This is a genomic window from Agromyces salentinus (genome assembly GCF_009749395.1).
GTDB classification, from domain to species: Bacteria; Actinomycetota; Actinomycetes; order Actinomycetales; family Microbacteriaceae; genus Agromyces; species Agromyces salentinus.
The window spans coordinates 1-56088 of the sequence record NZ_WBIR01000001.1; the positions used below are offsets into that span (position 1 = coordinate 1).

The 56088-nt window shown below is 72.1% G+C and carries 50 protein-coding genes, 1 tRNA gene and 1 other RNA gene; 20 read left to right on the forward strand and 32 right to left on the reverse strand.

Features of this window, described 5'->3' with window-relative positions:
- Positions 1-120: 120 nt before the first annotated feature.
- The 4 genes from GQQ95_RS00005 to GQQ95_RS00020 all read right to left on the reverse strand — a co-directional run bounded on the left by GQQ95_RS00005 (position 121) and on the right by GQQ95_RS00020 (position 5516).
- Positions 121-1995, reverse strand: coding sequence for an ABC-F family ATP-binding cassette domain-containing protein (locus GQQ95_RS00005; RefSeq protein ID WP_157425596.1), 1875 nt, complete (start codon positions 1993-1995; stop codon positions 121-123).
- A 404-nt stretch (positions 1996-2399) separates the two neighbouring features.
- The gene (locus tag GQQ95_RS00010) at positions 2400-3887 is read right to left on the reverse strand and encodes a malate:quinone oxidoreductase (protein WP_425482543.1); all 1488 of its coding nucleotides are present in this window, start codon (positions 3885-3887) and stop codon (positions 2400-2402) included.
- A gap of 100 nt (positions 3888-3987) precedes the next feature.
- Positions 3988-4608, reverse strand: a complete 621-nt coding sequence (locus GQQ95_RS00015) for a bifunctional 4-hydroxy-2-oxoglutarate aldolase/2-dehydro-3-deoxy-phosphogluconate aldolase (RefSeq protein ID WP_246205110.1) — start codon at positions 4606-4608, stop codon at positions 3988-3990.
- Positions 4605-5516, reverse strand: a complete 912-nt coding sequence (locus GQQ95_RS00020) for a sugar kinase (RefSeq protein WP_246205111.1) — start codon at positions 5514-5516, stop codon at positions 4605-4607. The genes GQQ95_RS00015 and GQQ95_RS00020 overlap by 4 nt, the downstream gene beginning before the upstream one ends.
- A gap of 175 nt (positions 5517-5691) precedes the next feature.
- Here GQQ95_RS00020 and GQQ95_RS00025 point away from each other — a divergent pair, with 175 nt between their 5' ends.
- From GQQ95_RS00025 to GQQ95_RS00040, 4 genes are all read left to right on the forward strand, one after another.
- Complete coding sequence (locus GQQ95_RS00025) at positions 5692-7095, forward strand: type III PLP-dependent enzyme domain-containing protein (protein ID WP_157425599.1); 1404 nt, start codon at positions 5692-5694, stop codon at positions 7093-7095.
- Positions 7095-8735, forward strand: a complete 1641-nt coding sequence (locus tag GQQ95_RS00030; RefSeq protein WP_157425600.1) for an N-acyl-D-amino-acid deacylase family protein — start codon at positions 7095-7097, stop codon at positions 8733-8735. The genes GQQ95_RS00025 and GQQ95_RS00030 overlap by 1 nt, the downstream gene beginning before the upstream one ends.
- Before the next feature lies 1 nt (position 8736).
- A complete protein-coding gene (locus GQQ95_RS00035; protein ID WP_170296912.1) occupies positions 8737-9468 on the forward strand; it encodes an IclR family transcriptional regulator in 732 nt (243 codons plus the stop codon).
- Between the two features lie 84 nt (positions 9469-9552).
- A complete protein-coding gene (locus tag GQQ95_RS00040; protein ID WP_157425602.1) occupies positions 9553-9936 on the forward strand; it encodes a RidA family protein in 384 nt (127 codons plus the stop codon).
- Between the two features lie 75 nt (positions 9937-10011).
- Here GQQ95_RS00040 and GQQ95_RS00045 read toward each other — a convergent pair whose 3' ends face one another.
- Complete coding sequence (locus tag GQQ95_RS00045; protein WP_157425603.1) at positions 10012-11067, reverse strand: aspartate-semialdehyde dehydrogenase; 1056 nt, start codon at positions 11065-11067, stop codon at positions 10012-10014.
- 211 nt (positions 11068-11278) lie between these two features.
- Entirely contained in the window at positions 11279-12553 is a 1275-nt protein-coding gene (locus GQQ95_RS00050; protein WP_157425604.1) for an aspartate kinase, read from the reverse strand.
- Positions 12554-12666: 113 nt separating this feature from the next.
- On the opposite strand from GQQ95_RS00050, the gene GQQ95_RS00055 reads away from it, so the two are divergent.
- Positions 12667-13167, forward strand: a complete 501-nt coding sequence (locus GQQ95_RS00055; protein ID WP_157425605.1) for a hypothetical protein — start codon at positions 12667-12669, stop codon at positions 13165-13167.
- 30 nt (positions 13168-13197) lie between these two features.
- Here GQQ95_RS00055 and GQQ95_RS00060 read toward each other — a convergent pair whose 3' ends face one another.
- From GQQ95_RS00060 to GQQ95_RS00070, 3 genes are all read right to left on the reverse strand, one after another.
- The gene (locus GQQ95_RS00060; protein ID WP_157425606.1) at positions 13198-13560 is read right to left on the reverse strand and encodes a nuclear transport factor 2 family protein; all 363 of its coding nucleotides are present in this window, start codon (positions 13558-13560) and stop codon (positions 13198-13200) included.
- A 222-nt stretch (positions 13561-13782) separates the two neighbouring features.
- Complete coding sequence (gene recR, locus GQQ95_RS00065) at positions 13783-14379, reverse strand: recombination mediator RecR (RefSeq protein WP_157425607.1); 597 nt, start codon at positions 14377-14379, stop codon at positions 13783-13785.
- A gap of 3 nt (positions 14380-14382) precedes the next feature.
- The gene (locus tag GQQ95_RS00070; RefSeq protein WP_157425608.1) at positions 14383-16908 is read right to left on the reverse strand and encodes a DNA polymerase III subunit gamma and tau; all 2526 of its coding nucleotides are present in this window, start codon (positions 16906-16908) and stop codon (positions 14383-14385) included.
- 78 nt (positions 16909-16986) lie between these two features.
- Here GQQ95_RS00070 and GQQ95_RS00075 point away from each other — a divergent pair, with 78 nt between their 5' ends.
- Complete coding sequence (locus GQQ95_RS00075) at positions 16987-17361, forward strand: TraR/DksA family transcriptional regulator (protein ID WP_212275190.1); 375 nt, start codon at positions 16987-16989, stop codon at positions 17359-17361.
- Between the two features lie 42 nt (positions 17362-17403).
- Here GQQ95_RS00075 and GQQ95_RS00080 read toward each other — a convergent pair whose 3' ends face one another.
- The 4 genes from GQQ95_RS00080 to pta form a co-directional block, all read right to left on the reverse strand.
- On the reverse strand, positions 17404-18750 hold the full coding sequence (locus GQQ95_RS00080) for an MFS transporter (protein WP_157425609.1): 1347 nt from the start codon (positions 18748-18750) through the stop codon (positions 17404-17406).
- Positions 18747-19385, reverse strand: coding sequence for a helix-turn-helix domain-containing protein (locus GQQ95_RS00085; protein WP_212275192.1), 639 nt, complete (start codon positions 19383-19385; stop codon positions 18747-18749). Before GQQ95_RS00085 ends, GQQ95_RS00080 begins: the two co-directional genes overlap by 4 nt.
- Before the next feature lie 178 nt (positions 19386-19563).
- Positions 19564-20769: an acetate/propionate family kinase gene (locus tag GQQ95_RS00090; protein WP_157425610.1), complete on the reverse strand. Its 1206-nt coding sequence runs from the start codon at positions 20767-20769 to the stop codon at positions 19564-19566.
- The gene (gene pta, locus GQQ95_RS00095) at positions 20766-22931 is read right to left on the reverse strand and encodes a phosphate acetyltransferase (RefSeq protein WP_157425611.1); all 2166 of its coding nucleotides are present in this window, start codon (positions 22929-22931) and stop codon (positions 20766-20768) included. The genes GQQ95_RS00090 and pta overlap by 4 nt, the downstream gene beginning before the upstream one ends.
- Before the next feature lie 151 nt (positions 22932-23082).
- Here pta and GQQ95_RS00100 point away from each other — a divergent pair, with 151 nt between their 5' ends.
- Genes GQQ95_RS00100 through GQQ95_RS00110 form a run of 3 tightly spaced genes read left to right on the forward strand, consistent with a single transcriptional unit; the run spans position 23083 to position 26461 of the window.
- Positions 23083-24483 carry a flavin-containing monooxygenase gene (locus GQQ95_RS00100; RefSeq protein WP_212275194.1) on the forward strand — a complete coding sequence of 467 codons (1401 nt, stop codon included), beginning with the start codon at positions 23083-23085 and terminating at the stop codon, positions 24481-24483.
- Positions 24480-25499 (forward strand): bile acid:sodium symporter family protein, encoded by a 1020-nt coding sequence (locus GQQ95_RS00105; protein WP_157425613.1) that lies wholly within the window; start codon positions 24480-24482, stop codon positions 25497-25499. The genes GQQ95_RS00100 and GQQ95_RS00105 overlap by 4 nt, the downstream gene beginning before the upstream one ends.
- Positions 25496-26461, forward strand: coding sequence for an NAD-dependent epimerase/dehydratase family protein (locus GQQ95_RS00110; protein WP_157425614.1), 966 nt, complete (start codon positions 25496-25498; stop codon positions 26459-26461). The genes GQQ95_RS00105 and GQQ95_RS00110 overlap by 4 nt, the downstream gene beginning before the upstream one ends.
- Before the next feature lie 253 nt (positions 26462-26714).
- Here GQQ95_RS00110 and GQQ95_RS00115 read toward each other — a convergent pair whose 3' ends face one another.
- A complete protein-coding gene (locus tag GQQ95_RS00115; protein WP_157425615.1) occupies positions 26715-27302 on the reverse strand; it encodes a hypothetical protein in 588 nt (195 codons plus the stop codon).
- Positions 27303-27377: 75 nt separating this feature from the next.
- Between GQQ95_RS00115 and ffs the strand changes: the two genes are divergently transcribed.
- Positions 27378-27474, forward strand: an RNA gene (gene ffs, locus GQQ95_RS00120) — signal recognition particle sRNA small type.
- Positions 27473-27557: transfer RNA gene (locus tag GQQ95_RS00125), tRNA-Ser, on the forward strand. Before ffs ends, GQQ95_RS00125 begins: the two co-directional genes overlap by 2 nt.
- A gap of 59 nt (positions 27558-27616) precedes the next feature.
- Here the strand turns inward: GQQ95_RS00125 and GQQ95_RS00130 are convergent.
- From GQQ95_RS00130 to GQQ95_RS00140, 3 genes are read right to left on the reverse strand one after another with little or no spacing between them, the layout of a single operon-like run.
- Positions 27617-28582, reverse strand: a complete 966-nt coding sequence (locus GQQ95_RS00130; protein ID WP_170296913.1) for a carbohydrate ABC transporter permease — start codon at positions 28580-28582, stop codon at positions 27617-27619.
- Positions 28579-29538, reverse strand: a complete 960-nt coding sequence (locus tag GQQ95_RS00135; protein WP_157426100.1) for a carbohydrate ABC transporter permease — start codon at positions 29536-29538, stop codon at positions 28579-28581. Before GQQ95_RS00135 ends, GQQ95_RS00130 begins: the two co-directional genes overlap by 4 nt.
- Before the next feature lie 14 nt (positions 29539-29552).
- Positions 29553-30944 (reverse strand): ABC transporter substrate-binding protein, encoded by a 1392-nt coding sequence (locus GQQ95_RS00140; protein WP_157425616.1) that lies wholly within the window; start codon positions 30942-30944, stop codon positions 29553-29555.
- 252 nt (positions 30945-31196) lie between these two features.
- Between GQQ95_RS00140 and GQQ95_RS00145 the strand changes: the two genes are divergently transcribed.
- Complete coding sequence (locus GQQ95_RS00145; RefSeq protein ID WP_157425617.1) at positions 31197-31721, forward strand: SRPBCC family protein; 525 nt, start codon at positions 31197-31199, stop codon at positions 31719-31721.
- Positions 31722-31930: 209 nt separating this feature from the next.
- A complete protein-coding gene (locus GQQ95_RS00150; RefSeq protein ID WP_157425618.1) occupies positions 31931-32452 on the forward strand; it encodes a hypothetical protein in 522 nt (173 codons plus the stop codon).
- A 48-nt stretch (positions 32453-32500) separates the two neighbouring features.
- Here GQQ95_RS00150 and GQQ95_RS00155 read toward each other — a convergent pair whose 3' ends face one another.
- The 4 genes from GQQ95_RS00155 to GQQ95_RS00170 form a co-directional block, all read right to left on the reverse strand.
- Positions 32501-33199, reverse strand: coding sequence for a GNAT family N-acetyltransferase (locus GQQ95_RS00155; protein ID WP_157425619.1), 699 nt, complete (start codon positions 33197-33199; stop codon positions 32501-32503).
- A gap of 80 nt (positions 33200-33279) precedes the next feature.
- Positions 33280-35172, reverse strand: a complete 1893-nt coding sequence (locus GQQ95_RS00160; RefSeq protein WP_157425620.1) for a helicase HerA-like domain-containing protein — start codon at positions 35170-35172, stop codon at positions 33280-33282.
- A gap of 72 nt (positions 35173-35244) precedes the next feature.
- Positions 35245-35730 (reverse strand): hypothetical protein, encoded by a 486-nt coding sequence (locus GQQ95_RS00165; protein ID WP_157425621.1) that lies wholly within the window; start codon positions 35728-35730, stop codon positions 35245-35247.
- A 99-nt stretch (positions 35731-35829) separates the two neighbouring features.
- Positions 35830-36285: an SRPBCC domain-containing protein gene (locus GQQ95_RS00170; RefSeq protein ID WP_157425622.1), complete on the reverse strand. Its 456-nt coding sequence runs from the start codon at positions 36283-36285 to the stop codon at positions 35830-35832.
- A 145-nt stretch (positions 36286-36430) separates the two neighbouring features.
- Here GQQ95_RS00170 and GQQ95_RS00175 point away from each other — a divergent pair, with 145 nt between their 5' ends.
- Together GQQ95_RS00175 and GQQ95_RS00180 are read left to right on the forward strand one after the other, a co-directional pair.
- Positions 36431-37477, forward strand: coding sequence for a helix-turn-helix domain-containing protein (locus GQQ95_RS00175; protein WP_157425623.1), 1047 nt, complete (start codon positions 36431-36433; stop codon positions 37475-37477).
- 9 nt (positions 37478-37486) lie between these two features.
- Positions 37487-38719 (forward strand): DNA polymerase domain-containing protein, encoded by a 1233-nt coding sequence (locus GQQ95_RS00180; protein WP_157425624.1) that lies wholly within the window; start codon positions 37487-37489, stop codon positions 38717-38719.
- A gap of 91 nt (positions 38720-38810) precedes the next feature.
- Here GQQ95_RS00180 and pucL read toward each other — a convergent pair whose 3' ends face one another.
- The 7 genes from pucL to aceB are packed head-to-tail and all read right to left on the reverse strand — an operon-like array spanning position 38811 to position 45721.
- Positions 38811-39710 (reverse strand): factor-independent urate hydroxylase, encoded by a 900-nt coding sequence (pucL, locus tag GQQ95_RS00185; protein ID WP_157425625.1) that lies wholly within the window; start codon positions 39708-39710, stop codon positions 38811-38813.
- 2 nt (positions 39711-39712) lie between these two features.
- Positions 39713-40123, reverse strand: coding sequence for a hydroxyisourate hydrolase (gene uraH, locus GQQ95_RS00190; RefSeq protein WP_157425626.1), 411 nt, complete (start codon positions 40121-40123; stop codon positions 39713-39715).
- Positions 40120-40617 (reverse strand): 2-oxo-4-hydroxy-4-carboxy-5-ureidoimidazoline decarboxylase, encoded by a 498-nt coding sequence (gene uraD / locus GQQ95_RS00195; protein WP_157425627.1) that lies wholly within the window; start codon positions 40615-40617, stop codon positions 40120-40122. The genes uraH and uraD overlap by 4 nt, the downstream gene beginning before the upstream one ends.
- The gene (gene allB / locus GQQ95_RS00200; RefSeq protein WP_157425628.1) at positions 40607-42010 is read right to left on the reverse strand and encodes an allantoinase AllB; all 1404 of its coding nucleotides are present in this window, start codon (positions 42008-42010) and stop codon (positions 40607-40609) included. The genes uraD and allB overlap by 11 nt, the downstream gene beginning before the upstream one ends.
- Complete coding sequence (locus tag GQQ95_RS00205) at positions 42007-42855, reverse strand: bifunctional allantoicase/(S)-ureidoglycine aminohydrolase (RefSeq protein ID WP_157425629.1); 849 nt, start codon at positions 42853-42855, stop codon at positions 42007-42009. Before GQQ95_RS00205 ends, allB begins: the two co-directional genes overlap by 4 nt.
- Entirely contained in the window at positions 42852-44120 is a 1269-nt protein-coding gene (locus GQQ95_RS00210) for a DUF6986 family protein (protein WP_157426101.1), read from the reverse strand. Before GQQ95_RS00210 ends, GQQ95_RS00205 begins: the two co-directional genes overlap by 4 nt.
- Positions 44121-44122: 2 nt before the next feature.
- Positions 44123-45721 carry a malate synthase A gene (gene aceB, locus GQQ95_RS00215; RefSeq protein WP_157425630.1) on the reverse strand — a complete coding sequence of 533 codons (1599 nt, stop codon included), beginning with the start codon at positions 45719-45721 and terminating at the stop codon, positions 44123-44125.
- Positions 45722-45849: 128 nt separating this feature from the next.
- Here aceB and GQQ95_RS00220 point away from each other — a divergent pair, with 128 nt between their 5' ends.
- Genes GQQ95_RS00220 through xdhC form a run of 3 tightly spaced genes read left to right on the forward strand, consistent with a single transcriptional unit; the run spans position 45850 to position 50652 of the window.
- Positions 45850-47337 carry a xanthine dehydrogenase small subunit gene (locus GQQ95_RS00220; protein ID WP_157425631.1) on the forward strand — a complete coding sequence of 496 codons (1488 nt, stop codon included), beginning with the start codon at positions 45850-45852 and terminating at the stop codon, positions 47335-47337.
- Positions 47334-49724 carry a xanthine dehydrogenase molybdopterin binding subunit gene (xdhB, locus tag GQQ95_RS00225; RefSeq protein WP_157425632.1) on the forward strand — a complete coding sequence of 797 codons (2391 nt, stop codon included), beginning with the start codon at positions 47334-47336 and terminating at the stop codon, positions 49722-49724. The genes GQQ95_RS00220 and xdhB overlap by 4 nt, the downstream gene beginning before the upstream one ends.
- Positions 49725-49740: 16 nt before the next feature.
- The gene (gene xdhC / locus GQQ95_RS00230; protein ID WP_157425633.1) at positions 49741-50652 is read left to right on the forward strand and encodes a xanthine dehydrogenase accessory protein XdhC; all 912 of its coding nucleotides are present in this window, start codon (positions 49741-49743) and stop codon (positions 50650-50652) included.
- Here the strand turns inward: xdhC and GQQ95_RS00235 are convergent.
- A complete protein-coding gene (locus GQQ95_RS00235; RefSeq protein ID WP_157425634.1) occupies positions 50646-51191 on the reverse strand; it encodes a nucleoside deaminase in 546 nt (181 codons plus the stop codon). The genes xdhC and GQQ95_RS00235 overlap by 7 nt on opposite strands.
- A 161-nt stretch (positions 51192-51352) precedes the next feature.
- On the opposite strand from GQQ95_RS00235, the gene moaA reads away from it, so the two are divergent.
- A complete protein-coding gene (gene moaA / locus GQQ95_RS00240) occupies positions 51353-52465 on the forward strand; it encodes a GTP 3',8-cyclase MoaA (RefSeq protein WP_157425635.1) in 1113 nt (370 codons plus the stop codon).
- A gap of 43 nt (positions 52466-52508) precedes the next feature.
- On the opposite strand, the gene GQQ95_RS00245 is transcribed toward moaA, so the two are convergent.
- Together GQQ95_RS00245 and GQQ95_RS00250 are read right to left on the reverse strand one after the other, a co-directional pair.
- On the reverse strand, positions 52509-53117 hold the full coding sequence (locus GQQ95_RS00245; RefSeq protein WP_157425636.1) for an FMN-binding negative transcriptional regulator: 609 nt from the start codon (positions 53115-53117) through the stop codon (positions 52509-52511).
- A 67-nt stretch (positions 53118-53184) separates the two neighbouring features.
- Positions 53185-54441: a ThiF family adenylyltransferase gene (locus tag GQQ95_RS00250; RefSeq protein ID WP_157425637.1), complete on the reverse strand. Its 1257-nt coding sequence runs from the start codon at positions 54439-54441 to the stop codon at positions 53185-53187.
- A gap of 90 nt (positions 54442-54531) precedes the next feature.
- Between GQQ95_RS00250 and GQQ95_RS00255 the strand changes: the two genes are divergently transcribed.
- Positions 54532-54780: a MoaD/ThiS family protein gene (locus GQQ95_RS00255; RefSeq protein WP_157425638.1), complete on the forward strand. Its 249-nt coding sequence runs from the start codon at positions 54532-54534 to the stop codon at positions 54778-54780.
- Between the two features lie 4 nt (positions 54781-54784).
- Here the strand turns inward: GQQ95_RS00255 and GQQ95_RS00260 are convergent, their stop codons facing one another.
- Positions 54785-56062, reverse strand: a complete 1278-nt coding sequence (locus GQQ95_RS00260; protein WP_157425639.1) for an FAD-binding protein — start codon at positions 56060-56062, stop codon at positions 54785-54787.
- Positions 56063-56088: the final 26 nt, after the last annotated feature.

The window sequence follows — 56088 nt, forward strand, 5'->3', positions numbered from 1 at the left end:
GTCAGCCGGGCATTAGCGTGAGACAAGAGAGACCTCCGTGCGTTCGAGCTGAAGAACTAGACAGCTCCAACTCGACCCCGGAGGTCTCTCCTACGTCAACAACGATCCGGGTCAGTACACCTAGCGCTGCAGCGCCGGTTCGCGCTCGTCGGCCGCGACGGCGCGCCCGGCGGCGAGTTCGAGCCGCTCCCCCGCCCAGCGACGACGCAGCCACCGATCGTGGCTGGCGATCACGACGGCGCCCGGGTACGTGCCGAGCGCCTCCTCGAGGTCGGTCGCGAGGGCGAGCGAGAGGTGGTTCGTCGGCTCGTCGAGGAGGAACACGTGCGGCGGCCGGGCGATCACGAGCGCCAGGGCCAGCCGGCGCTGCTGACCGACCGAGAGCGCCCCGACCGGGCGGTTCTCGTCGCGCGGGGCGATGAGCCCGAGGCCGGACAGCGGCACCTGCTCGGCACGCCGCTCGCCGAGCGTGCGCTCGTAGATGCGGCGCACCGCGGCATCCGGATCCGCGAAGCGCACGTCCTGCTCGAGCAACTGCACGCGCAGCCCGCGACGGCGCTGCACCGATCCCCGCTCGACGCGGAGCGACCCCGCGAGCACGTTCAGGAGCGTCGACTTGCCCGCCCCGTTCGCGCCCGTCACGAGGAGCCGCGTCAGCGGCGCCACCTGCAACGACGGCACGTCGAGGCGCCCGTCGATCGCGGCATCCGTCACCTGCAGCAGCAGGCCGGACTCCTCCTCGAACGCATGCGACCCCGACGGGATGCCCGCGAACGCGAGCGGCCTCGGCGGCCGCGACACCTGCTCGCGCTCGAGCGTCGCGAGCCGCTGCTCGGCGTTGCGCAGGCGCCTCGACACCGTGCGATCGACGTTTTCGCCCTTGAAGTGCCGGATGAACTTGTCGTTGTCGGTCGCAGCGCGCCCGTGCGCGACCGAGCGGGCGCTGCCGCCCCCGGCGACCTCTGCGCGCAGGCGCGAGAGCTCCTGCTGCTCGGCCTCGTACTGGCGCTGCCAGCGCACCCGCTCGTCGGCCTTCACGGCGAGGAACTCGCTGAACCCGCCGCCGAACACGGTGCCTCCGGATGCCGCGAGCGCGGCCTCACGCGAGCCGCGGCCCTCGCTCGCCCGCCCGCCCGCCCGTTCGCCCGCGACGGCGAGCGCGCCCTGGCGGCCCGGATCGAGGTCGAGGAGGCCCGTCGCCACCCGGTCCAGGAACTCGCGGTCGTGGCTCGCGAAGAGCACCGGGCCCCGCCACGCCCGCAGGCGCGACTCGAGGAACGCCGCCGCGTCGTCGTCGAGGTGGTTCGTCGGCTCGTCGAGGAGCAGGGCGTCGGGTGCGCGCAGCAGCAGCGCGACGAGCGCGAATCGGCTGCGCTGCCCGCCCGACATCTCCTCGATGCGTCGATCGAGGCCGAGGCCCGTGACGCCCAAGCCGTCGAGGAGCTCGTCGCGGCGCGACTCGGCCGACCAGACGTCGGCCCGTTCGGCGGCATCGAGTGCGGCCGAGTACCGGGCGGCGGATGCCGCGGCGAGCGCCTCGTCGCCGGCGACGGCTGGATCGGCGAGTGCGGCCGCGGCCTCGTCGAGCTCGCGCTCGATGGCCCGCACCTCGCGGAGCGCCTGCTCGAGCACCGCGCCGATCAGGTCGTCGGGCGCGAACGGGAGTTCCTGCGCGAGCAGGCCGGTGCGCTCCGGACGGCTGACGCGGCCGTGCGCGAGGAGCGCGGATGCCGCGGGGTCCGGCCGGCTCGCGGCATCCGCTCGCCCTCCGGGGTCCGGTCGGCTGGCGGCATCCGCTCGCTCGACGTCGCGGGGATCGGGTGCGGCGAGCAGGCGCAGCAGCGTGGACTTGCCGACGCCGTTCTCGCCGATGAGGCCGAGGCGCTCGCCTTGGGAGACGGTGAATCCGAGATCGCTGAACACACGACGCTCGGGGTATGCGGCCGACAGTCCGTCGGCGCGGAGGTAGGTGGAGTTCGAGACGTGTACCGGCATGCGGACGCCCTTTCACGAATGCCCCCGGGCCGCCGACGCTGCCACGCCAGAGGCGGCAGGTCGGGCGATGCACCGCCGGAACCGCCGCGTGCGCGCAGCAGCGCCGACGACCCGGGAGCGGAGTGTGAGTCCCGCCGGGCATTGCCGAGATGGGTGCACGCGATCACCGTCGCGATCAGTGGAAGGTGCACACCCGTGGTCTACGGCGCCTCAGGCGCGGGACGATGGGGTGTACTCACTTCATAGCGGAGTCGACGATAGCAGAGCTCGCCGCTGAATGCACGCCCGGGCGTGTCGGATGCCGCGGGTCGCGTGCGATCCGCCGGAATCCCGCTGCCGCGGTGGAGTCCGTGCGGAGCGGGACTCGGCCGCGCGAACGGGATTCCACCGCGGGACGGGCCGGGTCAGGCGGAGAGCTGGAGCGTCTTCGCCGTTGCCGCGGTCGACGCCTCGGCCTTCGCCGGGTCGCCCGAGAGCTTGGTGCCGTAGCTCGGGATCATCTCGCGGAGCTTCGGCTCCCACTCGGCCATGCGGTCGGGGAAGCAGCGTGCGAGCACGTCGAGCATGATCGGCGCGGCCGTCGAGGCTCCGGGCGAGGCGCCGAGGAGGCCCGCGATCGTGCCGTCGGCCCCCGTGATGACCTCGGTGCCGAACTGCAGCACGCCGCCCTTCTCGGGATCCTTCTTCATGACCTGCACGCGCTGGCCGGCCGTGATGAGCTCCCAGTCCTCGGACTTCGCCGTGGGCATGAACTCGCGCAGGACCTGCATCTTCTTCTCGCGCGAGGCCATGAGCTCGGAGACCAGGTACTTCACGAGGTCGAAGTTCTTCAGGCCCACCTGGATCATCGGGCCCAGGTTGTGCAGGCGGATCGAGAACGGCAGGTCGAACCACGTGCTCGTCTTCAGGAACTTGGGCGTGAAGCCCGCATAGGGGCCGAACAGCAGGGCCGTCTCGCCGTCGACGACACGCGTGTCGAGGTGCGGCACCGACATGGGCGGAGCGCCCACGGCGGCCTTGCCGTAGACCTTCGCCTGGTGCTGGGCGACGAGCTTGGGGTTCGTGGTGCGCAGGAACTGGCCAGAGATCGGGAAGCCGCCGAAGCCCTTGATCTCGGGGATGCCCGAGTTCTGCAGGAGGGCGAGTGCGCCGCCGCCGGCGCCGACGAACACGAACCGCGCGTTGACCGACTTCGGCGTGCCGCCGACGAGGTGCTTCAGGCGGAGGTTCCAGGTGCCGTCCTTCAGGCGCTTGAGGCGCGTGACCTGGTGGTTCGTCTGGATCGACGCCCCGTGCTCCTCGAGGTCGGAGAGGAGGTACTTGGTGAGGGCGCCGAAGTCGACGTCGGTGCCGGCGACGATGCGGGTCGCGGCGACCTTCTGCTTCGGGTTGCGCTTCTTCGCGAGGAGCGGGGTCCACTCGGCGATGCGCTCGAGGTCTTCGGAGTACTCCATGTCGGGGAACAGCGGCTGGCCCTCGAGCGCCTCGACGCGCTTCTTCAGGTACTCGATGTTCGCCTTGCCGCGCACGAAGGTCATGTGCGGGGTGGAGTTGATGAAGTTGTGCGGCTCGGGCAGCGAACCCGTCGACACGAGGTGCGCCCAGTACTGGCGGCTGATCTGGAACTGCTCGTTGATCGCGACGGCCTTGTCGGCGCTGACGGTGCCGTCGGCGTTCTCGGGCATGTAGTTCAGCTCGCAGAGGGCGGCGTGACCGGTGCCGGCGTTGTTCCACGCGTTGGAGGACTCCTGCGCGACCTCGCCGAGGCGTTCGTAGACGCGGATCGACCACTCCGGCTGGAGCCTCGAGATGAGGGACCCGAGCGTTGCGCTCATGATGCCCCCGCCGATGAGCACGACGTCGACGGTTTCCTCTGAATTCACGGATTCCAGTGTATGCGCCGTGAGGCACCCTCCCGACCACGTCCGCTCGACGTCGAGACAGTCCCGATCATGGCGCTGACCGGGCATCGAGGGATGCCCCGGAGTGGAGTCAGGCGAGCAGCGCGGCGAGCGCGGGCAGCTGCGCGGGGTCCTCGAGCGCCGAGCCGACGGCGACCGTGCGAGCGCCGGCCTCGAGGAATCCGCTCGCGTTGGTCGCGTCGATGCCGCCGGTGGCGACGAAGCGGGCGCCCGGGAACGGCCCCGCCATGGCCCGGAACCAGCCGGTGCCGAGCAGCGAGGCGGGGAACGCCTTCATCCAGGTCAGGCCGAGCGCCATGGCCGCCTGCACCTCCGACGCGGTGGCGACGCCCGGAAGGCTCGGCATGCCGGCGGCGGTCGAGGCCCGCACGACGTCGGCGTCGAAGCCGGGGCTCACGGTGAAGGCGGCCCCCGCGGATGCCGCGAGCTCGACGTCGCGCGCGGTCAGCACGGTTCCCGCCCCGACGAGGCGCCCGGCGGCGCGGCCGGCCTCGGCGACGGCGGCGAGCGCCGCGACATCCGCCTCGGACTGGATGGGGAGCTCGACCAGATCGATGCCGAGCTCCCAGGCCGCGTGGGCGAGTTCGAGGCTTCGTGCCTCGCCGAGGCCGCGGAAGAGGGCCATGAGCGGCCGACCGGCGAAGAGCTCGTCGAACTCGGCGTTGGAGACGGTGGGCTGGGCCTGGTTCACGGGGTGCCTCTCGGGAAGTCTGCGGTGTCGGCGATCGTGAGCACGGCGCGCGCGTGCCCCGACCGGAGGCGTTCGGCGGCGGGTTCGCCGCGCAGCATGGCGTGGAGGTAGCCCGCCGCGAAGGCGTCGCCCGCCCCGACGAGCTCGACGGCGTCGACGACCAGGGCGGGCACGTGGACACCCTGCGCACCGCCGGCGCCGTCGCCGTGCTCGTAGGAGGTCGCGCCCACCGCGCCGTCCTTGACGACGAGCACCCGCGGGTCGGGAAGCAGGTCGCGCACCTCGTCGGGCGTGGTGGTCCCCCACAACCCCTCGGCCTCGTCGAGTCCGACGAAGACGAGGTCGGCGCGCGCCGCGAGGGCGAGCAGGCGGCGGGCCGCGGCATCCGTGGACGGCCAGAGCGACGGCCGGTGGTTGACGTCGAAGCTCACGGGCACGCCCTCCGCGGCGGCCCGGTCGAGGAGGGCGTCGAGGAGGGCGTCGCAGGAGCCGGAGAGCGCGGCGGTGATGCCCGAGACGTGCACGAGCCGCACGTCGCCGATCGGCAACGAGTCGACGAACTCGGCGGAAAGCCGGGAGGCGGCCGAGCCGGCGCGGTAGTAGAGCACGCCGCGGCCGGGATCCTTGAGGTACAGCCCCGTGGGCGCGGCGGCATCGGACCGCACGAGCGAGACGTCGACGCCGCGCTCGGCGAGCTGGCGGAGGAGGCGGCGTCCGAGTGCGTCGTCCCCCACGGCGCTCGCCCAGGCCGTCGGCGTCCCGAGGGCGGCGAGGTGGGAGGCGACGTTGGACTCCGCCCCGCCCGGGTCGAGGTGGAAGCCCGTCGCCGACTCGAGCGGCTCGGCCAGGGTGGGCGCGACGAGCGCCATCGTCTCGCCGACGGTGAGGACTTCTGGACGCACGGTCACGCCCCTATGCTGAACCCTGTGCAGATACGGTGCAAGCCGGTTGCAATATGTGCAACGGCATCGACGCCAACAGGCGCCGACATCAGTGCCGCCAAAAGGCGCCATCAAAGCGTCATCGGGCGACGCAGAACCGGACCGCGAACCGAGCGAGCCGCGAACGAGCAGGGAGTACCGGATGCCACGTCGAATCGAGGATCTCGCCGACGAGGTGCTCTCGGCCGCCGACACGGGGCTGCCCGCACGCGCCGACGGCCTCACCGTCGCCGAGTTCCTGGCCTCGACCCCGCGCCTCGGCGAGTTCTGGACGCCCCTGACCGTGCTGGACGCCGATGCGCTGCGGCGCAACGCCGAGACGATCCAGGCCTGGGCGGGCGCCCACGGACTCGAGCTCATGCCGCACGGCAAGACGACGATGGCGCCGGCGCTCTGGCGGTTGCAGCTCGATGCGGGCGCCACCGGGCTCACCCTCGCGACGCCCGGCCAGGTGCGCACGGCCCGCGCGTTCGGCGTCGGCTCGATCATGCTCGCCAACGCCCTGGTGGCGCCCGCCGCCCTCGCCTGGATCGCCGGGGAACTCGCTGACCCCGCGTTCGAGTTCTCCTGCTGGGCGGACTCCCTCGAGACCGTCGAGGCGATGGAGCGGGGCCTCGCCGGGGCCGGCCCGCTGCCCCGCCCGATCGACGTGCTCGTCGAACTCGGCGCCCCCGGCGGCCGCACCGGCGCCCGCACCCTCGACGCCGCGCTCGCACTCGTCCAGCGCGTGGCCGACTCCCCCGTGCTGCGCCTGGCGGGCGTCGCCGGGTACGAGGGAAGCCTCGGCCACGACCGCTCGCCGGCCGCGCTCGCCGCCGTGCGGGCGTACCTGTCCGACCTCGTCGAGCTGCGCGCGACGGTGCTCGACGGCGGCCTCGCCACCCAGGCCGGCTTCATCGTCTCGGCGGGCGGCAGCGCCTACCTGGACCTCGTCGCCGAGGTGTTCGCCCCCGCGATCGAAGCGGATGCCGCAGCAGGCCGCGGCACGCGCTGGATCCTCCGCTCGGGCGCTTCCCTCCTCCACGACCAGGGCTTCTACCGCGGCATCTCGCCGCTCGACGCGAGCCGCCTCGGGGGGACCGCCGGGCCCGTGGCCGCCACCACCGCGGGCGCCGCCCCCGGCGCCGCCGACCCCGCCGCCGCCGACCCCGCGCACCGGCCGCTGGTCCCAGCGATGCGCGGCTACGCCCGCGTCGTGTCCCACCCCGAACCGGGCCTCGCGCTGCTCGATGGAGGCAAACGCGACTTCCCGTACGACGAGGGCCTGCCCCTCCCGCTCGGCGCCGCGGCGACGCTCGGCGAGGCGGCGACGACGGCCGTCGAGCCGGAGCGGACGCTGGCCGCGGCATCCGTCACCGCCCTGAACGACCAGCACGCCTTCCTCCGTGCAGACGATGCGGGCACGACCCTGCCGGTCGCCGTCGGCGATGTCGTCTCACTCGGCCTGTCGCATCCGTGCACCGCCTTCGACAAGCGGCGCTGGCTCCCCGTCGTCGAACGGGCCGGGAGCGACGTCGTCGTCGACCTCGTCCGGACGTTCTTCTGATGGCCACGGTCCTTCGCATCATCCGCGACGTCGTGCCGGTCGACGGCGACGCGCACGCAGATGCCGAGCGCGCCGGCGCCGGGCGCTCCGACCCCGTCGACGTCGTGCTCCACGGCGAGCGCATCGCCGCGATCCAGCCCCGCGGCACCACGCCCGTCGGCGACGCCGCACACGTCATCGACGGCGGCGGGCGTCTCCTGCTGCCCGGCTTCGTCGACGCGCATGCGCACGCCGACGGCCGCATCTTCGAGCCCGACGTGCAGCTCGCGCTGCTGCGACAGGGCGTCACCACGGTCATCGGCGGCCAGGACGGCGTGTCGTACGCCCCCGGCGACGGCGCCTACGCGAGCGAGTACTTCGCCGCGATCAACGGGCCGCATCCGAGCTACGCCGGTGGCGGCATCCGCTCGCTCCTCGACTCCTACGACGGCACCACGCCGCTGAACCAGGGCGTGCTGGTGCCCGCGGGCACGGTGCGGGACCTCGTCTGCGGACGGTCGACGGATGCCGCGGGCACCGCCGAGCTCGACGCGATGCGCGCCCTCGTGGCCGATGGCCTCGCCGAGGGCGCGCTCGGGCTGTCAACCGGGCTCGACTACGTGCCGGGCGTGTTCGCCTCGACCGACGAGCTCGCCCGGCTCGCCGAGCCCGTTGCCGCAGCGGGGGCGGTCTACGTGTCGCACATGCGGGGCGGCTACGAGGCGAACTCGGCCGCGGGCATCGACGAGATCGAGGCGATCGCCCGGCACTCGGGCGTGGCCGTGCACGTGTCGCACTTCCACGCCGAGCCGGCCATCGTGCACGTGCTCATGGACGGGCTCGCGGCATCCGGGATCGAGGCGAGCTTCGACGCCTACCCGTACACGCGGGGGTGCTCGATCCTCGCGATGCCGGTGCTGCCCGCCTGGCTCACCGTGCAGCCGACCTCGGACGTGCTGGCCGCCATCACCGACCCCGCCGGACGGCGGCGCCTGCTCGACGGCTGGTTCCCGACCATCGTCGACTACCCGAGCCTCGGTCCCGACTGGCCGAGCATGCTGACCCTCGCGCACGTCGCGGCTCCCGAGTACGCCTGGGCTCATGGCCTCACGATCGGCACCGCTGCGGCCCGGCTCGGCACGAGCCCGGCCGAGTTCGCACTCGACGTGCTCGCCGCCTCGCGACTCGAGGTCAACGTCGTCATGGCCGTGCGATACGCCCGCGACGACGCCGACCTCGCGGAGATCCTCGCGCATCCTCGCGCCCTCGGCGGCTCGGACGGCATCTTCATCGGGGCGCACCCGCACCCCCGGGCGCGCGGCTCGTTCGCGCGGTACCTGCGCCTGCTCGTCGTCGAGCGTGGCGCCATCGGGTGGGCGGATGCCGCGGCCCTCGTATCCACGCGCGCCGCCGACCGGTTCCGCCTCGGCGACCGCGGACGCGTTCGACCCGGCGCCGTCGCGGACCTCGTGCTCGTCGACCCCGCGCGGATCGCCGATCGCGCCACCTACGACCGTCCGCTCGAGCTCGCCGAGGGCATCGACGACGTGCTCGTCGCCGGCGTGCCGGTACTCGCGGGCGGGCGGCTCACCGGGGCGACGCCGGGTCGCGGCATCCGCCGTTCGAATGCTCGCGGTCCGGCCGTGCCGAAGGAGGCCTGACATGTCCCAGTCCGTCACGCGCGCCGCGCACATCATCGACGCGATCGCCGCGGACCCCCGCACCGTCGCGGAGCTCGCCGAGGCGTTCGGGCTGCACCGCTCGACCATGTTCCGCGAGCTGCAGGCCCTCGAGGAGGTGGGCTGGGTGCGCCGACGCGGCACCGGGCGCTACGGCCTCGGCACCCGGCTCGCCGCCCTCTCGAAGGAGGCGCTCGACTCGCTCGACCTGCGCGAGGCCGGGGGCGATCATGTGCGCCGCCTGCAGCGGCGCACCGGCAACACCGTGCACCTCGCCGCCCTCATGGACCGCTCGATCGTCTACGTCGACAAGGCGGAGGACGAATCGGGCGTGCGCATGTACTCGCGCATCGGCAAGGCCGTGATCCCGTACTGCTCGGCGGTCGGCAAGGCGATCCTGGCCAACCTCGACGTCCCGCGCCGCGACGCCGTCCTCGACGGCGTCGTCTGGGAGCGGTTCACCGACCTCACCATCACCACCCGCGAACGCCTCGACGACGAGCTCGTGCGGGTGCGGGCCCGGGGCTGGGCCACCGACGACCGCGAGTTCGAGCCCTACGTCAATTGCCTCGCCGTCCCCATCGAGAGCCCGCTCGGCGTCGTGGGCGCGATCTCGGTGACCGCCGTCCGCGTGGTCGCCGACCTCGACCGGCTGAAGACGTTCCTGCCCGCGCTGCGGGAAGCCGCCGACGCGATCTCGGCCGAGATCTCCTGAACCGCCTCGCCTCGCCCCGCCTCGCCTCGTCTCGACGAACAGACCTACCGACCGACCATCACGAAACCCCACCTGGAGGAACCCATGTCCAAGACCGCCGTCACGCTCTCGAACGCACCCAAGCCCGCCGGCCCGTACAGCCACGGGGTCGTCGCGAACGGCTTCCTCTACACCGCCGGCTTCGGTCCGCAGGACCCGGCGACCGGGCTCGTCGTCGAGGGCGGTGCCGCCGAGCAGACCCGCCAGGTGCTCCGCAACATCGGCGCCGTGCTCGCGGAGTACGGCCTGACGTTCGACGACGTCGTGAAGGTCACCGCCCATCTCGAGGACCTCGCCGACTTCGCCGAGTACAACAAGGCCTACGCCGAGTTCTTCACCGAGCCCTACCCCGTGCGCACCACGGTCGGCTCGCGCCTCGCGAACATCCTCGTCGAGATCGACGTCGTCGCCGCCATTCCCCAGGACTGACGGCCGGCACCTGCCCCGCGAACGACGGATGCCCCGTGGCCGACCGGCCACGGGGCATCCGTTCGTGCTGGGGTGCTAGACCGCCGCGGGGAGTTTCGCCGCGATGAGTTCGGCGATCTGCACGGCGTTCAGCGCCGCGCCCTTGCGCAGGTTGTCGTTCGAGACGAAGAGCACGAGGCCCTTGCCGTCGGCGGCCGACTGGTCCTGGCGGATGCGGCCCACGTAGCTCGGGTCGGAGCCGGCGGCCTGGAGCGGCGTCGGCACGTCGCTGAGGGCGACGCCCGGGGCATCCGACAGCAGCTCGGTGGCGCGCTCGGGCGTGATCGGGTTTGCGAACTCCGCGTGGATCGAGAGCGAGTGACCGGTGAAGACCGGCACGCGCACGCAGGTGCCGGCGACGCGGAGGCCGGGCAGCTCGAGGATCTTGCGGCTCTCGTTGCGGAGCTTCTTCTCCTCGTCGGTCTCGAGGTCGCCGTCGTCGACGATCGAGCCGGCCAGCGGGATCACGTCGAACGCGATCGTGCGCGGGAACTTCTGCGCCTCGGGGAAGTCGACGGCGCTGCCGTCGTGCACGAGCTGGATGGCGTCCTGCGCGACCGCGGCACGCGCCTGCTCGAGCAGCTCCTCGCCGCCCGCGAGCCCGGCACCGGACACGGCCTGGTACGTCGAGACCATGAGGCGCTCGAGGCCCGCCTCGTCGTGCAGCACCTTGAGCACGGGCATGGCCGCCATGGTGGTGCAGTTCGGGTTCGCGATGATGCCCTTGACGGCCTCGTCGATGGCGTGCGGGTTGACCTCGCTCACCACGAGCGGGACCTCGGGGTCCATGCGCCAGCCGCTCGAGTTGTCGACGACCGTGACGCCCGCCGCGGCGAAGCGCGGTGCCTGGGCCTTCGAGAGCGTCGCACCGGCCGAGAAGATCGCGATGTCCAGGCCGCTCGGGTCCGCCGTCGAGGCGTCCTCGATGACGATGTCCTCGCCCTTCCACGGCAGCGTCGAGCCGGCCGACCGCGCCGAGGCGAAGTAGCGGATCGAGGCGACCGGGAAGTCGCGCTCCTCGAGCAGCCGGCGCACGACCGCGCCGACCTGACCGGTGGCGCCGACGACGCCGATGTTCACTCCATGTGCCATGCGTGATTCCCTATCTCTTCGGGCTCGCAGCCTCACCGCGACCCGGACGATCTCATTCAAGTGTGCAGGACGACGGCACCGCTTCAGAACCGAACGCGAGCATTCGTCCTGTTCTGGCAGCTTTCGCCTGATCTGCGGCAGTCGACGGATGCCGCAGGCGGCCCCGGTGCGACGATGCCGCGGCATCCGCTCGCCGGTGCCGGCGTTCGACTCAGCGGCCGGTGCCGCCGTGCACGACCGCATCGACGTCGGAGTCGAGGTCGAAGGCCGTGTGCACCGCGCGCGCCGCGTCGGCGACGCTGTCGGCACGCGTCACGACGGAGATGCGGATCTCGCTGGTGGAGATCATCTCGATGTTGATGCCCGCCTCGTAGAGCGCCTCGAAGAGCTTCGCCGAGACCCCGGTGGCGCTGCGCATGGCGTTGCCGACGAGCGAGAGCTTGCCGATCTGGTCGTCGTACTGCAGCGACTCGAAGCCGATGGAGTCCTTCGCGTTCGCGAGTGCCGTGAGCGCCCGCTCGCCGTCGGCCTTCGGCAGCGTGAAGGAGATGTCGGTGCGACCGGTGGTCGCCGCCGAGACGTTCTGCACGATCACGTCGACGTTCGCGTTCGTGTTGGCCACGATCTTGAAGATCTTCGCGGCGACGCCCGGCTTGTCTGGCACCCCCACCACGGTGATCTTGGCTTCGGACAGGTCGACCGCGACTCCGGCGATGACGGACTCTTCCACAGCTGCTCCTTCGGGAAGACGCGAGGGGTCGTAGACGATCGTCCCCTCGTTGTTGTTGAACGACGAACGCACGTGCAGGGTGACGCCGTGACGGCGGGCGTACTCGACGGCGCGGATGTGCAGGACCTTCGCACCGGATGCCGCGAGCTCGAGCATCTCCTCGCTCGTCACCCGGTCGAGCTTGTGCGCCCGCTTGACCATGCGCGGGTCGGAGGTGAACACGCCGTCGACGTCGGTGTAGATCTCGCAGACGTCGGCGTCGAGCGCGGCCGCGAGCGCGACGGCGGTCGTGTCGCTGCCGCCGCGACCGAGCGTGGTGATGTCGCGCGACTCGCGGCTGAAGCCCTGGAAGCCGGCGACGATGACGACGGCGCCGTCGTCGAGGGCCTCCCGGAGTCGGACCGGCGTGACGTCGACGATGCGCGCAGCGCCGTGCGTGGCATCCGTGATCATGCCGGCCTGGCTGCCGGTGAAGGAGCGCGCCTCGTGCCCCATGCCCCTGATGGCCATCGCGAGCAGCGCCATGGAGATGCGCTCGCCGGCGGAGAGGAGCATGTCGAGTTCGCGCGGCGCCGGGATCGGCGAGACCTCGCCGGCGAGGTCGAGCAGTTCGTCGGTGGTGTCGCCCATCGCGGAGACGGCCACGACCACGTCGTTGCCGGCCTTGCGGGTCTCGACGATGCGCTTGGCCACGCGCTTGATGCTCTCGGCGTCGGCGACGGATGACCCGCCGAACTTCTGCACGATCAAGCTCACGTGGTCTCCAAGGGGTAGGAATGGCGCCGGATTGCACCTCGGAACGCCGGGAATCCCCATCATACGGCGGCGCGTATACGGCGCTCGCAATGTGACGGCGCTAGAGTGCGGGCATGGCTGAGGCGTTGGATCAGTGGTCCGAGTTCAACGTCGCCATGCTCGGCGCGACCGCCGCCCTCGCGGGCCTGCTCATCGTCGCGATGTCGGTGAACATCGAGGCGATCATGAAGTCCGGGACCCTGCCGGCACGCGCAGCGGCCTCGATCGCGACGCTCGTGCTCGCCATCGCGACCACCGCCCTCGCGCTCGCGCCCGGCCAGCCAGGCTGGGCGTTCGGGCTGGAGGTGCTCGCCGCCTCGATCGTGGTCGTCGGCTTCGCGATCCACGCTGCGCGCACGATCTCGCAGGACGAGGTGCACCGGGGCACCGCGCGCGAGCGGTTCGCCAAGTCCGCAGCGGCCCTGCTCGCCCCGTTCGTCTACCTCGCCGGCGGCATCCTCCTGCTCGCCGGCGCCACGACCGCGGGCCTCTGGCTGCTGGCCGTCGGGGCCATCGCGGCGATCGCGACGTCGATCCTGCTCGCGTGGGTCGTGCTCATCGAGGTGCTCCGCTGAGCCGGACGACCTTCCCGTGGATGCCGGGGATCAGCCCTTGTGCCCGCGCGGCATGTACCACTCCGTGAACTCGGTCGCCCGGCCGTCCTCGGCCAGACGGATGATCCAGAGGTTCAGGAAGTCCTCGCGCGCGGGGTAGACCGTGCGCCCCTGCACCAGCACCAGGTCGTCGTGTTCGTGCAGGATGCTCCAGTCGAACGCCCACGTGCCCGGTTCGTCGAGGTCGTCGAGCCAGCCGGCGACGATCGCCTCGTGGCCGACACGAGGCGGCGAGTCGGGGCTCGTCCGGTAGAGGGCGAGCTCGGTGAACAGGGCCGCGATGTCGGCGGGATCGTTGCTCTGCCAAGCCGCGACGTATCCCGAGACCCATTCGGCACCTCGACTGACCGCCATGGACCAAGTCCACTCGACCAGCGTTCGCGCGTCAAGCCCACCCGGCCGGACGTCATCGCCGGTGTCGTCCGCGTCACCGGTGTCGCCGACATTCTTCGGCGGCAGCGCGCCGATCCGGTTCGGCAACCGACATCGGAAGCCGCCGGATGGCGGGCTCTCCCGGCGTCAGCCGCCGGGATCCCGGCCGACAGGCGTCAGCCGACGGGCGTCAGCCGACGGGATTCAGCCGACGACACGTCGCCCCTCGAACGCGCGACCGAGGGTGACCTCGTCGGCGTACTCGAGATCGCCGCCGACGGGCAGGCCCGAGGCGAGCCGGGTGACCCGGATCTCGAGGGTGGTGAGCAGGCGGCTGAGGTAGGTCGCCGTCGCCTCGCCCTCGAGGTTGGGATCGGTCGCGATGATGACCTCGGTGACCGTGCCGTCGGCGAGCCGCTGCATCAACTGTCGGATGCGCAGCTCGTCGGGACCGATGCCGTCGATCGGGCTGATCGCCCCGCCCAGCACGTGGTAGAGGCCACGGAACTCGCGCGTGCGCTCGATGGCGACCACGTCTTTCGCCTCTTCGACGACGCAGATGAGCGCCGGGTCGCGGCGCGGATCGCGGCAGATTCCGCAGGTCTGCTGCTCGGAGACGTTGCCGCAGATCTCGCAGAACCGGACCTTGTCACGCACCTCGCTGAGGATCTCGGCGAGGCGGCTCACGTCGAACTGCTCGGTCTGCACGATGTGGAACGCGATGCGCTGGGCCGACTTCGGACCGATGCCCGGAAGCCTCCCCAGTTCGTCGATGAGTTCTTGGACGATGCCCTCGTACACGCGCTAGCTCCGTTCACCGAAGCCGGGGCGCGCGGGCGCCTCGACCTCTTCGAGGAAGGTGGCGCCGAGGACCTCGCGCACCACGGCCTCGCCGTATCGCTGGATGCCGCCCTGCGTCGTCGCGTTCGCGACGGACCCGGACGCACGAGATGCCGATGCGCTCGTCGACGGGGACGCCGCCTGGTCGGCGCGGGCCGGCCGGCGGTCGGTGGCGGATCGACGGTCCGCTGCTGCCGGCGGCGCCGAGCCGGTCGGCGACTCGTCGCCGGGCACGCCGCGATCGAAGTCGGGATCGAAGGGCGGCTCATCGTCGAACGGAGGCGCGTCCACGTCGTCGGGCACGGGAGTCGTGTCGGGCACCCTCGCGAGGTCGGACGCCCCCTCGGCTGCGGCCTGCACCTCGCGCGGGGCGACGGCCGAGACCGGCGCCTCGGCCTCGCGCACCGCGGTCAACACGGCGGTCGAGGCACCGGATGCCTCGGCAGCAACGTCATCGCGCGGGATGGCCACGGTCGCCCACGAATCGACCGGCCCCGACGGCCCTGCAGCGGGCGACGCCTGCCCGGGCGACGCCGACCGTGCTGGAGCAGGCGCAGACGCTGCAGGCCCCGTGCGCTTCGGCGCCGACGCGGTGGGAGTCGACGCGGCAGGTGATGAGCCGGACGGCCCCGAGGCGGAGGAGGTCGCAGGCGCCGGCTCGGAACCGGTGCCACCGGCCGGCCCCTTCGCCGGGGCCGGCTCGTTCGCTCGCGGCGCGGATGGCTCGGGCGGTGCGGCCGACGGCGTCGGCGGCGCCTGGCCGCCGATCACGCGAGGGATGAACTTGACCTGCACGCCGAGCACCTCGGCGATCGCAGCGCGCAGGAGCTCGGCCGGGCTCTGCACCCCTGCGCTGCCCTTGAGGTCGTTCACGTCGTTCTGGCTGGGGAATCCGAGGACGAGCACGTCGCCCTCGGAGCGATACTCGATGACCTGTGCCGTGAGCGCCGCCATCCAGGCGGTGCGCTTGACGCGCTGCAGTGCCGAGAGCACCTCGGGCCATGCGTCGCGCATCTGCTGGAGGGTGACCGGCCCGACTGGCCGTGCCGCCACGGGAGCCGCGGCCCCGGGCGACGGCTCCGTCGACGCGGACGGCGCCTCCTCACCGGTGGGCTCGGGGACCGAGGCGGCGGCGGCAAGCGTCCGGGCGGCGTCGGCGACGTCGACCTCGGGAGTGCCGACGGGTGACGAACCGCCGTCGCGAACCGGTGCCGGAACAGCGGCCGCGGGTGCCGCGACCCGGGGAGCAGCCGGAGTGCGCGGGGCCTCAGCCGGAGCGGTTCCGGTCGCCGGCACCGCCGGTGCGCCCGGCCCCGCGGCGTCGGTCACGCCGACCCGTCGCTCGAGTCGCTCGACGCGGGCGAGCGCACCGCGCTGGGTGTCGTCGGCCGCCGGGACGAGCACTCGGGCGAGCATGAGCTCCAGGTGCAGGCGCGGGGACGTCGCACCGCTCATCTCGGTGAGGGTCTGGTTGACGAGATCGGCCACGCGCGAGAGTTCGGCCGCACCGAACGCGGCGGCCTGGGTGCCCATGCGAGCGAGTTCGTCGGCCGGCACGCCGCGCAGCACGGCCGCCGCGGCCTGCGGGGTCGACGCGGCGACGACGATGAGATCGCGCAGGCGCTCGAGCAGGTCCTCGACGAAGCGCCGTGGATCCTGACCGGTCTGCACGACTCGGTCGGCGGCTGCGAAGGCGCCGGCGGCGTCACCTCGCCCGACGGCGTCGACGACCTCGTCGAGCAGCGCGCCGTGCGTGTAGCCGAGCAGCGCGACGGCCCGCTCGTAGTCGATGCTCGTGCCCTCGGACCCCGCGATGAGCTGGTCGAGCAGCGAGAGCGTGTCTCGGGGCGACCCGCCTCCCGCTCGGACCACGAGCGGCAGCACGCCGGGCGCGACCTCGACCCCCTCTTCGGTGCAGAGCTGCTGCACGTACTCGAGCATCGGGCCGGGCGGCACGAGGCGGAACGGATAGTGGTGGGTGCGCGAGCGGATGGTGCCGAGCACCTTGTCGGGCTCCGTCGTGGCGAAGATGAACTTCACGTGCTCGGGCGGCTCCTCGACGAGCTTCAGCAGCGCGTTGAAGCCCTGCGGCGTCACCATGTGCGCCTCGTCGAGGATGAAGATCTTGTAGCGATCGCGCGCCGGAGCGAACACGGCGCGCTCGCGCAGGTCGCGCGCGTCGTCGACGCCGTTGTGGCTCGCGGCGTCGATCTCGACGACGTCGAGCGACCCGCCGCCGCCACGCGCGAGCTCGACGCAGCTCGGGCAGGTGCCACACGGGACATCTGTCGGGCCCTCTGCGCAGTTCAGGCAGCGGGCGAGGATGCGGGCCGAGGTCGTCTTGCCGCAGCCGCGCGGGCCGCTGAACAGGTACGCGTGATTGACGCGGTCGGTGCGCAGCGCCGTCATGAGCGGATCGGTCACCTGCGACTGTCCGATCATCTCGGCGAACGTCTCAGGCCGATAACGGCGATACAGGGCGGTGACCACGGCTCAATGTTAGTTGCCGCGTCCGACACTCGGACCGGTCGCCTCGGGCGTAACATGCGGTGACCGAAGGGGGACGGCATGACGGCGACGATGATGACACCGGCACAGCTCGCGAGATTCGAGGCGAGGCTCCTCGCAGAGCGGGCCGACGCAGAGGAGCGCCTCGCCGAGTTCGACGGCGTGATGACCGAGGTGCGCATCGCCAGGACCGACGCCACGGCCGACGACGAGCACGACCCCGAGGGGCCGACGATGACCCAGGAGTGGTCGCAGCGCAGCGCCGTGCTCGCCGATGTGCGCGCCGAGCTGGCCGACGTCGACCGCGCCATCGCCCGCATCGCGAACGGCAGCTACGGGGTCTGCACGAACTGCGGCAAGCGCATCACGGTCGCGCGGCTCGATGCGCGCCCGACCGCCGAGCTCTGCATCGACTGCGCCCGCCAGGCGCGCTGAGCCCCCGCACCACCTCGCACCGAGGGGATGCCGCGGCACGGGTCACGTCGATGCCGGCGCCGCCTCCGACTGCGACGCCGTCGAGAGCCCGGCGAAACCTCGGACGAAGAGCGGGCTCGCGGCGAGCACCAGGTAGAGGCTCGCGGCCGTGACGAGGGTCGGGGTCAGGCCGAGCTGCTCGACCGCGAGGCCCCCGAGCAGTGCACCGAGCGGCATCGAGGCCGCCACGCCGGCGGTCACCGCACCGAAGACCCTCGCCCGCATGCCGTCGGGCACCTCCCGGTACATCGCCGTGGCGATCATCGGGTTCAGCATGCCCGCGGCCAGACCCGATCCGACGAGCACCACGAGCAGCACCGGCAGGGGCACGTGCAGCGCCATCGCGAGGTAGGGCGGCACGCCCGCGAGGATGAAGCAGGCCGCGAACACCACGCGTCCCGACCACCGGTGCCCGGTCCGGCCGAACACCGCGGAACCCGTGAGCGCTCCCCCGGCGAAGCACGCGACCATGCCGCCGAGCAGCGCCGGTTCGCCGAGCACCTCGGTCGCGTACACGGGCTTCAGCACCGTCATGCCCGCAGCATCGATCGCGTTGGTCAGGGTCACGAGCAGCACGACGGCGAGCAGCAGCGGCGAGCGCATGATGAACCGGATGCCGGCGACGAATCCGCCCCGCACCGTGTCGTTCTCGGCGAGCGCCTCAGGCGCGGTGGCTGCCGCGCGCGGCACCAGGCAGAGCACGAGCAGCGCCGAGACGAGGAAGCCCGCCGCGTCGAACAGGAGCGCCGGCATCGGGCCGGCGAGCGCGAGCGCCGCCCCCGCGATGCCGGCTCCGATCAGCGTGGCGGTGCGTTGCACCGTCGACTGCACGCCTGCGGCGCGGGCGAGCGGGATCCGAGCGAGGGCCGCGAGGTCGGGCACGAGCACCGTCTTGGCCGTGTCGCCCGGCGGATCGAGCAGCCCGCCGAGGAACACCAGGGCGAGCAGGACCCCGAAGTGCAGGCCGACGGTCGCCGCGAGCACGGGGATCGCCACGATGGTCAGCCCGCTCGCGAGATCGGCGACGACGCTCGACACCCGGTAGCCGAACCGGTCGACGAGCACGCCTCCGAGCGCGCCGCCGATGACGAGGGGCACCGTCGCGAAGACGCCCGCGACGCCGGCCGCGAGCGGCGAGCCGGTCTGCTGCAGGGCGATGATCGGGATGGCGATGAGCGCGATCGCGTTTCCCGAGAGCGAGAAGAACTGCGCCGTGAACAGTGCCACGATCGGCAGGCGCCGGCGCGAGGCATCCGTCATCGGGTGGCGCTCGGGCACGCCCGGCGCGCCCAGGTCGACCGACTCGATGCTCGCATGGGGCCCGGCGGAGGGCGCGGACTCTCCGGTCATGCTGCGCTCCGCGGGAACACGTGCGTGATCCACCGCACGAGACGCGTGCCGGGCCTCGCCTCGCGCCCGCGCGCCCACCACTTCTCGTGCACCGCGTCGAGTTCCGCGGTGAGCTCGCGCATCTCGTCGATCGTGAGGTGGGCGGCGCCGTCGCTCGAGTCCGACGCGGCGACCCAGTCGGCGTCGAGCGCCATCTCTGCGTCGAGCGCATCGAGGAGTTCGCGGTGGTACGACTCGAGCACCGTGCGCCGCATGGCCTCGGATGCCTCGCGGCGATCGGGATCGTCGAGGAACTCCTCGGCACGCATCACGGTCATCTCGTGGGCGGACTTCCACCAGCGTTCGCGTCCGTCGCGCTCGCGCTCGGGTGCCGGCACCACGAATCCGTGCTTGGCCAGCGTGCCGAGGTGGTAGCTGACGGATCCGGATGCCGCTCCCGTCGCCTGCACGAGCATGCCGACCGAATGCGGGCCTCCGGTGCGCAGGAGGCCCAGGATCCGCAGGCGCAGTGGATGCGCGAGCGCCCGCATCGAGCCCGCATCGTGCAGGCCGATGCGGCCCTCGGTCATGGCCTCAACGGCCTGACCGGGCTCGGCCGTCTGCCCCTCGTCCGCGTCAGCGCCTCTGGTGTCCATGCGGCAAGGCTAGTTCAGCAAGAACTCTTGCACAACAGTTCTTGCGGAATTTCGCGAGCGCTACCGAACTCAGCAGGCGCAGCCCGAGGAGCGCCCGGCGGGACGCGACATCCGGGATCTCCTGACTTCGCCGCCATCGCGACCGCGCGACCAGCCGGGACGGCGCCCGGCCGACAGGTCAGGCGTGCACGACCTCGAGCGTCTGGCGCGCGATCTCGAGCTCCTCGTTCGTCGGCACGACGAGCACGGCCGTGCGGGAGGCGTCGGTCGAGATGCGCCGCGCGCCGCGCTCGGGCGACGTGTTGCGCTCCTCGTCGACCTCGACGCCGAACCAGTCGAGTCCCTCGAGCGCCGCGGCGCGGACGCCGGCGGAGTTCTCGCCCACGCCGGCCGTGAAGACGATCGCGTCGACCCGGCCGAGCTGGGCGGCGTACGCGCCCACGTAGGAACGCAGGCGGTGCGCGTAGACGTCGAACGCGACGACGGATGCGGGGTCGCCCTCAGCGCGGGCGGCCTCGAGGTCGCGCATGTCGGCGTGCCCGCTGAGGCCCAGGATGCCGCTCCGCGAGTTGAGGAGCCGGTCGGTCGCGTCGGCGTCCAGGCCCGCGCGGCGCTGCAGGTGCAGCAGCACCGCCGGATCGATGTCGCCCGAGCGCGTGCCCATGACGAGGCCCTCGAGCGGCGTCATGCCCATGCTCGTGTCGACGGAGCGTCCCTCGGCGACCGCGCACGCGGAGGCGCCGTTGCCGAGGTGCAGCACGATCAGGCGGAGTTCCTCGACGGGCGAGCCCAGGAACTCGGCGGCCGCACGCGACACGAACCGGTGCGACGTACCGTGGAACCCGTAGCGTCGCACGCGGTGCTTCTCGGCGAGCGCCCGGTCGATGGCGTACGTGTACGCGGCGGGCGGCATCGTCTGGTGGAAGGCGCTGTCGAACACCGCGACGTGCGGCACGTCGGGGAACGCCCGCTCGGCCGCCCGGATGCCGGCGAGGTTCGCCGGATTGTGCAGCGGCGCGAGCACCGAGAGCTCGTCGATGTTGATCTTCACGAGCTCGGTGACCACGGTCGGCTCGAAGAAGCGCGCGCCGCCCTGCACGACGCGGTGGCCCACGGCGATCGGTGGGCTGCTCTCGAGCGAGGGCCCGTGCTCGGCGAACGCCGCCAGCATCCGCTCGAATGCCGCGTCGTGGTCGGCGACCTCGACGTCGCCGGAGAACTTCTCGACCTCGCCGGAGGGTTGCGGCACGGAGTGCGTCGCGCGGCCCGACTCGGCGCCGATGCGCTCGATGAGCCCGCTCGCGAGCGGCTCACCGGCCTCGACGTCGAGCAGCTGGTACTTCAGGGAGGAGGAACCCGAGTTGACGACGAGGACGATGCTCACGAGGCATCCGCCGCCTGGATCGCCGTGATGGCGACGGTGTTCACGATGTCCTGCACGAGGGCCCCCCTCGAGAGGTCGTTGACGGGCTTGTTGAGGCCCTGCAGCACGGGGCCGATCGCGACGGCGCCCGCCGAGCGCTGCACCGCCTTGTACGTGTTGTTGCCCGTGTTGAGGTCGGGGAAGATGAACACCGTCGCCCGGCCCGCGACATCCGACTCGGGGAGCTTCGTGCGCGCGACCGCGGCGTCGGCGGCCGCGTCGTACTGGATCGGCCCCTCGACCGCGAGCTCGGGCGCCCGCTCGCGCACGAGCGCGGTCGCCCGGCGTACCTTCTCGACATCCGCGCCCGAACCCGACTCCCCCGTCGAGTACGAGAGCATCGCGACGCGCGGCTCGATGCCGAACTGCGCGGCCGTGAGCGCGGAGGAGATCGCGATGTCGGCCAGCTGTTCGGCCGTGGGGTCGGGCACGACGGCGCAGTCGCCGTAGACGAGCACGCGGTCGGCGAGGGCCATGAGGAACACGCTGGACACGACCTCGACGCCCGGCTTCGTCTTCACGATCTCGAAGGAGGGGCGGATGGTGTGCGCCGTCGTGTGCGCGGCCCCCGACACCATGCCGTCGGCGAGGCCCAGCTCGACCATCATGGTGCCGAAGTAGGACACGTCCTGGACGGTGTCGCGCGCCTGCTCGAGCGTGACGCCCTTGTGGGCGCGACGGCGCTGGTACTCCTCGGCGAACCGAGTGACGTAGACGTAGTCGTGGTTGGAGAGCACGGTCGCCCGCGAGATGTCGAGGCCGAGCCCGATCGCGCGCGAGCGCACCTCGATCTCCTCGCCGAGGATGGTGAGGTCGGCGACGTCGCGGGCGAGCAGCGTGGCCGCGGCGCGCAGCACCCGGTCGTCGTAGCCCTCGGGCAGCACGATGTGCTTGCGGACGCTCCTGGCGCGCTCGAGCAGGCCGTACTCGAACATCAGCGGCGTGACGACCTCGGGGGTCGCGACGTCGAGCAGGTCGAGCAGCGCCTGGCCGTCGACGTGCCTCTCGAAGAGGGAGAGCGCCGTGTCGCGCTTGCGCTGGGACTCGGCGGCGAGGCGACCGCGCGTCTGCGTGACGGCGACGGCGGTGTCGTAGCTGCCGAGTCCGGTGCGGATGATCGGCAGGCCCGCGCGCAGGCCGTCGACGAGCCGCTCGACCTGCTCGGTGAGCGGGAACCCGCCGACGAGCACGATGCCCGACACCGAGGGGAACGTCGCAGAGGCGTGCGCGGTGAGCACGCCGATGAGCACCTCGCTGCGGTCGGCCGGCACGAGCACGACCGAGCCCTCGATGAGGCGGGTCAGCACGTTCTCCATCGACATGGCGGCGATCACGACGCCGAGCGCCTCGCGGTCGAGCAGGTCGGGGTCGCCCGCGTAGAGCTCGCCGTCGACGGCCTCCATGATCGAGCGCATCGACGGCGCGACGAGCACCTGGTCCTCGGGGATCGCCCAGACGCCGATGGCTGCCGCGCCGCGGTCGTCGTGACCGACGGCCTCGTGTGCGGGCACGCGTCGCGTGACCGGGCGCACCGCGTCGACGATCTCGTCGAGGCGATCGGCGTCGGCGCGGTTGACGACCACCCCGAGGAGGCTCGCGTGCTCGCGCGCGAGCTCGTCGATGGCGAGGTCGGCGAGCTGGGCGACCTCGTCGGGCGTGCGGGCATCGGCGTGGCCGATGTGCTCGGCGCGCGGCCGACCGCCGCCGACGCGGCCGCCGAGCACGAGCAGCACGGGGGCGCCGAGGTTCGCGGCGATGCGCGCGTTGTAGGCGAGTTCGGTCGGGCTGCCGACATCCGTGAAGTCCGAGCCGATGATGACCACCGCATCGCAGCGGTCTTCGACCGCCTTGAAGCGGCGCACGATCTCGGCGAGCGCCTCGTCGGGGTCGGCGTGCACGGCGTCGTAGTCGACGCCGATGGCCTCCTCGTAGGCGAGCGGCACGACCGCGTCGTGAGCGAGCAGCAGGTCGAGCACGTAGTCGCGCTCGTCGGTCGACCTCGCGATGGGCCGGAACACGCCGACCCGGGTCGTCCGCCTCGTGAGCGTGTCGAGGGCGCCGAGCGCGACCGTGGATTTTCCGGTGTTGCCCTCGGCAGAGCAGATGTAGATGCGGTGCGCCACGGGCCCCAGCCTATTGGTCGGAGTGGCGGCAGGGACTGGGAGTCTTCCGCGAGGGATGCGGCCGGAAACCGAGTCGCCGTCGCTTATGCTGATTCGGCCCCACGGCCGGGCCGCCTCCCCAGCGGCTCGAACCCAGCCACAGGAACCATCAGTGAACCCCATCGCCCTCATCGGAGCGGGCCCCTCCGGCCTCGCCGGTGCCCGCGCGCTCAGCCGCGCCGGCATCCCCTTCCATGGATTCGAGGCCGGCCCCGACGTCGGCGGCCTCTGGAACATCGACAACCCGCGCTCGACCATGTACGAGTCGGCACACCTCATCTCGAGCCGCACGACGACCGAGTTCGCCGAGTTCCCGATGCGCTCTACCGCCGACTACCCCGGTCACCGCGAGCTGCTCGAATACTTCCGCGACTACGCGGACAAGTTCGGCCTCCGCGAGCACTTCCGGTTCGAGACGCGCGTGACCTCGGTCGAGCCGGTCGACGGCGACACGAGCGGCGGGAGCGGATGGCGCGTCACGGCCTCGGGTCCCGACGGCGAGCGCATCACGGGCGAGTACTCGGGTGTCGTCCTCGCCAACGGCACCCTCGCGGAGCCGAACGTGCCGATCTTCCGCGGCGAGTTCGCCGGCGAGATCATGCACACGAGCGCGTACAAGCGGGCCAAGGTCTTCGACGGCCGCCGCGTGCTCATCATCGGAGCGGGCAATTCCGGATGCGACATCGCCGTCGATGCCGTGCACCACGCGGCATCCGTCGACATGTCGGTGCGCCGCGGCTATCACTTCGTGCCCCGCTACCTCTTCGGCCGCCCGTCGGACACGCTCAACCAGGGCCGCCCACTGCCGGCCCCCATCAAGCAGTTCATCGACTCACGCGTGCTCCGGGCCTTCACGGGCGACCCCGTGCGCTTCGGGTTCCCCAAGCCCGACTACAAGATCTACGAGTCGCACCCGATCGTGAACACGTTGATCCTGAACCACCTGGGCCAGGGCGACCTGCGCATCGTGCCCGACATCGACCGCTTCGACGGGCACGCCGTGCACTTCGCGGACGGATCCTCGGGCGAGTACGACCTCATCGTGCTGGCGACCGGCTACCACCTCGACTACCCGTTCGTCGACCGCGCGCACCTGAACTGGTCGGCCGCCTCGCCGAAGCTGTACCTCAACATGTTCCCGCCGTCGTTCAACGGGCTGTTCGTGCTCGGCATGATCGAGGCGTCGGGCATCGGCTGGCAGGGCCGGGCCGAGCAGGCCGACCTCATCGCGGCCTACCTCGCCGCGGAGCGCCGGGCACCGGATGCCGCCTCCGCGTTCCGGGCGAGGGCGCATGCCACGTGGCCCGACCTCAGCGGCGGGTACCGCTACCTCGGGCTCGAGCGCATGTCGTACTACGTGAACAAGGACGCCTACCGGCGGACCGTGAAGAAGCTGCACGGCACGCTGCCCGCGGCATCCGCCGGGGTCTCGACTGGCTCGACCGCCGGGGGCTCGACTGTCGGGGGCTCGACCGGCTCGACCGGCTCGACCGGCGAGGAGGCCCGCGCATGAACATCGACGACGTCGTCCTGAACTTCACGCCCGGCTCGATGATCGCCCTGAACGTCGTGCTCGGGTTCATCATGTTCGGCATCGCGCTGGACACCGCGCCGTCGGACTTCAAGGCCGTGCTCACGGCGCCGAAGGCGATGATCATCGCCCTGCTCGCGCAGATCATCCTGCTGCCGGCGGTCACGTTCGGGCTCACGCTCCTGCTGAACGTGCAGGCCTCGATCGCACTCGGCATGATCCTCGTGGCGTGCTGTCCGCCGGGCAACATCTCGCAGGTGCTGACGTACCGCGCGCGCGGCAACGTGGCCCTGTCGGTGTCGATGACGGCCGTCGCGAACGTGCTCTACATCTTCATCCTGCCCATCAGCGTCGTCTTCTGGGGCAGCATCCACCCGACCGCCTCGGAGCTCGTGCGCAGCGTGAGCCTGAACGGCTGGCAGATGCTGGTCGAGATCTTCCTCATCATCGGGCTGCCGTTCCTCGCCGGGCTCGTGATCCGCGCCCGCTGGCCGCGGTTCGCCGCGCGCGTCCAGCCGTACGCCCGCTGGATCAGCCTCGCCGCCCTCGTCGGCTTCATCGTCATCGCGCTCGTCGGCAACTGGGCGGTCTTCATGGCCTACATCGGCGTCGTGCTCGTCGCGGTGTTCCTGCACGACGCGATCGCGCTCGGCCTCGGCTACGCGAGCGCGCGCATCGGCGGGCTGCCGAGCCGGGAGCGCAAGGCCCTCACGTTCGAGGTCGGCATCCGCAACGCGGGCCTCGGCCTCGGCCTCGTGTTCACGTTCTTCGGCGGCATCGGCGGCATGGCGATCGTGGCCGGCTGGTGGGGCATCTGGGACATCATCGCGGGGCTCGCGCTCGCGAGCGCTTGGGCGAGGGTCACCAGGAAGGCGGATGCCGCGTTCGCGGCGTCGCACGCCGACGCGGCGCCCGACGAGCCGTCGTCCGACGCCGCGTCGGCCGGACCGGCCGTCCCCGGCTCGTCGGCGCCCACGGGTCCCGAGGACTCCGCATGAAGCGCGTGCTCGTCACGGGCGGCAGCGGATTCCTCGGCTCGAACGCCGTGCGCGCGCTGGCCGTGCGCCCCGACGTCGACCTCGTCATCTCGGGCGACGTGCGCCCGCCCGCGGCATCCGTGCCCGATGGCGTCGTCGTCGAGACCTGCGACGTCACGGATGCCGCGACCGTGTCGGCCGTCGTGCAGCGCCACGCGATCGACACGATCGTGCACCTCGCCGCGATCGTGGACCCGGGCGGACTGAGCGAGGAGGTCGAGCGGCGCGTCGACGTCGACGGCACGCGCAACGTGCTCGACGCCGCGGTCGCCCACGGCGTGACGCGCATCGTGGTGTCCTCGTCGGGCGCCGCCTACGGCTACCACGCCGACAGCCCCGAGTGGCTCACCGAGGACGACCCCATCCGCGGCAACGAGGAGTTCAGCTACTCCCGGCACAAGCGCCTCGTGGAGGAGCTGCTCGCGGCGTACCGCGCGGACCATCCCGGGCTCGGCCAGGTGGTGCTCCGCATCGGCACGATCCTCGGCCCGTCGGTGTCGAACCAGATCACGGCGCTCTGGGAGGGCCGGCGCATCCTGAGGATCCGTGGCTCGGAGAGCCCTTTCGTGTTCGTCTGGGTCGACGACGTGGTGGGCGCCATCGTGCAGGGCGCGACCGGTTCCGTGACCGGCGCGTTCAACGTGGCCGGCGACGGCAAGGTGACGGTGACCGAGATCGCCGAGGCGTTCGGCACGCCGACGCTCACCGTGTCGCCCGCCCTGCTCGGCGCGGCGCTGCGCGTCGGGCACGCGCTGCGGTTGACGGTGCACGACGCCGACCGCGTGGGGTTCCTGCAGCACCGCCCCGTGCTCGACAATTCGCGGCTCAAGACCGTGCTCGGCTACACGCCGGCCAAGACCAGCCGCGAGGCCTTCGACGCCTACCTGGCCGCCCGAGCCGTTCGCCTCGCGGGCCACGTCTGATCCGGGGCTGGTGCTCGCCCCCTCGCATGGGTTTGGAAGGGCACCAGCGGGCGATCGATCGCCCAGTGATCGAGATGGTCTTCAGCTGAAGGAGGTGGCGTCGATGGGGCACTGGTGGTGGCGTTGATGAGCAATCGGTGATCCCGGCCTGAGCTGCGGATCACCTTCACCTGATGAGGGTGGGGCGGGAGACCGCCCCACCCTCACCTCGTTCTCCGCCGGCATCCGCACGCAGGTGTGGAGGCGGCCGCGCTCAGAACCTCGCCCAAGGCCTGCCGTTGTAGGGCCGCTCGACCTCACGCGGATCGAGGACCCGACCCTCGTCATCGACGTACTCCCGCCAGGCACGGGGAACCAACCGTGCCATCCCGAGGATCGAGCGGAGCCACAGGACGACGGTCGTGACCGCCGCGACCGTGAGCACCCAGTCGAGGCCCATCAAGGTTCCCTCGCGCGCGCCCACGAGGCCGAGCACGAGCATGCAGGAGACGGTCGTGAAGGCGCCGGCCAGGTTGAGCACCGAGCGCGTGCCGCGCCGCGTCCCGCGGAGCGGGAGCGGGATCGACGCGATCGCGACGACGACGAGCACCGCGACGGCCAGGTACATCCCGGGCCAGGGAGGCGTGAACGCCGGGAAACCCTCGGGCGCCGGCTCTCCCTCGACGGGGTAGTTGCCCATGACCAGCGAGATGACGAGGGCCGCGACGAACGGCAGCGCGCCGCAGAGGATCCACAGGACGGTGATGAGGAAGGCGCCGTCCCAGATGCGGGACTCCAGGCGCAGTTGCCGGGCAAGACGATCTCCCCCGGGTGAACGGGTGCAGTGGGCCGGATGCGTCATGGTCGCCCCACGGTACCGGAGTCCGCACGTTCGGGCCGGTCGGTCATTTGGACCGCGCGGCTCGGGTAGACTGTCGGAGGCTCCTCACGTGGCGCCATCCAGGCCAACTCCCCCAGGGCGGAAACGCAGCAAGGGTAACCGGGCTCTGGCGGGTGCGTGAGGGGTCTTCAGGAGGATTCGCCTAGTGGCCTATGGCGCACGCTTGGAAAGCGTGTTGGGTGCAAGCCCTCGGGGGTTCGAATCCCCCATCCTCCGCAGAACGCGAACGGCCCGATCAGGAGCTGATCGGGCCGTTCGGCGTTTCGGGCCGCTTCCTACCCCTTGAGCCCCGACGAGGCGACGCCGTCGATGATCTGGCGCTGGGCGATGAAGAACACGATGATCATCGGGATCGTCGTGATCACGCTCGCGGTGATGATGATCTCCCAGTGCCACTCCCCGCCGAACCCGAACGCGTCGACGAGCGACTTGAGGCCCCGCGGCACCGTGAAGGTGTCGGAGTCCCGCAGGTAGATGAGCGCCCGCATCAGGTCGGTCCACACGGCCTGGACCTCGAACACGAGCACCACGGCGAGCGCCGGCCGGCAGAGCGGGAGTGCGATGCGCCAGAACACGCCGAACTGGGATGCCCCGTCGATGCGGGCGGCTTCGAAGAGGTCGCGCGGCAGGCCGAGGAAGAACTGGCGCAGCAGGAAGATGTAGAACGCGCTGCCGAAGAGGTTGCCCGCCCAGAGCGGCGTCAGCGTGCCGACCTGCCCGAGGCCGTTCCAGATCAGGAACGTCGGGATCATGGTGACGGCGCCGGGCAGCATCATCGTCGCGAGCACCAGGCCGAAGAGCGCGCCGCGTCCCCGGAAGCGGAAGTACGAGAACCCCCACGCGACCATCGCGCTCGAGAGGGTCACCGTCACCGCCGCGAGCACCGTGACGATGACGGTGTTCATCAGCCACAGCCCGAGCGGGGCCTCCTGCCAGACCTGCACGTAGTTGTCGAGCGTGAACGTCTGGGGAATGAGCCGATTGTCGAACACCTCCGTGCGCGGCTTGAAGGAGGCGCTCACGAGCCAGACGAACGGGTAGACGAACACGAGCCCGAGCAGGCTCAGCGCGACCCAGGCGAAGACCCGGCTCGCCCTCGTCCGACGGCGGCGTCCGGTACCGCGCAAGGTCTCGGCGTCGGTGGGCGGGACGGTCGCGGCCGCCGCGGCCGGGACCGCGGCATCCCGGCGCGGCGCGGGGCCGGCGGTGCCCCCCACGGGCAGGTCGACGTCGACGCTCATCGGTCCCCCTCGTAGTAGACGAACCGTCGCGACACGATCAACTGGATCGCGGTGACGATCATGATGACGAGGAACAGGCACCACGCCATCGCCGAGGCGTACCCCATGTTCAGGAACTCGAACGCCTGCTGGAAGAGGTAGATGACGTAGAAGAGCGCGGCGTCGTTGCTGTAGGTGGTGTTGCCCGCCCCGAAGAACGCCGTGTAGGCCTCGTCGAAGGTCTGCAGCCCGGCGATCGTGTTCACGATGATGATGAAGAACAGCGCGGGGCTGATCATCGGCAGCGTGATGCTGAACGACGTGCGCCAGAAGCCGGCTCCGTCGAGCTTCGCCGACTCGTACAGGGTCTCGGGCACGTTGCGGAGGGCGGCGAGCAGGATGATGACGGATGACCCGACCGTCCACAACGACATGAAGATCAGGCCCGGCTTGACCCAGGCCGGGTCGGTGGTCCACGCCGGGCCGTCGATGCCGAACCAGCCGAGCACCGTGTTCACCAGGCCGTTCTGCCCGTTGAACAGCAGGAGGAAGAGCACGCCCACGGCGACCGGCGGCGTCATCTTCGGCAGGAAGAACACCGTCCGGAAGAAGCCGGAGGCACGGCCCGCCCGGTCGAGCAGCAGCGCGAGGGCGAGCGAGACGATGATGTAGAGCGGCACCTGCACGAGCGTGAAGAACGCCGTGTTCCCGAGGGCGAGGAGCACCTTGGGATCGGCCGCGAGCTGGGCGTAGTTCTCGAATCCGACGAAGTTCGGGTCGTTGATCACGTCGTAGTCGGTGAGCGAGAGATACGCGCTGTAGATCATCGGCCAGGCCGTGAAGACGAGGAAGCCCAAGATCCACGGGCTGAGGAACAGCAGCGCGGACCCCACGTTGCGCCGGCTCGCGCGCCGGCGGTTGCGCTCGCGCACCTCGGGGGCGGCGGAGTGGCGTTCCTTCACCCCACCGCCCGTCATGGGGGCCGTGGCCGTCATTCGGCGCCGCGTTCCTCGAGCGTCTTCCAGCCCTCGTCGAGGGCCTTCTGGGCGGTCTCCTGTGCTTCGGCGAGCGCCTCCTCCGCCGTCGCCTCGCCGTTCAGCACGCTGTTCACGGCGTCCTGCATGGCCTGCTCGAACTCCGCGTCGGCGGGGTTCGCGGGGAGCGAGACGGTGTGGTCGTTGGCCTCGTACATGGCCTCGACCCCGGCGTCCCACGGCTCTCCGCCCGAGGTGACCATGCCGCGGATCTCCTCGTCGGCCACGCTGTTGCCGGTCAGGATGCCGGTGAACGGCTTGCCCTCGTCCTCGCGCACCGCGAGCCGGGCGTCGGCCGCCGCTCGCCATGCGTCCACCGAGGTCATCGCCCTGGCCCAGCGGCAGGCCGCCGCCGCGTTCTCGGTGCCGGAGGGGATGGCCCAGGCCGAACCGCCCGCGAACGCGATCGGCTCGCCCGAGGTCGTCCGGACGGTGTCGAACGCCATGGGGGCGTCGGGCGACGCCTCGTTCAGCACGTTGATGTACCACTGCTCCATCGGCATGGCGCCCAGCACGTTCGTGGCGAACTGGTTGCCCTCGCCGAAGAAGTCGGCGGAGTCGCGGAACGCCTTCACCGCGCTGAAGCCGCCCTGGTCCTCGTAGATGCCGACGCCCCAGGTGAGGGCGTCGACGGCCTCCTGCGAGTCGAGCGACGCGGTGCGTCCGTCCTCCGAGAGGAGCGAGCCCCCCGCGGCGGCCACCCAGAGCGGAAGGAACTCCGGCAGCTTCGAGTCGACGCCGATGACGCTGAGCGAGCCCCCGTCGGACTTGGTGAGTGCGCGATTCGCCTCGGTCATCGCGGCACGATCGGACCCGTTGACGTCTTCGATCGAGACGCCGGCGGCCGCGAGCAGGTCGGCGTTGGCCATCGTCACCTGCACCTGGTTGAACTCGGGGATGCCGTACACCTGGCCGTCGAGCGTCACCTGGTCGACGGCCGACTCGCGGAACTGCCCCATGTCGATGCCCTCGCCCTCGATGCACCGCTCGAGCGGGATGATCGCGCCCCGGGCGGCGAGGGAGCCGATCTGGTCACGGTCGGCGTAGAGCAGCTCGGGCGGTTCGCCCGAGGCCACCGCGGAGAGGAACTGCTGGATGTCCAGGTCGCCCTCGATGAGTTCGACCTCGACGTCGCCGAGTTCGGCCTCGGCGAAGTCGACACGCGAGGTGGCGACCTCGTCGACGCCCGAGAACCCCATGACCGAGAGCTCACCGTCGAGCGTCGCCCCCGAGTCGTACTCGGCCGTGTCCTCCTGCGCGCCGCCGCCGGTGCCGACCGCGCATCCGCCCATGGCGACGACCGCGATCGCGACGCCTGCCGTCCAAGAAATCCTCCGTGATCGGTGCATTCGAAGCCTCCATCCCTCGCGCCCGCTCGTGGCGTGGCGACACCGTCACGGTAGGCAGCGAGCGTGCCACCCGAGAAGGGGCTTGACAGAAGCGCTTCTCCCGACAGCACCCCTCCCGGGTATTCCGCCCGGCGGATGGCATGACGGCGGATAACAGGCGCTTCCGGGCCGCACAACCCCCCTCCGCGACATCCGGGGACCTGCTTACCGTGGCACTGGGCGACGCACGTGCGCCCTGAACAGGAGGAGACCATGAGTACGACCCTCACCTCGTCGACCGAGGTCGACGTCCCCGTCCGCACGGCGTACAACCAGTGGACGCAGTTCGAGTCATTCCCCGAGTTCCTCGGCGGTGTCGAGGAGGTGCGCCAGCTCGACGACACCCTGACCCACTGGGTGGTGTCGATCGGCGGCGTGAAGCGCGAGTTCGACGCCGAGATCGGCGACCAGGTTCCCGACGACCACGTCTCATGGGCGAGCGTCGGCGACGAGCCGTTCCACACCGGACGCGTGCAGTTCACCCCGCTCGGGGCCGACCGCACGCGCGTCGACCTCGAGATCGAGTGGGAGCCCCAGGGCTTCGTGGAGAAGGCCGGCGCGGCGCTCCAACTCGACGACCTCCAGGTCACGCGCGACCTCTCGCGCTTCAAGTCGTTCATCGAGGACCGCGAGCGCGCGACGGGCGCCTGGCGCGGCGAGGTGCACGGCGGCGACACCACCGGCACGGCCACCACGAGCGGGCTGGGGGCCGGCGGCCTGCCGCCGCAGACCCTCTGACGGAGGCCGTCAGGAGAGCCCGGCGCCCGATGGGTGCCGGGCTCTCCGGCTGCCACGCGGCATCCGTGTCCTCATTAATGCCGAATAGCGCGCCCGGTGCGCCCTCCCCCATGATTTCAGAGATGTCAGCGGCGAGGATGGATACGCGGAGTGGGGACTCAGGGGGCTCCTCCATCGGATCCGGGGCAGTAAGGGGCGACGGCCTCAGGGTGTACACCCTGAGGCCGCGTCGCACCCTCGGCCGCAACATCGGCTTCTCGATCGCGGCGCTGCTGCTGCCGATCCTCGCGACCCAGCTGTGGTTCCTCGATCCGAGCGGCGCGTGGTCGCTCTTCGCCGGGGCGGGCGCGGTCATCGCGGCACTGCTCGTGATCGCCTGGATCGCCTACCAGCGCACGCAGGCCTCGGTCAGTCGCTACGGCATCGTCGAGCGCGGCTTCTTCGGCGGCACGTACACGATCCCCTCGCGCGACATCGCGACGGTGCTGCGGGTGCAGCTCTATCGCGGTAGCAGCCTCGACACCACGCAGGAGCTGTTCGTCGTGAGCCGCAGCGGACGCGGCGTCTTCCGCATGCGCGGGCACTTCTGGAACACCTCGACGATGGACCGGATCGCCGGCATCCTCGACGTCGAGGAGACGGTGCGCACCGAGCCCGTGACGCTCGCCGAACTCCGCGAGACCGACCCTCACCTGCTCTACTGGTTCGAACGCCGCTCCCTCTCGCGCTGAGTTTCCACCGGCGTTGAGCCATCGGCCGCGTCGAGCCATCCCGTCGCCTTACGCCGGCGGAACCGCCCCGGTCGCGATGCCGAGCAGCGGCGACGTCGGCCTGCTCGAGGCGAGCTCGTGGAACCCGAGGCGATCGTAGAAGGCCCGCGCGTTCGTGTTGTTCGCATCCATGCCGAGGTGCAGCCCCGCCACGCCGCGTTCGGCGAGGGCGGCGCGGAGCGTGTCGACGAGGCGCCGGCCGAAGCCCTTGCCCTGCAGCTCGGGCAGCAGGTCGATGTGCAGGTGCGCGGGGTACTCGCCGAGTTCGGCGATGCGCATGCGCTCGGGGTCGACGCCCGCCTTCAGCAGGTCGGCCTCGGTGAACGCGGGGGCGTGTCCCGTTGCCGGTCCGGGCGACGGATGCCGCGCCGTGAAGCCGGGGGTCCACTCGCGCTTCCACCAGTCGATGAACGCCGCCGTGTCGGCCACGCCGATGATGTAGCCGGCCGCCCGCCCGGAGCCGTCGTCGACGACGAAGGCCAACTCCGGGTCGTAGGTCACGTACGGCAGGGCGAACACGTCGGGCATCAGCGAGTCGTCGGAGTAGACGCCGGTGGCGTCGGAGCCGCCCGCCGCCGTGAGCAGGCAGATGCGCGCGACATCCGCACGGTCTTCGGCCCGGTAGCCGCGGATGAACGGATGCCGCGACTCAGCCGCGGCCTCGGCGGATGCGACGTCGGAGGCGGGATCGGAGGTCTGTTCGTGCACGAACGGTGAGCCTACGGCATCCGTCCGACGCGCTCCCGACGCGGCGCCGCCCGCTCGCGCGCCGCGACCCTCGGGCCCGGTCACCGGCGCCGGCGGGTGCCGAAGATGCCCTCGACGACACTCGTGAGCACGTCACGCGTCGCCTTGGAACCGAGCACCTGCTCGAGCATCGAGTCGCCACCGTTGCGCGAGCGGCCCGTGCCGGAGGTCCGCGTGCTGCTGCGAGGGCTTGTGCGCGCGCCGCTCGTCTGCTTCATGATGCGGTCGTACTCGGCCTGCGCGGCCTTCTCCTCCTTCGCGCGCTGCTTCTCGAGCGCGGCCTGCTGCTTGGCGAACTCCGCGTCGGCCTTCGCCTTCGCCGCGGCATCCGAGGCGGCCTGCTCGGCTGCGGCGGCGGCGTTCATCTTCGCCGTGAGGATCTCGTGGGCGGACTCGCGGTCGACCGCCGCACCGTACCTCGCCTGCAACGGCGAGGACGCCACGGCGGCGTCGATCGCGGCATCCGGGGTCGGCGACATGAGGGCCTGCGGAGCCCGCAACCGGGTCCAGGCGACCGGGCTCGGGGCCCCCTTCTCGTTCATCACGGTCACGATCGCCTCGCCCGTGCCGAGGCTCGTGAGCACCTCCTCGAGCGCATAGCCCGACTTCGGGTAGGTCGACACCGTCGCGCGCAGCGCCTTCGCGTCATCCGGGGTGAACGCGCGCAGTTGGTGCTGCACGCGCGAGCCGAGCTGGGCGAGCACGTCGGCCGGCACGTCCTTCGGGGTCTGCGTGACGAAGAAGATGCCGACCCCCTTCGAGCGGATGAGCCGCACCGTCTGCACGACCTGCTGGAGGAAGTCCTTCGAGGCGTCGGCGAAGAGCAGGTGCGCCTCGTCGAAGAAGAACACGAGCTTCGGCTTGTCGAGGTCGCCCACCTCGGGCAGGTCGTTGAAGAGGTCGGCCAGGAGCCACATGAGGAACGTCGAGTAGAGGGTGGGCCGGTCGGCCACGCCCGGCACTTCGAGGAGGCTCACGATGCCACGGCCGTCGGATGCCACGCGCAGGAACTCCGCCGTGTCGATCTCGGGTTCGCCGAAGAACGCGTCGGCGCCCGATTCGGCGAACGCCACGAGTTCGCGGAGGATCACGCCGACCGTCGCCTTGGACAGGCCGCCGAGTCCCTCGAGCTCGGCCTTGCCCTCGTCGCCGGTCAGGTACTGCAGCACGGCGCGGAGGTCCTCGAGGTCGAGCAGCGCGAGGCCGTTGTTCTCCGCGTAGTGGAACACGAGGCCGAGGCTCGACTCCTGGGTGGCGTTCAGGCCGAGCACCTTGCCGAGCAGCAACGGCCCGAAGCCCGCGACGGTCGCCCGGATCGGCACGCCCCTGCCGATGCCGCCCAGCGAGAAGTACTCGACCGGGAAGGATGCCGCCTCCCACGCCTGCCCGATGCCGTCGGTGCGCTTCAGCAGCTTCTCGTTGGCCTCCCCGGGCGTCGCGATGCCCGACAGGTCGCCCTTGATGTCGGCGGCGAAGACCGCGACGCCGTTGGCCGCGAGCTGCTCCGCGAGCACCTGCAGGGTGCGGGTCTTGCCCGTGCCCGTCGCGCCCGCGACGAGCCCGTGCCGGTTGGTCATCGCGAGCGGGATGCGCACCTGCACGTCGGGCATCGCCTCGCCGTTGACCAGCGCACCCATCTCGAGGGCGGCGCCGTCGAACGTGTAGCCGGCGCGGATCGCCGCGACGGCGTCGGCGTCGAGGGGGCCGTCTGGTGAGGGCGGGACCGGTGCGGATGCCGCGGGGCGGTCCTCCCCCGCGGGCGGTGACGCCGCGGCATCCGTCGCCCGCTGCTGCGCCTCGAGCGCCTCCTGCGCGAGCGCGGCGGCCTCCTCCGCCTTGCGGATGGCCTCCTGCGCCTGCGCCTGCAGCGCCTCCGCCGCCTCGGCGGCTGCCGCCGCCGCTTCCCGTGCCTGCGTGACCGCGTCGTCCCCCATGGGCTCGATCCTAGCCACGGGGTTGCCAGCGATACCGGAGGACGGCGGACGCGGCATCCGCTCGAGACCGGGTCAGAGCTTGAGCTTGGTGACGGGGCGGATCGGAACGGGCTTCACGATGCCGGTCCGCCTCATTCGCACCGCCGAGTTGAGGTACAGGTAGGCGAGTACCCCGGACGTGGCCGTGACCTCGGCGGACGGCACCAGGCGTTCGGCGCCTCCCGGGGCCCAGCCTGCGACGGCGACCACCAGCCCGATCGCACCGAGCGCCGCGAGCACCGTGAACAGGACGCCCAGCCGGCGGCTCAGCGTCGGCCAGGCGGTCATGCGCCACCAGTGCCGCGGCGGCACGACCGGCTCATCGGCGCCGCGGAAGATGCGGACGGCGAGCACGAACGGAGCGAACGTCGTCAGGACGTTGACGAGGGCGATCACGATCACCGGGGCGCCGGTCGACCGGACGACTTCCAAGACCACGAACCCGGCGATCCACGCCAGGACGATGTAGAGCACCTTGAATTCCCAGCGGACGATCCGGAGATCGAGGATGCGGCGCATGATCGCCCCTTGGGGTCGGATGCCGCGGACGCCGCGGTCGCACCACGATAGCCCAGCGCGACGGTCGCGGACGCGGCATCCGCTCGAGGTCGCGGGGCGTCAGGACGGGAATGGCAGCGCGCGCCCCGTCTCGATCCACGACTTGAAGCTCGACAGCACGAGCGGCCACGTGCCCTCGGTCTCCGCCTCGGCGGGGTGGGCGTCGCTCCACTGGTCGTTCGTGAAGGTGAGCTTCGTGAGGCCATCGGCGGCGGCCTCGAGGCGCCAGGTCATGCGGCTCGTGAGCTCGGCGTGGTTCTCGCGGTAGGTCGGGCCCGGGTGCTCGGTCATCTGCAGGAGGGCCCCCGGCTCGGCCTGCAGCACCTCGCCGTACACGTGCACGGTCTCGTCGCCGTCCTGCCCGGGGCCGACGTACTCGTAGCGACCGCCCGGCGTCAGGTCGCCGCGCAGCGCCGAACCCCACATGACGGCGCGGCTGCCCTCCTCGCCCGTGATCGCGTCCCAGACGCGCTGCGGGTCGGCGGCGATGTACAGGGTCATCTCGAAGTCGCTCATGGTCTCCTCCTCGTGATGCGTCACGACGGTCGTCGTGACGGGTTGGTCGTCGTGACGGGTTCTCTCGACCGGCACCACGCTACGGATGCCGTGAGCACGCGTCTTGAACAAACGCGACGTCGGAGGCGGCGACGATACTGAGGGCATGCGGGATGGCGTCCGGCGCGGCGACGAGGGCCCCGATGGTCGGGGCGACGCGTACTGGCGCTCGCGGGCGGGCGCGGCGACCGGCGCGGCGACGAAGGGCGTGCTCGCGAACCCGCACGGCGGGCCCGGTATCGCGCCGCTGGCCGATGCCGCCGCCGAGCAGGCGATCTCCCCGGAGGCTCCCGTGCGGCTCGCCCGGCACCCGGTCGCCGAGGATCTCGCGCAGCTCGTGCGACACGTCTGGATCCCTCGCTGGAAGCTGTCGCCGGGCGTCGTGATCGAGCAGGGCGTGCTCGAGTACCCGTCGGCGAACCTCGTGATCGACGCCTCGTCGGCTGCCCTGCACGGGCCGGCGCTCGGGCGAGGGTTCCAGCGGCTCGAGGGCGAGGGTACGGCGTTCGGCGTCCTCCTGCAGCCGGGGGTCGCGCGCCGACTCGTGCCCGGCCGCATGAGTGCGCTCATCGGCGCCGCGGTGCCGCTCGAGGCGCTCCGGGTGCCGGATGTCGCGGCATCCGCCGAGCTCACCGTGCGCGTGCGAAGCGCTGTCGCCGCGGGAGACGACGCTGCCGCGATCGCGGCGTTCGAGTGGTGGATGCGCGGTCTCGGCATCGGACTCGATGCCGACGCCGGGCTCATCGCGGCGATCGTCGAACTCGCCGAGACCGACCGGGAAATCCTGCGGGTCGACCAGCTCGCCGATGCCGTCGGCATGTCCCCGCGGGCGCTGCAGCGACTCGTGCACGAGCAGCTCGGCCTCACGCCCAAGTGGCTCATCGGGCGCTACCGCATGCAGGAGGCGGCGCAGGCGCTCGCGGCGCTCGAGCCGCCGGCACTCGCCGACGTCGCGGCCGACCTGGGCTTCGCCGACCAGGCGCACTTCTCCCGACAGTTCCGGGCCGTCATCGGCGAGACGCCGCGGCGATACGCCCGCGCTGCGCGGGCGGCAGCGGCGGCGGCAGCGGACTCCGACGCGGCATCCGACTCGGACGCGGCATCCGCCGCCGGCTCCCGCCCACCCCTGTCGCCCTCCGGGCCGCGGCCATAGGGTGGAACCGTGAGTCCTTCGAAGGGCGAGGCCACGACGATCGAGGTCGACGGGCACGAGGTGCGCATCTCGAGCCCGTCCAAGGTCGTGTTCCCGGAGGCGGGCATCACGAAGCTCGACCTCGTGCAGTACTACCTCGCGGTCGCCGACGGCGCCCTGCGCGGGGCCGGCGGGCGCCCCATGGTGCTGAAGCGGTTCGTGAAGGGCATCGGCGCCGAGGCCTTCTTCCAGAAGCGCGTGCCCGAGAACCACCCCGACTTCGTCGACACGGCGACGCTGCACTATGCGCGGGGCACCTCGGCCGAGGAGGCGGTGATCCGCAATCGCGCGGCGCTCGCCTGGGTCGTGAACCTCGGATGCCTCGACCTGAATCCGCACCCCGTGCGCGCGGAGGACCTCGAGCACCCCGACGAGCTGCGCGTGGACCTCGACCCCATGCCCGGCGTCGAATGGGCGCAGATCGTCGACGTCGCCATGGTCGCCCGCGAGGTGCTCGAGGACCACGGCCTCGTCGGCTGGCCGAAGACCTCCGGCTCCCGTGGCCTGCACATCAACGTGCGCATCGAGCCGCGGTGGGACTACCGCGAGGTCCGCCTCGCGGCCGAGACCCTCGCGCGCGAGGTCGCGAACCGCGCGCCCGGCATGGCCTCCGCGCAGTGGTGGAAGGAGGAGCGCGGCGAGAGCGTGTTCGTCGACTTCAACCAGAACGCGAAGGACCGCACCGTGGCATCCGCCTACTCGGTGCGGCCCCTGCCCGACGCGCGCGTCTCCACGCCGCTCGACTGGGGCGAGGTCCGCGGCTCCCACCCCGAGCGGTTCACGGTGGCGACCGTGCTGCAGCGGTTCGCCGAGCGCGGCGACGCGGCATCCGGCATCGATGACGCGGCGGGCAGCCTCGACGGACTGCTGCGCCTCGCCGAGGAGCTCGGGCCCGCCGAGAAGCCGCCGCCCGCGAAGGACGGCTCGGGCCGCCGCAGCTCGACGATGCCGCTCATCGAGGTCGCGCGCACGAAGACGAAGCCCGAGGCCATGGAGGCGCTCGAGCGCTGGAAGGCGAAGCATCCCGACGTGGTCGAGCGGCTGCATCCGGCCGACGTGCTCGTCGACGGCATGCGCGGGTCGAGCTCGCTCTGGTACCGCATCCGCGTCAACCTGCAGCACGTGCCCGAGGCCGAGCGGCCCGAGCAGGGAGCGCTCGAGGAGGACTACGACCCTTGGGCGGGCAAGACCTGGGATCGCTGACGGGCTGGCCGGAGCCTCCGGCCGCGTGGGCCCAGGGCGGGAATGACCTGGGATCGCTGACGCGCCGCGCAGCATCCGCTCGCCGGGCCCTTCAGCAGAAGCCGCCGATGCCCTCCCACGCGGCGGGCGCGGGGGCCAGTCCCTCGCGCGTGACCGCCGCTTCGATAAGGCCGTACGGCCGGTCGGCGGCGTAGAACACCTCGTTCGGGTTGTCGAGGCCGAACGGCGAGAGGTCGACGACGAAGTGGTGCTTGTTGGGCATCGAGAGGCGGATCTCGGCGATCTCCGGCAGCTCCTCCAGGACGCGAGCGCCCATGTCGAACAGGGTGGCCTGCAGGGCGGCCGAGTACCCCTCGGTGAAGGCCTCGAGCAGCAGCCCTCGCACACGGTCGTACAGGGCGTCGTAGTCGAGGGCGGCATCGGAGTAGCGCCAGCGCGCGGCGACATCCGTCGCGAGGATGCGGTCGCCCGTCTCCTGCAGGGTCGTGTACCGGTCCCGGGGGAAACCCTCGAAGCCCGACTGCGTGGTCTTCAGGACCGTGAGGCCCTTGAGCCCCGCGATGACGTGGCGGTCGGCGCCCTCGGCGACGACCAGCGCCGTGCGCGTCTCCTGTCCGGAGCGCACGAACGAGTGGTCGTGCGGGGCGCCGTGCGCCTGGATGCGCTGCCACGCGTAGCTCTCGGCCTCCCACCGCCCGCCCGTGACCCAGTCGAACGACGAGGTGAAATGGTCCGCGAGGCGCAGCAGGAAGGCCTCCGGCGAGCCGATCCCCGCGCGGGCGAACGCGAAGACCGTGTTCTTCTGCGTGTCGGTGGCGACGACGTGGGAGTTGTCGCCCTCGAGGTGGGCGCCCGCGAAGTCCCCGCGGAGCTGCGACGTGACGCTGAGGTCCTCGATCTCGTGGCGAGCGTCGTCGCGGGTGACCTTGACGACGCGCACCTCGGCCTTGCCGTACTGGTTGGGCCCGAGCACGATGGCGGGTTCGGTCATGGTCAGCTCCCTCGGTAGGTCGAATAGGCGAACGGGCTCAGCAGGAGCGGCACGTGGCAGTGCCGGCCGTCGTCGGCCACCGCGAAGGTGACGACGACCTCGGGGAAGAACGTGTCGACGGAGCGCGCGGCGAAGTAGGCGCCGGTGTCGAAGCGAAGGCGGTACTCCCCCGCGGTGAGCGTCTCGGGGCCGAGCCGGGTCGCGCGGCCGTCGGCGTCGGTGACGGATGCCTCGACGAGCCGCCACCCGTCGGCTGCGGCTGCGTCGGCTGCGCCTGCGCTTGCGTTGCCGACGGCTGCGTCTGCGTCGCCGTCGGCCATGGCGTCGCGGGCGAAGAGGCTGACGGACACGCCCTCGGCCGGGCGCCCGGCGGTCGTGTCCAGCACGTGCGTGGTGATCCGGGAGGTGCTCATGTGGCGAAGAGTCCCTTCAGTCGCAGCGCCGCGATCTGGCGCAGTTGCTCCTCGACGATGAGGTCCTCCTCATCCCTCGTGTGCCCGAGCCGCTCGGTCAGCGCCTCGAGGATCTCGCTCGAGGTCCGACCTGCGGCCCGGATCAGGAAGACCCGCCCGAATCGCCGCTCGTACGCGGCGTTGCCCTCGGCGAGTTCCGCGGCCACGACGGCGTCGGCCGGGTCGACGCCGGCCTGTTCCGCGCGCGAGAGCGCCGCCTCGCGATTCGCTCCCCCGGCACGCTCGCCGATACGGGGATGGCGCGCGAGCGCGGCCTCGACCTCCTCGGCGGTGAACGGCGACGCCGCGGTGAACGCCCGCGCGACGAGCTCGTCGACGGAACCGTACGGACGCGCGTCGACCAGCTCCTCGCACCAACGGCCGACGTCGAGGCACGGTGCGAGCAGGGCGATCGCCGCGTCGCGGTCGGCGGCGTGGAACTCCTCAAGCAGCATCGCGCACTCCGCCTTCGCTCGTCGGTCGGCGCAGCAACCTGCCGCGGGGCGCCGAGCGGTCGATCGGGGCCCCGGCGAGGAACGTGGTGCGCACGATGCCCGAGAGTTCGCGTCCGTCGTAGGGCGTCATGGGGTGCCGGTGCTCGAGCGCCTCGGCGTCGACCGTGAACCCGGCGTCGGGCGCGAGGACGGCGAAGTCCGCGGCGGCACCCTCGGCGATGCGGCCCTTGCCGGTCAGGCCCACCCGTCGGGCCGGTGCCGTCGACATCCACTCGACGACCCTGGCGAGCGGGATGCCGCGGCGCCTCGCCTCGGTCCACACGAGCGGCAGGCCGAGCTGGAGCGAGGCGATGCCGCCCCAGGCGGCGTCGAAGTCGCCGTCGCCCACGCGCTTCAGTTCGGCCGGTGCCGGCGAGTGGTCCGACACGACGAGGTCGATGACGCCCTGCTCGAGCCCCGACCAGAGCGCGTCGCGATTCCCGGCGTCGCGGATCGGCGGACAGCACTTGAACTCGGTCGCCCCCGCCGGCACGTCCTCGTCCGCGAGCACGAGGTAGTGCGGGCAGGTCTCGACGCTGAGCCGGACGCCATGGCGCTTGGCCGTCGCGATCCGGTCGAGGCAGTCGGCGTCGCTCAGGTGCAGGATGTGGGCGCGAACGCCGGTGCGGGCGGCTCGATCGATGACGGCGGCGACCGCGGCGCCCTCTGCCTCCCTGGGCCGCGAGGCCAGGAAGTCGGCATAGGCGGGTCCGTGTCGGTGCGGCGCAGACTCGATCAGCGCGGCATCCTCCGCGTGCACGATCAGGAGCGAGTCGGATGCCGCGAGCACGGCCATCGCCGCCTCCATCTCGTCGGCCGTGACGGGCGGGAACTCGTCGACCCCCGAGGCGACGAGGAAGCACTTGAACCCGAATACGCCCTCGGTGACGAGCGGCCCGAGGTCGGACCCGTTGCCCGGCACGACCCCGCCCCAGAATCCGACGTCGACGAAGACCTCCCCTTCGGCCGCGGCCCGCTTCAGCTCGAGGGCGGCGACGCTCGTCGTCGGAGGAATGCTGTTGAGCGGCATGTCGATGATCGTCGTGACGCCGCCCGCCGCCGCCGCGCGGGTCGCCGAGGCGAACCCCTCCCACTCCGTGCGGCCCGGCTCGTTGACGTGCACGTGCGTGTCGACGAGACCGGGGATCAGCACCTCGTCGTCGGCGAGGTCGACGGTGCGTGCGCCGACGAGCCCGGTGCCGAGCGGCACGACCCGCGCGATGACGCCGCCGCGGACGCCGACCTCGGCAGCGGCGAACGCGCCGTCGACGAGCACGCGTTCGCCGCGCATGACGAGGTCGAGGGCGCCGGATGCCGCTGAGCCGTCGTCGGCCGGCGGCATCCGCTCGCTCATCCCCATCGGCTCGCCGTGCGCGCGGAATCCGGGCCCGTGAGCCGGACCTGCCGGTTGACGTCCTTGTAGAGCAGGTACCGGAACGGCCCGGGCCCGCCCGCGTAGCAGGCCTGCGGGCAGAACGCCCTGAGCCACATGAAGTCGCCCGCCTCGACCTCGACCCAGTCGCCGTTGAGCCGGTAGACGCCCTTGCCCTCGAGCACGAAGAGCCCGTGCTCCATGACGTGCGTCTCGGCGAACGGGATCGACCCGCCGGGCTGGAAGGTGACGATGTTCACGTGCATGTCGTGTGCGAGGTCCTCGGGGTCGACGAACCGGGTCGTCGCCCAGGCGCCGTCGGTGCCCGGCATCTCCTGGGCCTCCACCTCGGCGTCGCTCGTGACGAAGGAGGCGGGCACCTGGGCGTCCTCGACCCGCTCGTACGCCTTGCGGATCCAGTGGAAGCTCGTGGGCTCCTCACCGCCGTTCGCGAGCGACCACTCGGCTCCGGGCGCGAGGTACGCGTAGCCGCCGGCCGCCAGCACGTGGCGCTGCCCGTCGAGCGTCAGGCCGAGTTCCCCGGAGGTCACGAACAGGACGGCCTCGACGTCCGCCTCGCGCTCGGGTCGCTCGGCGCCGCCCCCGGGCCCGATCTCGACGATGAGCTGGGAGAAGGTCGTCGCGAAGCCCGCGATCGGGCGAGCGAGGATCCACGAGCGCGTGTCCGTGAAGCCGGGCAGCCGGCTCGTGACGATGTCGCGCAGGACGCCCTTCGGGATGACGGTGTACGCCTCGGTCACGATCGCCCGATCGGTGAGCAGCTCGGTCTGCGCCGGCAGTCCGCCCGGCGGGGTGTAGTAGGTCATGTGCCCTCCCGGTGGAGCCTCGGATGCGCGAGTGCGACGAGTGCCGGCTCGTCGATGCCGGTGTCGGACGCGACCTCGGCGGCGGAGATCGCGCCGCAGCGCACGCCTCGCAGCACGAACCCGGCGAGCGCCCGCACGGTGGCCGGCTCGTCGAGCACCGCGCCGGATGCCCCGGCTCCGGCGGAGACGTCGCGAAGACGCCCAGCGGCGTCGGGGTAGCCCTCCCGGTAGAACGCGTAGGTCGCGAGGAACCGCGTGGGCAGCTGGAGTGCGTGCAGGTCCCAGCCCTGCGGGAAGCCCCGCTCGAGCGACCGCCGCACGAGCCGCGCGTGCAGGCGCCAGGCCTCCTCCGCGCGCTCGCCGACGGGAAGGATGTTCGTCGACCCGTCGGAGAGGCGGATGCCGGTGCCCGCGACCGCGAGTTGCATGACCCCCTTCGCGAGGTCGGCGGCCGGATGCTCCATCGATTGGTACTGAGCCGGGATCTGCAGCGACGCGCTGTAGTCGTAGGTGCCGTAGTGCAGGGTGCTGACGCGGCCGGGCGTCGCGAGCGGCAGACGCGCGACCGGCGACCCGCCGTCGGTGTCGAGGACGAGCTGCGGCGTCTCCACCTGCACCTCGAACCGCAGGCGTCCCTCGGGGAGGCCGTGGACACGCTCGAGGGCCGCCGCGACCGCCGCCGCCGCCTCGACCTGCGCGACCGTCGACACCTTGGGCAGCGTGAGCGCGAGACCGTCGGGCAGGCCGCCGTGCTCGAGGAGGGCGGACACGAAGAGATCCAGCGTGCGGATGCCCCGCGCCCGCGTCGCGGCTTCGAACGACTTGAACCGGATGCCGATGAACGGCGGCGCGAAGCCGGCTCCCGTCGCCGCCGCGACCCGCTTGGCGGCGCGGACGGCGTCGGCGTCCTCGACGTCGTCGCCTCGGTCTCCGTAGCCGTCCTCGAAGTCGATCCGCAGGTCCTCGATCGGCTCGCGCTCGAGCTTCTCGCCCACCGCCGGCGCCACGGCCGCCGCGACCCCGGCATCGAGACCGGCCATCACCGCGAACGCCTCGATGCCGCCGGCGGCTTCGACGGCGGTGCGGGCGGTGCGGCCCCAGACGGAGGACAGTTCGGGCGTGAAGCGGTCGGCCGGCACGTACACCGTGTGCACGGGCTGTCGGGAACCGTCGTCCCCCGGGTAGGCGGTGGCGAGCAGTGCATCGGTCGGTGCGAGCGCGGCATCGATGCCCGCGAGGACGGTGGCGGGAAGGGCGGGGCGCATCCTCATCCCAGCAGCTCGTAGGCGGGCAGGGTGAGGAAGTCGACGTAGTCGCCCGAGAGGCAGAGCTCGGCGACGAGGGTCGCGGCGGGCTCGTAGTACGACGCGAACCGTTCGGGGGCGACATCCGCCCGCAGCGCCTCGACCTCCTCGGCGAGCACCGCGCGCACGAGCTCGGGGGTCATCGTGCGGCCGGTGTCGGCGAGCACCACCCGGTGCCGCAGGTGCTGCCAGACCTGCGAGCGCGAGATCTCCGCGGTCGCGGCGTCCTCCATGAGGTTGTGGAGCGCCACCGCGCCGTTTCCCGAGAGCCAGACCGCCGTGTAGGCCACGGCGACGGAGAGGTTGGTGCGCAGGCCCGCCTGGGTGACCTCGCCGCCGGCGGACGCGACGTCGAGCAGCTGCGCCGGGGCGACCTCGACCTCCGGCCGCTGCCGGTCGATCTGGTTGGGTCGGTCGCCGAGCACCTCGTCGAAGACCTCCCGACACAACGGAACGAGGTCGGGATGCGCCACCCAGGAGCCGTCGAATCCATCGGCCGCCTCGCGGGTCTTGTCGGCGCGCACCTTCTCGAAGGCCGCCGCGGTGGCGTCGGGGTCGGCCCGGTTCGGCACGAACGCGGCCATGCCGCCCATGGCCACGGCGCCACGGCGGTGGCAGGTCTTCACGAGGAGCTCGGTGTAGGCGCGCATGAACGGGGCCGTCATCGACACGCTCGCGCGATCGGGGACGATGAACTCGGGTCCGGCGTCGCGGAACACCTTGATCATGCTGAACAGGTAGTCCCAGCGGCCGGCGTTCAGGCCCGACGCGTGCTCGCGGAGCTCGAAGAGGATCTCGTCCATCTCGAATGCGGCGGGGACGGTCTCGATGAGCACCGTCGCACGGATGCTGCCCCGTGGGATGCCGAGCGCCTGCTCGGCGAATTCGAAGACGTCGTTCCAGAGCCGTGCCTCGAGATGGCTCTCGAGCTTCGGCAGGTAGTAGTACGGGCCGTCGCCGTTCTCGATGAGCTGCGCGGCGGTGTGGAAGACGTGCAACCCGAAGTCGACGAGCGAGCCCGAGCCGCGTGCGCCGTCGACGAGCACGTGCCGCTCCGGGAGGTGCCAGCCGCGCGGACGCGTGACGACCGTCGGGCGCCGGAGGTCGTCCCGGAGCGCGTAGCCCCTTCCCTCCGGCGAGGTGAAGGCGAGCGTGCCTCGAGCGGCCTCGCGGAGGTTCAGGATGCTGCCGACGACGTTGCCCCACGTCGGGCTGGACGCGTCCTCGAGGTCGGCGAGCCAGACGCGCGCTCCCGAGTTCAGGGCATTGATCGCCATCTTGGCCGGCGATGCGGGGCCGGTGATCTCGACGCGACGATCGAGGAGCGCCGGCGGTGGGGGTGGCACCTGCCACTCCCCTTCGCGCACCTCCAGGGTCTCGGGAAGGAAGTCCAGGCGCTCGCCGCCGGCGACGCGCTCACGACGGGCCGCCCTCCCGGCGAGCAGCTCACGGCGCCTCGGATCGAAGCGGCGATGCAATTGCTCGACGAAGGCGAGCGCGTCGGCGGTGAGGATCTCCTCGGCGCCCGCGACCTCGGTGGCAGCGCTGATCTCGATGGTCATGCGGGTTGCCGCTCCCTTCCGGGGTTCTGCTCCACACGTTCTGCTCATCTTCGCGCAGAACCCCTCGCGGCGTAACCGGAATATGAGGAACGGTGCGGCGTAGACTCCCGGGAACGAGGAGTTCGGCCATGGAGCGCATCGACGTGACGGTCAACGGGGCACCGCGCCCGTTGTATGGCGTCAGCGCGCACACCACGGCGCTCGACTGGCTGCGCGACACCGGCCTGACGGGCGGCAAGGAAGGCTGCGCCGAGGGCGAGTGCGGTGCGTGCGCGATGCTGCTCGCGACATCCGACGGTGAGGGCGGCACCACGTGGACCGCGGTGAACGCGTGCCTCGTGCCCGCGGCGGCGCTCGACGGCCAGGAGGTCGTGACGGCCGAGGGGCTCGGTTCCCCCGGGGCGATGCACCCCGTGCAGGCGGGACTCGCCGAGGCCGGCGGCTCCCAGTGCGGCTACTGCACGCCGGGCTTCGCGTGCAGCATGGCGGCCGAGTTCTACCGCGCCGACCGCGTCCGCGATGACGCGGTGCCGGAGGGCTCGTCCGATGGAGCGGGCGATCCGGATGCCTCGCCCGCCGACCACGGCCCCAACGGGTTCCACCTGCACGCGCTGAGCGGAAATCTCTGCAGGTGCACGGGATACCGGCCGATCCGGGATGCCGCCTACGCCCTCGGCCACCCCGATCAGGGCGACCCGCTCGCCGAACGGCGGAGCCGGCCTGCACCAGAGCCTCGATCGACCCGACTCGAGGTCGACGGCCATCGGTTCCTGCGTCCCTCGTCGCTCGATGATGCGCTCCGGCTGCTGCGCGAGGAGCCCGATGCGGCCGTCGTCGCCGGCTCGACCGACTGGGGCGTCGAGGTGAACCTGCGCGGGCGGCGGGCACCGCTCACGGTGGCGATCGAGCACCTTCCCGAACTCCGCACGGTGGCCTTCGGCGACGACGCGGTCGAGATCGGCGCGGCGCTGCCGCTCTCCGAGGTCGAGCGCAGGCTCGACGGCCGGGTGCCGCTCCTCGCCGCCCTGTTCCCGCAGTTCGCCTCGCCCCTCATCCGCAATCGCGCCACCATCGGCGGCAATCTCGGCACGGCCTCCCCCATCGGCGACGCCGCGCCTGCGCTGCTCGCCCTCGGGGCGAGCGTCGTGCTGGTCTCCGCCGACGGGGAGCGCGAGGTCGATCTCGCGGACTTCTTCACCGGCTACCGGCAGACGCTTCGGCGACCCGACGAACTGGTGCGCGCCGTGCGCATCCCCCTGCCGCTCGCGCGGCTCGCCGCGTTCCACAAGGTCGCCAAGCGCCGCTTCGACGACATCGCGAGCGTCGCCGTCGGCTTCGCCCTCGATCTCGACGCCGACGGCCACGTCGCGTCCGCCCGCATCGGGCTCGGCGGCGTCGCCGCCACCCCGCTCCGAGCGCGCTCGACCGAGGCCTCGTTGGAGGGGCGGCCGTGGAGCCTCGAGACCGTCCGCGAGGCGGCATCCGTGCTCGCCTCGGAAGGCACGCCGATCTCCGACCACCGGGCGAGCGCCGAGTACCGCTCCCTCATGCTCGGCACGTCGCTCGTGAAGCTCTTCCACGGGCACCCGCGCACCGCCGAGGAGGTCCCGGCATGAGCGACCTCGCGGCCCGCCCCGCCGACCCCGTCGTCGGCACGCCGATGAGGCACGAGAGCGCTGCGCTGCACGTGACCGGCGCAGCGGCCTACACCGACGACCTGGCGGCCCGGCGCCGCGACGTGCTGACCGCCTGGCCCGTGCAGTCCGAGCACGCGCACGCGCGGTTCGCCCTCGACGTGGCCGGTGCCCTCGGGATTCCCGGCGTCGTGCGGGTGCTGACCGCCGACGACGTGCCCGGCCGCAACGACGCGGGGGTGAAGGACGACGAGCCGCTGTTCCCGAGCGAGGCGATGTTCCACGGGCATGCCCTCGCCTGGGTGCTCGGCGAGACGGCCGAGGCCGCGCGCCTCGGCGCAGCAGCCGTCGCGGTCGAGTACGAGCCGCTGCCGTCGATCATCACCGTGCCCGAGGCGATCGAGGCGGGCGCGTTCCAGGGCATCCCGCGCACCATCCGTCGCGGCGACCCCGACGGTGCGCTCGCGAGCGCGCCCCACGTGTTCGAGGGCGTCTCGGAGGTCGGCGGCCAGGAGCACTTCTCCCTCGAGACGCACGCCTCCCTCGCGCACGTCGACTCCGAGGGGCAGGTCTTCGTCGACTGCAGCACGCAGCACCCGTCGGAGACGCAGGAGATCGTCGCGCACGTGCTCGGCCTGCCCAGCAACCGGGTCACCGTGCAATGCCTCCGCATGGGCGGCGGGTTCGGCGGCAAGGAGATGCAACCGCACGGATTCGCGGCGATCGCCGCCCTCGGCGCCGTGCTGACGGGTCGGCCGGTGCGCCTACGCCTCAACCGCACGCAGGATCTCACGATGACCGGCAAGCGGCATCCGTTCCACCTCGAGTGGAAGGCGGGATTCGACGACGACGGTCGCATCCTGGCTCTCGCGACGACCCTCACGTCCGACGGCGGCTGGTGCCTCGACCTCTCGGAGCCCGTGATGGGCCGGGCGCTCTGCCATGTCGACAACGCGTACTGGATTCCGAACTTCGTCGCGCACGGACGCGTCGCGAAGACCAACAAGACCTCGCAGACGGCGTTCCGCGGGTTCGGCGGCCCGCAGGGCATGTTCGTGATCGAGGACATCCTCGGCCGGGTCGCGCCGGTGCTCGGCATCGATGCCGCGACGCTTCGCCGGCGCAACTTCTACGAGCCGGGGCAGACGACGCCCTACGGCCAGGTCGTGCGCCACGCCGAGCGGCTCCAGGACATCTGGCGCCGGGTGATCGAGGAGAGCGACTTCGACGCGCGCCGCATCACGATCGCGGAGTTCAACCGGACCCATCCCGACACGAAGCGAGCGCTCGCCATCACGCCCGTGAAGTTCGGCATCTCGTTCACCCTCACCGCCTACAACCAGGCCGGCGCCCTCGTGCACGTCTACAAGGACGGCTCGGTCCTCATCAACCACGGCGGCACCGAGATGGGCCAGGGCCTGCACACCAAGATGCTGCAGGTCGCGGCCACGTCGCTCGGCGTCGACCCGACGTCGGTCCGGCTCGCGCCGACCAGGACCGACAAGGTCCCGAACACGTCCGCCACCGCCGCCTCCTCGAGCACCGACCTCAACGGCGGTGCGGTGAAGCACGCGTGCGAGCAGATCCGCGCGCACCTGGCGACCGTCGCCGGACGCCTGCTCGGCATCGACGGGCGCGACGTGCGGTTCGCTCGCGGGCGCGTCACGGGTCTCGGACCATCCGTGCCCTCGCTCGCGTTCGCCGAGGTGGTGACCGCCGCGTACGAGGCCCGGGTGCCGCTGTGGGCGGCCGGGTTCTATCGCACCGATGGCCTGCACTGGGACACCGAGGCCATGCAGGGCTCGCCCTTCAAGTACTTCTCCTACGGCGCGGCCGCGACCGAGGTCGAGGTCGACGGGTTCACCGGCGCCACGCGCACGCTCCGGGTCGACATCGTGCACGACGTCGGCGACTCGCTCTCGCCGCTCATCGACGTCGGCCAGATCGAGGGCGGCTACGTGCAGGGCGCAGGATGGCTCACCCTCGAGGAGCTGCGCTGGGACACCGGAGACGGCCCGGGTCGAGGCCGCCTGCTCACCCAGTCGGCGAGCACCTACAAGCTGCCGAGCTTCTCGGAGATGCCCGAGACCTTCAACGTGGGCCTCTTCGAACGGGCGACGGAGGACGGCGTGGTCTACGGGTCGAAGGCGGTCGGCGAACCCCCGCTCATGCTCGCCTTCAGCGCGCGCGAGGCGATCCGCGAGGCCGTCGCCGCGTTCGGACCCCACGGCCACTCGGTCGGACTCGCCTCACCGGCGACGCCCGAGGCCGTGTTCCGGGCGATCAGGGACGCGCAGCGTGCCGCCGAGGCGATCGACGCCGATGCCCTTGCCCTCGCCGACGCCGAACTCGTCCCCGCAGAGCGCTGAGCGACGGGGTCGGGCCATGGACTGGTTGGAGGCGGCGCAGCAATTCCGTGCGGCACGGACGCCGTCGGTCATCGTCACCCTCGCGACGGTGCGCGGCCATGCCCCGCGCAATGGCGGGGCCAAGATGGTGGTCTCGGACGGAGCCGTCTTCGGCACGATCGGCGGCGGCAACCTCGAGGCCACGGCCGTCGCCCGAGCGAGGGACCTGCTCAGCGGTGGCGGCGCCGAGCCAGAGCTGATGACGCTCACGCTGAGCGATCGGGTCACGACCGAGTACGGCGTCCAATGCTGCGGCGGCGAGGTCACCATCCTGCTCGAGCCCGTGCGGCCCCTCCCCGTGGTCGCCGTCTTCGGCGTCGGGCACGTCGGGCTCGAGCTCGCGCGGATCCTCAGCCGGCAGCAGGTCGAGCTCCACCTCGTGGACTCCCGCGCCGAGATGCTCGCACCGGAGCGGATCGGGATGCCGGGGGTCAGCGGTCCGCTCGCGGACACCGTCGGCACCGTGCACCTCCACGGCCTGCCCGTGCCGGAGTCGGCGCTCGGGCTGCTTCCCCTCGGCGCCCACGTGCTCGTCATGACGCACGATCACGTCGAGGACCTCGCGATCGTCGAGGCGGCGCTCGTCACCGAGGGCCTCGCCTCGATCGGCCTGATCGGGTCGACGTCGAAGTGGGCGCGCTTCCGGGCGCGGCTCCGCGAGGCCGGCCACGATGAGGCCGTGCTCGCTCGCGTCGAGACGCCCATCGGCATCGCGGGCATCCGGTCCAAGGACCCGGCCGCGATCGCGGTGAGCGTCGCGGCGCGCGTGCTCCAGCAGGCCGAGGAGCAGGCGGTCACGCGTGCTCGTGCCGAGCATGGGAGCGCGGAGCGCGACGTGGCCGCTCCGACGGCCGCATCCGATCGGGCACAGGCCAGGACCGCTCAGTAGTCGATGCGCGTCGCGTTCTGCTTCCACGCCGTGAACGGGGCGACCGCCCGTTCGTGGCCGAGGTCGATGCGCTCGACCGGCATCGTCCGGCGATCCGCCTCAGCGCCGTCGAAGTACCGGTAGAAGACCGCGTCGTCGAACCCCGCGTCGGCGGCGTCATCACGGTCCGCGGCGAAGGAGACCCGCTCGATGCGCGCCCACAACGATGCGGCGAGGCACATCGGGCACGGTTCGCAGCTCGAGTAGAGCGCCGCCCCGGTCAGGTCGAAGGTGCCGAGGCCCTGGCATGCGGCTCGGATCGCGGTGATCTCGGCATGGGCCGTCGGGTCCAGGTTCGCGGTGACGCGATTGACGCCCTCGAAGATCCGTCCGTCCGCCGAGACGACGATCGCGCCGAACGGTCCGCCGCCGTGCTCCACGTTCGCCGTGGCGAGATCGACGGCGCGGGCGAGGTATCCCGTCGCCGGTCCGACGGCGCCCGCGCCGGAGACGAAGCCGGTACCGGAACCGGACTGGAGCGAGTCGTCGAACGAATCCATGGTGGCCTCCCCTGCCGGGGTCAATGCTAGGGGTCGGGCCCGTTCGCCGTCGTCTGGTCGGCGGCTCGTCGGCGGCTGCTCGCCCGGCCGGCCGCGTTCGGGTCGCATCACCGCCCCCATCGCGCGGTGTTAGCGTAGACGCCACGAACAGGGGGTGGGGCATGGCGCGCACGGACGTCTCGCTCACGCCCGCCCGTTCGGCGGGCTCGCCGGCCGCGGGCATCCGTCGCCTGTCGGCCACCGGGCGTCTGCCGGACCGGCGCGACCGGCCGCTTCGCGACCTGCGCATCTCGGTGACCGACCGGTGCAACTTCCGCTGCGTGTACTGCATGCCGAAGGAGGTCTTCGGCCGCGACTACGCCTTCCTCGACCGGGACGAACTGCTGAGCTTCGAGGAGATCACGCGCATCGCCCGGGTGGCGGCGGCGCACGGCGTCGAGAAGCTCCGGCTCACGGGCGGCGAGCCCCTGTTGCGTCGCGGCCTCGAGGAGCTCGTCTCGCGCCTCGCCGAGCTGCGCACGCCCGACGGGCGACCGCTCGAGATCGCCCTCACGACGAACGGCTCAGCGCTCGCGATGAAGGCGGCCTCCCTCAAGGCTGCGGGACTCACTCGCGTCACCGTGTCGCTCGACTCGCTCGACGACGCGCTCTTCCAGACGATGAACGACGTGCGGTTCCCGGTCGGCCGAGTGCTCGACGGCATCCAGGCGGCGCATGACGCCGGCCTCGGCCCCGTCAAGGTGAACATGGTGGTCAAGCGCGGCCTCAACGACCACGAGATCCTGCCGATGGCCGAGTACTTCAAGGGTACGCCGTTCACGCTGCGCTTCATCGAGTACATGGATGTCGGAACCTCCAACGGCTGGGAGCTCGGCGAGGTCATGCCCTCCGCCGAGATCGTCGCGCGCATCGGCGAGCGCATGCCACTCGAACCGGTCGGCGCGACCGCACCGGGCGAGACCGCCGCGCGCTGGCGCTACGCCGACGGCGAGGGCGAGATCGGCGTCATCTCGAGCGTGACGCAGGCGTTCTGCGGCACCTGCAATCGCGCCCGCATCTCGACCGAGGGGCGGCTGTTCACGTGCCTGTTCGCCTCCGAGGGGCACGACCTGCGCGCGCTCCTGCGGGGCGGCATCGACGATGACGGGCTCTCCGACGCGATGGGCGCGATCTGGGGCGCACGCGACGACCGGTACTCCGAGGTGCGCGCGACGCTCACGCCCGAGCTGCGCGCGGCGCGGCCCAAGATCGAGATGAGCTACATCGGCGGATGACGCGCGCGGCGCGCCCCCTTGCGACCCGCGGAAGGGCGCTGACCTACGGGGCGGGCGGGTGCACGCGGCGCATCTCGGCGGCCAGCGCCGGGTTCTGCTCGTCGAGGTGCGAGATCACGTTCGCCGCGACATCCGCCGCCTTGTTCTGGCTGAGCTTGGCCCGCGCCTCGAAGCGGTCGACGCGCATGCGCAGTCCGACGGTGCCCTTCGCGACACGTCGGGTGCCGGTCTCGTCCTGGTCGAGATGGCGCCCGCCCGGGTGATGCTGCTCGAAGTGGTCGGTGAGGCGGCCGAGCATGGCGTAGTTCTCGTCGTCGCCCAGGATCTCGGGGGTGCCGTACAGGTGCGCCGTCACGTGGTTCCACGTCGGGATGACCTCGCCCTCGGGGTACCAGCTGGGCGAGACGTAGTCGTGCGGGCCCTGCACGATCACGAGGACCTCGTGCGAGCCGAGCTCGTGCGCGACCTCGTCCGGGCGCCCGAAGTGGCTGATGATCGTGATGCCGTCCGCCTCCTCGTCGAGGATCACCGGGTAGTGCGAGGCCACCAGTCCCGTGCTCGCCGGCGAGACGAACGTCGCCCACGCGTTGCCGCGGATGAGCCGCTTCACCTCGTCGGGATCGGTCATCAGGTAGTGCGGCGTGTGGCGCATGGGGCTGGTCCTCGTGGTCGGTGGGAAGGGTCGGAGGCCTGACGGCGTGGCCAGGACCGTCAGTGGGTCAGCGCTCGACGAGGTCGCCCGCGACGCTCGCGAAGCGGTCGATGCCGCCGACGAGGTAGACGACGTCGGGGTGTCCGCGTTCGAGGAGCAGGCGCGCGGCGCGGCGCGAGCGCAGGTCCTGCTCGCAGTAGACGACGAGCGGAGCGTCACCGGCCGCGGGCTCGGCTCCGGCGGCGAGGTCGCCGAGCGGCAGCAGCGAGCTGCCGGCGATGCGGCGCAGCGCGGCCTCGGCGGGCTCGCGAACGTCGAGCAGGCGCAGCGGTTCCCCGGCCCGGACGCGGGCGAGCACCTCGGCGGCGCTCACACCCCGGAGAGCGGATGCCGCGCCTGCGGCACCCGGCCCGCTCGCCCCGGATGCGGCATCCGTCGAGTCCGCCCCGTCGGTCGGCTGCGTCGCGGCCGTCGGGCCCGTGGGCGCCAGCCCGCAGAACAGCTCGTAGTCGATGAGCGAGGTGATCTCCGCGGCATCCGCGACGGCCTCGTAGGCGATCTCGCGCGTGCGCCCCGAGAGCGCGTCGACGGTGACGACCCGGCCGAGGAGCGGCTCCCCCACGCCGGTCACGACCTTGACGACCTCGGTCGTCATGAGGGCGCCGACGAGCGCGCAGATGCTCGGCAGCACGCCGCCCTGCTCGCACGAGAGCACCTCGTCGGGCGAGGGCGGGACCGGGAAGAGGTCTCGGTAGGTCGGCCCGAACGCCGGCCAGGAGAGCCCGACCTGTCCGTGGTAGCGCAGGATCGACCCCCAGACCAGCGGGATGCCGGCGAGCACGGCCGCGTCGTTCGCGAGGTACCGCGTCGGGAAGTTGTCGCTGCCGTCGACGAGCAGGTCGTAGTCGGCGAGGAGGTCCGCGATGTTCGCCGAGGTCAGCCGCTCGCGATGGCGGACGACCCGGCAGGCGGGGTCGATCGCCGCGACCGTGTCGGCGAGCGAGTCGACCTTCGGACGGCCGACGTCGGCGACGCCGTGACTCAGCTGCCGGTGCAGGTTGGACAGCTCGACGATGTCGTCGTCGACGACGCCGATGGTGCCGACGCCGCTGCCGGCGAGGGAGGGCACGAGCGCGCTGCCGAGGCCGCCCGCGCCGATGACGAGCACGCGCGCGGCCGCGAGCCGGCGCTGGGCGACTTCGCCGAAGCCCGGGAGCATGAGCTGCCGGCTGAAGCGCGACACCCGCTCGGCCGCGAGCGGCGGGCCCGGAGCCACGAGGGGGCCGGGCCGGGTCGACGTCGCCGAGCTCGTCACCGGATCCATGGAGCAATCCTCGCACGCAGGGCGAGGACGCCGGCCGTCCCGCAGTGTCCGCCCCGCGAGCGCCACCGCTCGCGGGCTAGCATCGAAGCCATGACCGTCGTCACCGTCCGCTACTTCGCCGCCGCCGCCGAGGCCGCCGGACGCGAGGAGGAGCGCCTCGAACTCGACGGCGCCGCGACGGTCGGCGACCTGCGGCACGTGCTGGTCGAGCGCTACGGCGCGGCGATGGAGCGCGTGCTGCGATCGGGGTCGTTCCTCGTCGGGGGGCGGGTCGAACGCGACCCGGCGGCCGCGCTGTCCGACCGGGTCGACATCCTGCCGCCGTTCGCCGGCGGATAGCCGGTCAGAGCCCGAGACGCTCGAGCAGGTGGTTCCGGAACCGTCCGGCCGGGTCGAGCCTCGCCCGAAGCTCGGCGAAGTCGTGCCATCGGGGGTAGAGCCGCGGCATCCGCTCGGCCGCCTCCGCGACGTCGAAGAGCTTGCCCCAGTGCGGGCGCGCCTCGAACGGGGCGATCGCAGCCTGCAGCGTCGGCAGCAGCGCCTCGACGCCGGGCTGGTCCGGCAGCCAGGTGAAGTGGATGCCCACCGTCGCTCGGTCGTACGCCGGCGACAGCCACAGCGCGTCGGCTGCGACGGTGCGGATCTCGCACACCTGCAGGAGGGGTGCGATCGACGCCGCGAGCGACCGGACGGCCGAGATCGCCTCCACGGCTCGCTCCCGTGGCACGAGGAACTCCGACTGCAGCTCGTCGCCGTTGGACGGCGTGAAGCCGAGCTTGAAGTGCGGCAGCCGCTCGAACCATCGCCCGGGCACGCCGAGCTGGTCGGTGCAGTGCTCGGCCGAGACGTCGGGCAGCGGATGCCGCTTCACCGTCGCCGCGCGGGCGCCCATCGCCGCCAGCGCCGGCGGGAGGTCGTCGGATGCCGCGGCATCCGCCCGCCGCTTGAGCCAGAGCTGCTCGATGACCTCGGGGTCGCGCCACGTCGTGAAGAGGCTCGTCGAGGCGGTGAGGCCCGTGACGGCGTCGAGGTCGGCGAGGACCGCGTCGAGCGGGAGTCCCTCGACCACCGACTGCGCGACGTCGTAGGTGGGCTCGATGTCGAGCTCGAGCGCCGTGACGATGCCGAGCGCGCCAAGCGCGACGACCGCGCCGTCGAAGTCGGCGTCGCCGCGCCGGAGGCGGAGGAGCGACCCGTCCGCGGTCACGAGCTCGAGGGCCGCGACGGCGGCCGCGAGCGAGCCGAGCCCGTCGCCCGACCCGTGGGTTCCCGTCGCGATCGCGCCGCCCACCGAGATGTGCGGCAGCGAGGCCAGGTTCGCGAGGGCCCATCCCTCCCGGTCGAGCACCTCGGCGAGCTCGCCGTACCTGAGCCCCGCCGAGACCCGGACGGTGCGGGCCGGCTCGTCGACCTCGATCAGGGCGGGCAGTGCGCCGGTCTCGACGAGCAGGCCCTCGGTGTCGGCGATGCGGTTGAACGAGTGCCGCGAGCCGAGCGCGCGGACGCGGCGGCCGTCCCGACCGGCTGCCGCCACGAGTTCCGCGAGCTCGTCGACGGAGCCCGGCCGGGCGATGCGCTCCGCACCGTAGGCGAGGTTGCCGGCCCAGTTGCGTTCGGTCATCGTGCTCCTGTCGTCATGCCCGTGGT

Bases quoted from the DNA above. Each gene is read 5' to 3' on its own strand.
- GQQ95_RS00005 (WP_157425596.1), bottom strand. From the start codon at position 1,995: ATGCCGGTACACGTCTCGAACTCCACCTACCTCCGCGCCGACGGACTG.
- GQQ95_RS00025 (WP_157425599.1), top strand. From the start codon at position 5,692: ATGCCACGTCGAATCGAGGATCTCGCCGACGAGGTGCTCTCGGCCGCC.
- GQQ95_RS00030 (WP_157425600.1), top strand. From the start codon at position 7,095: ATGGCCACGGTCCTTCGCATCATCCGCGACGTCGTGCCGGTCGACGGC.
- GQQ95_RS00035 (WP_170296912.1), top strand. From the start codon at position 8,737: ATGTCCCAGTCCGTCACGCGCGCCGCGCACATCATCGACGCGATCGCC.
- GQQ95_RS00040 (WP_157425602.1), top strand. From the start codon at position 9,553: ATGTCCAAGACCGCCGTCACGCTCTCGAACGCACCCAAGCCCGCCGGC.
- GQQ95_RS00045 (WP_157425603.1), bottom strand. From the start codon at position 11,067: ATGGCACATGGAGTGAACATCGGCGTCGTCGGCGCCACCGGTCAGGTC.
- GQQ95_RS00055 (WP_157425605.1), top strand. From the start codon at position 12,667: ATGGCTGAGGCGTTGGATCAGTGGTCCGAGTTCAACGTCGCCATGCTC.
- GQQ95_RS00060 (WP_157425606.1), bottom strand. From the start codon at position 13,560: ATGGCGGTCAGTCGAGGTGCCGAATGGGTCTCGGGATACGTCGCGGCT.
- GQQ95_RS00075 (WP_212275190.1), top strand. From the start codon at position 16,987: ATGACGGCGACGATGATGACACCGGCACAGCTCGCGAGATTCGAGGCG.
- GQQ95_RS00080 (WP_157425609.1), bottom strand. From the start codon at position 18,750: ATGACCGGAGAGTCCGCGCCCTCCGCCGGGCCCCATGCGAGCATCGAG.
- GQQ95_RS00085 (WP_212275192.1), bottom strand. From the start codon at position 19,385: ATGGACACCAGAGGCGCTGACGCGGACGAGGGGCAGACGGCCGAGCCC.
- GQQ95_RS00105 (WP_157425613.1), top strand. From the start codon at position 24,480: ATGAACATCGACGACGTCGTCCTGAACTTCACGCCCGGCTCGATGATC.
- GQQ95_RS00110 (WP_157425614.1), top strand. From the start codon at position 25,496: ATGAAGCGCGTGCTCGTCACGGGCGGCAGCGGATTCCTCGGCTCGAAC.
- GQQ95_RS00115 (WP_157425615.1), bottom strand. From the start codon at position 27,302: ATGACGCATCCGGCCCACTGCACCCGTTCACCCGGGGGAGATCGTCTT.
- GQQ95_RS00130 (WP_170296913.1), bottom strand. From the start codon at position 28,582: ATGAGCGTCGACGTCGACCTGCCCGTGGGGGGCACCGCCGGCCCCGCG.
- GQQ95_RS00135 (WP_157426100.1), bottom strand. From the start codon at position 29,538: ATGACGGGCGGTGGGGTGAAGGAACGCCACTCCGCCGCCCCCGAGGTG.
- GQQ95_RS00140 (WP_157425616.1), bottom strand. From the start codon at position 30,944: ATGCACCGATCACGGAGGATTTCTTGGACGGCAGGCGTCGCGATCGCG.
- GQQ95_RS00145 (WP_157425617.1), top strand. From the start codon at position 31,197: ATGAGTACGACCCTCACCTCGTCGACCGAGGTCGACGTCCCCGTCCGC.
- GQQ95_RS00160 (WP_157425620.1), bottom strand. From the start codon at position 35,172: ATGGGGGACGACGCGGTCACGCAGGCACGGGAAGCGGCGGCGGCAGCC.
- GQQ95_RS00165 (WP_157425621.1), bottom strand. From the start codon at position 35,730: ATGCGCCGCATCCTCGATCTCCGGATCGTCCGCTGGGAATTCAAGGTG.
- GQQ95_RS00170 (WP_157425622.1), bottom strand. From the start codon at position 36,285: ATGAGCGACTTCGAGATGACCCTGTACATCGCCGCCGACCCGCAGCGC.
- GQQ95_RS00175 (WP_157425623.1), top strand. From the start codon at position 36,431: ATGCGGGATGGCGTCCGGCGCGGCGACGAGGGCCCCGATGGTCGGGGC.
- pucL (WP_157425625.1), bottom strand. From the start codon at position 39,710: ATGACCGAACCCGCCATCGTGCTCGGGCCCAACCAGTACGGCAAGGCC.
- uraH (WP_157425626.1), bottom strand. From the start codon at position 40,123: ATGAGCACCTCCCGGATCACCACGCACGTGCTGGACACGACCGCCGGG.
- uraD (WP_157425627.1), bottom strand. From the start codon at position 40,617: ATGCTGCTTGAGGAGTTCCACGCCGCCGACCGCGACGCGGCGATCGCC.
- allB (WP_157425628.1), bottom strand. From the start codon at position 42,010: ATGAGCGAGCGGATGCCGCCGGCCGACGACGGCTCAGCGGCATCCGGC.
- GQQ95_RS00205 (WP_157425629.1), bottom strand. From the start codon at position 42,855: ATGACCTACTACACCCCGCCGGGCGGACTGCCGGCGCAGACCGAGCTG.
- GQQ95_RS00210 (WP_157426101.1), bottom strand. From the start codon at position 44,120: ATGCGCCCCGCCCTTCCCGCCACCGTCCTCGCGGGCATCGATGCCGCG.
- aceB (WP_157425630.1), bottom strand. From the start codon at position 45,721: ATGACCATCGAGATCAGCGCTGCCACCGAGGTCGCGGGCGCCGAGGAG.
- GQQ95_RS00220 (WP_157425631.1), top strand. From the start codon at position 45,850: ATGGAGCGCATCGACGTGACGGTCAACGGGGCACCGCGCCCGTTGTAT.
- xdhB (WP_157425632.1), top strand. From the start codon at position 47,334: ATGAGCGACCTCGCGGCCCGCCCCGCCGACCCCGTCGTCGGCACGCCG.
- xdhC (WP_157425633.1), top strand. From the start codon at position 49,741: ATGGACTGGTTGGAGGCGGCGCAGCAATTCCGTGCGGCACGGACGCCG.
- GQQ95_RS00235 (WP_157425634.1), bottom strand. From the start codon at position 51,191: ATGGATTCGTTCGACGACTCGCTCCAGTCCGGTTCCGGTACCGGCTTC.
- moaA (WP_157425635.1), top strand. From the start codon at position 51,353: ATGGCGCGCACGGACGTCTCGCTCACGCCCGCCCGTTCGGCGGGCTCG.
- GQQ95_RS00245 (WP_157425636.1), bottom strand. From the start codon at position 53,117: ATGCGCCACACGCCGCACTACCTGATGACCGATCCCGACGAGGTGAAG.
- GQQ95_RS00250 (WP_157425637.1), bottom strand. From the start codon at position 54,441: ATGGATCCGGTGACGAGCTCGGCGACGTCGACCCGGCCCGGCCCCCTC.
- GQQ95_RS00255 (WP_157425638.1), top strand. From the start codon at position 54,532: ATGACCGTCGTCACCGTCCGCTACTTCGCCGCCGCCGCCGAGGCCGCC.
- GQQ95_RS00260 (WP_157425639.1), bottom strand. From the start codon at position 56,062: ATGACCGAACGCAACTGGGCCGGCAACCTCGCCTACGGTGCGGAGCGC.